The sequence below is a fragment of the Thalassobacterium sedimentorum genome, from assembly GCF_031127905.1.
GTDB lineage: Bacteria > Verrucomicrobiota > Verrucomicrobiia > Opitutales > Coraliomargaritaceae > Thalassobacterium > Thalassobacterium sedimentorum.
This window is the reverse complement of sequence record NZ_JARXIC010000016.1, coordinates 1-57,671: the sequence shown is the minus strand read 5'-3', so window position 1 is coordinate 57,671 and position 57,671 is coordinate 1. Positions and strand designations below refer to the sequence as shown.

Annotated in this window: 54 protein-coding genes (1 of these 54 running past the window's edge); 33 read left to right on the top strand and 21 right to left on the bottom strand. The window is 49.8% G+C overall.

What is annotated here, in order from left to right; all coding sequences use genetic code 11:
• Positions 1-200, bottom strand: the start of a protein-coding gene (locus tag QEH59_RS10980; RefSeq protein ID WP_308985419.1) for a type II secretion system F family protein. The gene continues 946 nt to the left of window position 1, outside the view; only the first 200 of its 1,146 coding nucleotides appear in the window; it begins with the start codon at positions 198-200; the stop codon falls past the left edge of the window.
• A gap of 250 nt (positions 201-450) precedes the next feature.
• On the opposite strand from QEH59_RS10980, the gene rpmH reads away from it, so the two are divergent.
• From rpmH to QEH59_RS10940, 8 genes are all read left to right on the top strand, one after another.
• Positions 451-585 carry a 50S ribosomal protein L34 gene (gene rpmH, locus QEH59_RS10975; protein WP_308985418.1) on the top strand — a complete coding sequence of 45 codons (135 nt, stop codon included), beginning with the start codon at positions 451-453 and terminating at the stop codon, positions 583-585.
• 69 nt (positions 586-654) lie between these two features.
• Positions 655-990 (top strand): ribonuclease P protein component, encoded by a 336-nt coding sequence (gene rnpA, locus QEH59_RS10970; protein ID WP_308985417.1) that lies wholly within the window; start codon positions 655-657, stop codon positions 988-990.
• Positions 990-1,328, top strand: a complete 339-nt coding sequence (gene yidD / locus QEH59_RS10965) for a membrane protein insertion efficiency factor YidD (RefSeq protein ID WP_345785339.1) — start codon at positions 990-992, stop codon at positions 1,326-1,328. The genes rnpA and yidD overlap by 1 nt, the downstream gene beginning before the upstream one ends.
• Entirely contained in the window at positions 1,321-3,180 is a 1,860-nt protein-coding gene (gene yidC, locus QEH59_RS10960) for a membrane protein insertase YidC (RefSeq protein WP_308985416.1), read from the top strand. Before yidD ends, yidC begins: the two co-directional genes overlap by 8 nt.
• Before the next feature lie 259 nt (positions 3,181-3,439).
• Positions 3,440-4,201: a PEP-CTERM sorting domain-containing protein gene (locus QEH59_RS10955; RefSeq protein WP_308985415.1), complete on the top strand. Its 762-nt coding sequence runs from the start codon at positions 3,440-3,442 to the stop codon at positions 4,199-4,201.
• A gap of 289 nt (positions 4,202-4,490) precedes the next feature.
• Positions 4,491-5,243, top strand: a complete 753-nt coding sequence (locus tag QEH59_RS10950; protein ID WP_308985414.1) for a YebC/PmpR family DNA-binding transcriptional regulator — start codon at positions 4,491-4,493, stop codon at positions 5,241-5,243.
• A 92-nt stretch (positions 5,244-5,335) separates the two neighbouring features.
• Positions 5,336-5,590, top strand: a complete 255-nt coding sequence (locus QEH59_RS10945) for a hypothetical protein (protein WP_308985413.1) — start codon at positions 5,336-5,338, stop codon at positions 5,588-5,590.
• A gap of 252 nt (positions 5,591-5,842) precedes the next feature.
• A complete protein-coding gene (locus tag QEH59_RS10940) occupies positions 5,843-6,829 on the top strand; it encodes a KpsF/GutQ family sugar-phosphate isomerase (RefSeq protein WP_308985412.1) in 987 nt (328 codons plus the stop codon).
• 1 nt (position 6,830) lies between these two features.
• On the opposite strand, the gene QEH59_RS10935 is transcribed toward QEH59_RS10940, so the two are convergent.
• The 3 genes from QEH59_RS10935 to mutL form a co-directional block, all read right to left on the bottom strand.
• On the bottom strand, positions 6,831-7,679 hold the full coding sequence (locus tag QEH59_RS10935; protein ID WP_308985411.1) for an LOG family protein: 849 nt from the start codon (positions 7,677-7,679) through the stop codon (positions 6,831-6,833).
• Positions 7,680-7,880: 201 nt separating this feature from the next.
• The gene (locus QEH59_RS10930; RefSeq protein ID WP_308985410.1) at positions 7,881-9,176 is read right to left on the bottom strand and encodes an amidase family protein; all 1,296 of its coding nucleotides are present in this window, start codon (positions 9,174-9,176) and stop codon (positions 7,881-7,883) included.
• A 3-nt stretch (positions 9,177-9,179) separates the two neighbouring features.
• Complete coding sequence (mutL, locus tag QEH59_RS10925; RefSeq protein ID WP_308985409.1) at positions 9,180-11,087, bottom strand: DNA mismatch repair endonuclease MutL; 1,908 nt, start codon at positions 11,085-11,087, stop codon at positions 9,180-9,182.
• A 191-nt stretch (positions 11,088-11,278) separates the two neighbouring features.
• Here mutL and QEH59_RS10920 point away from each other — a divergent pair, with 191 nt between their 5' ends.
• The 4 genes from QEH59_RS10920 to QEH59_RS10905 all read left to right on the top strand — a co-directional run bounded on the left by QEH59_RS10920 (position 11,279) and on the right by QEH59_RS10905 (position 16,044).
• Positions 11,279-13,294 (top strand): thioredoxin domain-containing protein, encoded by a 2,016-nt coding sequence (locus QEH59_RS10920; RefSeq protein ID WP_308985408.1) that lies wholly within the window; start codon positions 11,279-11,281, stop codon positions 13,292-13,294.
• 58 nt (positions 13,295-13,352) lie between these two features.
• Positions 13,353-13,805 carry a Fe-S cluster assembly sulfur transfer protein SufU gene (gene sufU / locus QEH59_RS10915; RefSeq protein ID WP_308985407.1) on the top strand — a complete coding sequence of 151 codons (453 nt, stop codon included), beginning with the start codon at positions 13,353-13,355 and terminating at the stop codon, positions 13,803-13,805.
• A gap of 470 nt (positions 13,806-14,275) precedes the next feature.
• The gene (locus QEH59_RS10910) at positions 14,276-14,890 is read left to right on the top strand and encodes a type II secretion system protein (protein WP_308985406.1); all 615 of its coding nucleotides are present in this window, start codon (positions 14,276-14,278) and stop codon (positions 14,888-14,890) included.
• A 29-nt stretch (positions 14,891-14,919) separates the two neighbouring features.
• On the top strand, positions 14,920-16,044 hold the full coding sequence (locus QEH59_RS10905; RefSeq protein ID WP_308985405.1) for a sialidase family protein: 1,125 nt from the start codon (positions 14,920-14,922) through the stop codon (positions 16,042-16,044).
• An 11-nt stretch (positions 16,045-16,055) separates the two neighbouring features.
• On the opposite strand, the gene QEH59_RS10900 is transcribed toward QEH59_RS10905, so the two are convergent.
• Positions 16,056-17,099 carry a LacI family DNA-binding transcriptional regulator gene (locus QEH59_RS10900; protein WP_308985404.1) on the bottom strand — a complete coding sequence of 348 codons (1,044 nt, stop codon included), beginning with the start codon at positions 17,097-17,099 and terminating at the stop codon, positions 16,056-16,058.
• Positions 17,100-17,102: 3 nt separating this feature from the next.
• Here QEH59_RS10900 and QEH59_RS10895 point away from each other — a divergent pair, with 3 nt between their 5' ends.
• The 7 genes from QEH59_RS10895 (at position 17,103) to QEH59_RS10865 (ending at position 25,857) form a co-directional block, all read left to right on the top strand.
• Complete coding sequence (locus QEH59_RS10895; protein WP_308985403.1) at positions 17,103-18,656, top strand: FAD-dependent oxidoreductase; 1,554 nt, start codon at positions 17,103-17,105, stop codon at positions 18,654-18,656.
• Between the two features lie 50 nt (positions 18,657-18,706).
• Positions 18,707-20,266, top strand: coding sequence for a sodium:solute symporter family protein (locus tag QEH59_RS10890; protein WP_308985402.1), 1,560 nt, complete (start codon positions 18,707-18,709; stop codon positions 20,264-20,266).
• Between the two features lie 10 nt (positions 20,267-20,276).
• Positions 20,277-21,239, top strand: a complete 963-nt coding sequence (locus QEH59_RS10885) for a ribokinase (RefSeq protein ID WP_308985401.1) — start codon at positions 20,277-20,279, stop codon at positions 21,237-21,239.
• Between the two features lie 100 nt (positions 21,240-21,339).
• A complete protein-coding gene (locus QEH59_RS10880) occupies positions 21,340-22,134 on the top strand; it encodes a hypothetical protein (protein WP_308985400.1) in 795 nt (264 codons plus the stop codon).
• Between the two features lie 103 nt (positions 22,135-22,237).
• On the top strand, positions 22,238-23,401 hold the full coding sequence (locus tag QEH59_RS10875; protein WP_308985399.1) for a sialidase family protein: 1,164 nt from the start codon (positions 22,238-22,240) through the stop codon (positions 23,399-23,401).
• A 27-nt stretch (positions 23,402-23,428) separates the two neighbouring features.
• The gene (locus QEH59_RS10870; RefSeq protein ID WP_308985455.1) at positions 23,429-24,304 is read left to right on the top strand and encodes a nucleoside hydrolase; all 876 of its coding nucleotides are present in this window, start codon (positions 23,429-23,431) and stop codon (positions 24,302-24,304) included.
• 20 nt (positions 24,305-24,324) lie between these two features.
• Complete coding sequence (locus tag QEH59_RS10865; protein ID WP_308985398.1) at positions 24,325-25,857, top strand: sialate O-acetylesterase; 1,533 nt, start codon at positions 24,325-24,327, stop codon at positions 25,855-25,857.
• Between the two features lie 104 nt (positions 25,858-25,961).
• Here QEH59_RS10865 and QEH59_RS10860 read toward each other — a convergent pair whose 3' ends face one another.
• Genes QEH59_RS10860 through QEH59_RS10835 form a run of 6 tightly spaced genes read right to left on the bottom strand, consistent with a single transcriptional unit; the run spans position 25,962 to position 32,813 of the window.
• On the bottom strand, positions 25,962-27,422 hold the full coding sequence (locus QEH59_RS10860; protein WP_308985397.1) for a HAMP domain-containing sensor histidine kinase: 1,461 nt from the start codon (positions 27,420-27,422) through the stop codon (positions 25,962-25,964).
• Positions 27,419-28,069, bottom strand: a complete 651-nt coding sequence (locus QEH59_RS10855) for a response regulator transcription factor (protein WP_308985396.1) — start codon at positions 28,067-28,069, stop codon at positions 27,419-27,421. Before QEH59_RS10855 ends, QEH59_RS10860 begins: the two co-directional genes overlap by 4 nt.
• Positions 28,070-28,078: 9 nt before the next feature.
• Entirely contained in the window at positions 28,079-29,293 is a 1,215-nt protein-coding gene (locus QEH59_RS10850) for an ABC transporter permease (RefSeq protein ID WP_308985395.1), read from the bottom strand.
• A gap of 14 nt (positions 29,294-29,307) precedes the next feature.
• Positions 29,308-30,024, bottom strand: a complete 717-nt coding sequence (locus tag QEH59_RS10845; RefSeq protein ID WP_308985394.1) for an ABC transporter ATP-binding protein — start codon at positions 30,022-30,024, stop codon at positions 29,308-29,310.
• Positions 30,021-31,343 carry an efflux RND transporter periplasmic adaptor subunit gene (locus tag QEH59_RS10840; protein ID WP_308985393.1) on the bottom strand — a complete coding sequence of 441 codons (1,323 nt, stop codon included), beginning with the start codon at positions 31,341-31,343 and terminating at the stop codon, positions 30,021-30,023. Before QEH59_RS10840 ends, QEH59_RS10845 begins: the two co-directional genes overlap by 4 nt.
• 12 nt (positions 31,344-31,355) lie before the next feature.
• Positions 31,356-32,813 (bottom strand): efflux transporter outer membrane subunit, encoded by a 1,458-nt coding sequence (locus tag QEH59_RS10835; protein ID WP_308985392.1) that lies wholly within the window; start codon positions 32,811-32,813, stop codon positions 31,356-31,358.
• Positions 32,814-32,909: 96 nt separating this feature from the next.
• Here QEH59_RS10835 and QEH59_RS10830 point away from each other — a divergent pair, with 96 nt between their 5' ends.
• The 5 genes from QEH59_RS10830 to QEH59_RS10810 all read left to right on the top strand — a co-directional run bounded on the left by QEH59_RS10830 (position 32,910) and on the right by QEH59_RS10810 (position 39,512).
• Complete coding sequence (locus tag QEH59_RS10830; protein WP_308985391.1) at positions 32,910-34,376, top strand: trypsin-like peptidase domain-containing protein; 1,467 nt, start codon at positions 32,910-32,912, stop codon at positions 34,374-34,376.
• Positions 34,377-34,525: 149 nt separating this feature from the next.
• The gene (locus tag QEH59_RS10825; protein WP_308985390.1) at positions 34,526-35,038 is read left to right on the top strand and encodes a GspE/PulE family protein; all 513 of its coding nucleotides are present in this window, start codon (positions 34,526-34,528) and stop codon (positions 35,036-35,038) included.
• 26 nt (positions 35,039-35,064) lie between these two features.
• Positions 35,065-36,363, top strand: coding sequence for a sigma-54-dependent transcriptional regulator (locus QEH59_RS10820; RefSeq protein WP_308985389.1), 1,299 nt, complete (start codon positions 35,065-35,067; stop codon positions 36,361-36,363).
• Positions 36,364-36,404: 41 nt separating this feature from the next.
• Complete coding sequence (locus QEH59_RS10815) at positions 36,405-37,715, top strand: response regulator (RefSeq protein ID WP_308985388.1); 1,311 nt, start codon at positions 36,405-36,407, stop codon at positions 37,713-37,715.
• Positions 37,716-37,760: 45 nt separating this feature from the next.
• Positions 37,761-39,512, top strand: coding sequence for a GspE/PulE family protein (locus QEH59_RS10810; protein ID WP_308985387.1), 1,752 nt, complete (start codon positions 37,761-37,763; stop codon positions 39,510-39,512).
• A 51-nt stretch (positions 39,513-39,563) separates the two neighbouring features.
• On the opposite strand, the gene QEH59_RS10805 is transcribed toward QEH59_RS10810, so the two are convergent.
• Positions 39,564-39,905 (bottom strand): cupin domain-containing protein, encoded by a 342-nt coding sequence (locus QEH59_RS10805; protein WP_308985386.1) that lies wholly within the window; start codon positions 39,903-39,905, stop codon positions 39,564-39,566.
• Between the two features lie 130 nt (positions 39,906-40,035).
• Entirely contained in the window at positions 40,036-40,848 is an 813-nt protein-coding gene (locus tag QEH59_RS10800; protein WP_308985385.1) for a hypothetical protein, read from the bottom strand.
• 129 nt (positions 40,849-40,977) lie between these two features.
• Between QEH59_RS10800 and trxB the strand changes: the two genes are divergently transcribed.
• The 7 genes from trxB (at position 40,978) to priA (ending at position 49,746) form a co-directional block, all read left to right on the top strand.
• The gene (gene trxB / locus QEH59_RS10795; RefSeq protein ID WP_308985384.1) at positions 40,978-41,907 is read left to right on the top strand and encodes a thioredoxin-disulfide reductase; all 930 of its coding nucleotides are present in this window, start codon (positions 40,978-40,980) and stop codon (positions 41,905-41,907) included.
• A gap of 32 nt (positions 41,908-41,939) precedes the next feature.
• Positions 41,940-42,578, top strand: coding sequence for a pyridoxamine 5'-phosphate oxidase (gene pdxH, locus QEH59_RS10790; protein WP_308985383.1), 639 nt, complete (start codon positions 41,940-41,942; stop codon positions 42,576-42,578).
• 48 nt (positions 42,579-42,626) lie between these two features.
• Positions 42,627-44,033 carry a magnesium transporter gene (gene mgtE, locus QEH59_RS10785; protein WP_308985382.1) on the top strand — a complete coding sequence of 469 codons (1,407 nt, stop codon included), beginning with the start codon at positions 42,627-42,629 and terminating at the stop codon, positions 44,031-44,033.
• A gap of 19 nt (positions 44,034-44,052) precedes the next feature.
• The gene (locus QEH59_RS10780) at positions 44,053-45,168 is read left to right on the top strand and encodes a DEAD/DEAH box helicase (protein WP_308985381.1); all 1,116 of its coding nucleotides are present in this window, start codon (positions 44,053-44,055) and stop codon (positions 45,166-45,168) included.
• A 190-nt stretch (positions 45,169-45,358) separates the two neighbouring features.
• Positions 45,359-45,724 carry a tetratricopeptide repeat protein gene (locus tag QEH59_RS10775; RefSeq protein ID WP_308985380.1) on the top strand — a complete coding sequence of 122 codons (366 nt, stop codon included), beginning with the start codon at positions 45,359-45,361 and terminating at the stop codon, positions 45,722-45,724.
• A gap of 31 nt (positions 45,725-45,755) precedes the next feature.
• Positions 45,756-47,495 carry an ABC transporter ATP-binding protein gene (locus tag QEH59_RS10770; protein WP_308985379.1) on the top strand — a complete coding sequence of 580 codons (1,740 nt, stop codon included), beginning with the start codon at positions 45,756-45,758 and terminating at the stop codon, positions 47,493-47,495.
• The gene (priA, locus tag QEH59_RS10765) at positions 47,482-49,746 is read left to right on the top strand and encodes a replication restart helicase PriA (protein ID WP_308985378.1); all 2,265 of its coding nucleotides are present in this window, start codon (positions 47,482-47,484) and stop codon (positions 49,744-49,746) included. Before QEH59_RS10770 ends, priA begins: the two co-directional genes overlap by 14 nt.
• An 87-nt stretch (positions 49,747-49,833) precedes the next feature.
• Here priA and QEH59_RS10760 read toward each other — a convergent pair whose 3' ends face one another.
• From QEH59_RS10760 to QEH59_RS10740, 5 genes are all read right to left on the bottom strand, one after another.
• Positions 49,834-50,337: a hypothetical protein gene (locus tag QEH59_RS10760; protein ID WP_308985377.1), complete on the bottom strand. Its 504-nt coding sequence runs from the start codon at positions 50,335-50,337 to the stop codon at positions 49,834-49,836.
• Between the two features lie 188 nt (positions 50,338-50,525).
• The gene (gene rpmA, locus QEH59_RS10755; protein WP_308985376.1) at positions 50,526-50,780 is read right to left on the bottom strand and encodes a 50S ribosomal protein L27; all 255 of its coding nucleotides are present in this window, start codon (positions 50,778-50,780) and stop codon (positions 50,526-50,528) included.
• Positions 50,781-50,808: 28 nt separating this feature from the next.
• Complete coding sequence (rplU, locus tag QEH59_RS10750; protein WP_308985375.1) at positions 50,809-51,123, bottom strand: 50S ribosomal protein L21; 315 nt, start codon at positions 51,121-51,123, stop codon at positions 50,809-50,811.
• Positions 51,124-51,192: 69 nt separating this feature from the next.
• Positions 51,193-52,011 carry a PPK2 family polyphosphate kinase gene (locus QEH59_RS10745; protein ID WP_308985374.1) on the bottom strand — a complete coding sequence of 273 codons (819 nt, stop codon included), beginning with the start codon at positions 52,009-52,011 and terminating at the stop codon, positions 51,193-51,195.
• 44 nt (positions 52,012-52,055) lie between these two features.
• Positions 52,056-53,210 carry a helix-hairpin-helix domain-containing protein gene (locus QEH59_RS10740; RefSeq protein ID WP_308985373.1) on the bottom strand — a complete coding sequence of 385 codons (1,155 nt, stop codon included), beginning with the start codon at positions 53,208-53,210 and terminating at the stop codon, positions 52,056-52,058.
• A gap of 106 nt (positions 53,211-53,316) precedes the next feature.
• On the opposite strand from QEH59_RS10740, the gene QEH59_RS10735 reads away from it, so the two are divergent.
• Entirely contained in the window at positions 53,317-53,979 is a 663-nt protein-coding gene (locus QEH59_RS10735) for a 4'-phosphopantetheinyl transferase family protein (RefSeq protein WP_308985372.1), read from the top strand.
• Between the two features lie 43 nt (positions 53,980-54,022).
• Here QEH59_RS10735 and QEH59_RS10730 read toward each other — a convergent pair whose 3' ends face one another.
• Together QEH59_RS10730 and argA are read right to left on the bottom strand one after the other, a co-directional pair.
• The gene (locus tag QEH59_RS10730; protein WP_308985371.1) at positions 54,023-54,361 is read right to left on the bottom strand and encodes a hypothetical protein; all 339 of its coding nucleotides are present in this window, start codon (positions 54,359-54,361) and stop codon (positions 54,023-54,025) included.
• Between the two features lie 19 nt (positions 54,362-54,380).
• Positions 54,381-55,688 (bottom strand): amino-acid N-acetyltransferase, encoded by a 1,308-nt coding sequence (argA, locus tag QEH59_RS10725; protein ID WP_308985370.1) that lies wholly within the window; start codon positions 55,686-55,688, stop codon positions 54,381-54,383.
• Positions 55,689-55,702: 14 nt separating this feature from the next.
• Here argA and xerD point away from each other — a divergent pair, with 14 nt between their 5' ends.
• Positions 55,703-56,773 carry a site-specific tyrosine recombinase XerD gene (xerD, locus tag QEH59_RS10720; protein ID WP_308985369.1) on the top strand — a complete coding sequence of 357 codons (1,071 nt, stop codon included), beginning with the start codon at positions 55,703-55,705 and terminating at the stop codon, positions 56,771-56,773.
• Between the two features lie 79 nt (positions 56,774-56,852).
• Here the strand turns inward: xerD and QEH59_RS10715 are convergent, their stop codons facing one another.
• Positions 56,853-57,479: a PEP-CTERM sorting domain-containing protein gene (locus tag QEH59_RS10715; protein WP_308985368.1), complete on the bottom strand. Its 627-nt coding sequence runs from the start codon at positions 57,477-57,479 to the stop codon at positions 56,853-56,855.
• Positions 57,480-57,671 lie beyond the last annotated feature (192 nt).

The following is a 57,671-nucleotide window of genomic DNA, read 5'->3' as shown; positions in this document are numbered from 1 at the left end:
GCTTCCAGTGCGCCGACCAAGGGCAGGCCAGCCTCAAGCATGGCTGCCAGTTGCTGGGTGAATATAGTGAGTTCGACCAGTTTTACCTTCTTCCTCTTGGCCTGCTTTTCATAGGACTTTTGTTTGGCGAGTCGTTGCCCTTCGGCAAAGCTTCTTTTCTTTTTGTTGCTGGTGGTCGCCTTCGAGTTGAGTGTAGCCATGAGTGAGAGTTTGGTGATTGTGGTGTCGGTGAATCTTTTCTAACAGATGCTATAGATGCAAGTACTTGGCGTGTCTGGTCTGTTTTTTGCGTAAAAATTAACGAAAATACCTTGGGCACTGACTGTGGTGAATGCTGTGTGCGTAGTTGTGAGGAGCGATATAAAGGTATAAATCTCTGTGATCGCGCCTTGACAGGTGCGGGGGCAGGGGTTTTTCTCTCCCGCTTTTCCCAAATAGAGGCACTTTCTTATGAAACCAACATATCGACCTTCCAAAATCCGTCGCGCACGCAAATTCGGCTTCCGCGCACGTAATGCTACACACTCCGGCCGCAAGGTCTTGGCAGCGCGCCGCGCTAAGGGCCGTCATCGTCTGGCCGCTTAGTCGTGCTAGTCATATAGTGGTGCATCATCGCAGGCGTATTCTATAGAGGCCATGGGGATCCCGGCTTCAATGCGCTTACGTAAGCCACGCGAATTTCAAGGAGTCCGCAGTCTGGGTCATCGTATCCACTGCGGACCTTTTATTTTTCAATGCCATGTGGGGGAGCGGGCCGTAGCGCCGCGTCTGGGTATTATTGCGAGCCGCCGTGTGGGCAATGCGGTGAAGCGCAATTACGGTAAGCGCCTCTTTCGAGAGCTTTTCCGGCAGCATGCGGATGCCCTGCCGCAGGGGAGTGAGCTGGTGGTGGTGCTGCGTCATCATTTTGATCGGTACAGTTATGATGATTTGGAGCAGCGTTTACTGCGGGCCTGTGCGAGTATTCGCAAGAAACACGAGGTGCAATAATGAGCTGTTGGAAACCGATTCGTACTCTTCTGCTTGGGCCGCCGTCGCTGTTATCACGCTGTGCAGTATTTTTGGTGCGAGTGTATCAATTACTGATTTCGCCGCTTAAGCAGATTTTGTTTGGCACTTCTTGTGGTTGCCGTTTTCAACCGACCTGCTCTTGTTATACCCGTGAGGCACTTCTACGGCACGGTTTTTTCTATGGCTTCTGGCTGGGGTTGCGGCGGATTTTACGCTGTCATCCATGGCATCCCGGCGGATTTGATCCTGTTCCGGACTTGAAAAGCAAGTCAAGGCACGACATTTCACCTCCTTTCAATACTCATTTAGATGGATAAAAAGAACACAATTTTAGGCGTTGTCTTTATTGCGGCCGGTATTGGCTTCATGTTTTGGCAAAGCCAGCAAATCGAACAACAGCGCATTGAGCAGCTGCAACAGGCGGAGACGCTGGGAGCACCTGCGGGGCAATCGACCACTCCGGCGGATGCTGTGATCTCTGCTGTCGAAGGGGGCAGACCTTCGCAAGCTGATGAACCTGCAGTGGCGGTGGCGGACCTCTTTGTGGCGGCGCAAGACGCGGAAGCAGGTGCATCCGAGGCTCCCATGCGCGAGGAAAAAACGGTTCATTTGGCCAATGACTTCATTGAAGCTGTGTTCACGACACGTGGAGGCGCGATCAAAACGGTTGATTTCTTGCAAACTAAGCGGGGCGAACGTGATGATTATGTCTTTAATCAGGATGGTTTTTTGCCTGCATTGAGCTTGAGTTACCAGTCCGGCGATGGAGCCATGCGTGAGTTTGCGCTGGATTATAGTATCGCCGAGCAAACATCTGATTCGATTACTTTTGTGTTGGATAATGGGGAGGGCATGGTGATTCGTCGCAGCTATCGTATTGCCCCTTCTGGATCAGATGCGGAGCCCTATATGATTGAGCATAGCACGGTGTTTGAGAATCAATCTGCTGTGGCGATCAACCCGCGCACAATCTATTTCAATCTGGGCACTGCACGGCCTATTTCTGAGGGGAAGCAGAGTGCAAATTATTTGAATGTTGGGCATTTTAACGGGAAGGATGCGGATTTCGTTCCGATTACCAAATTGACGGGCAGTCCGGGCTTCTTGTTTGGTATTGGGGCAAATCAGCCGAGTGATCAGCTCGAAATCGAGGATCGTATTGAGTGGGCCTCTGTTAAGAATCAGTTTTTTGCCAGTGTGCTCTCTTCTGCCGACACATTAGGCGACGATCTATTTATCTATCCGGTCGCAGCTGCTGATCGCGAAGATGGTCAGCCGGGGCGTCCGGGGATTTCCGGCAGTGTCGGTTATGAAGTTGGCTCTTTGGCGGCGGGTGAGGCAAGGTCGATGGACTTTCAGTTCTTTATTGGCCCGAAGGAGTTTAAACGTCTACAGGCCCTGGGCAATCAGCAGGACTTGGTCATGCAATTCGGAAAGTTCTTCGGATTCTTTAGTAAGCTGTTGCTTTCCTTTATGTATGCGATCCATTCGGTGGTGCCTAGCTGGGGCTGGTCCATTGTAATTATGACGATTTGTATCAAATTGCTCTTCTGGCCGTTGACGGCAAAGGCTAGTAAGTCGCAGAAGCGTATGGCTAAGATTCAAGGTCCGATGGCCGAGATGAAGGAAAAGTATAAGGATAATCCTCAGAAAATCCAACAAGAGACGCTAAAGTTATTTAAAGAGCATCAGGTGAATCCTGTCGCTGGCTGTCTGCCGATGCTGATTCAGATGCCTATTTTCCTAGGATTGTTTTATATGTTACGCACGGCTTCTGAGCTGCGACATGAGCCTTTCCTGTGGGTGAATGATCTCTCGTTGCCAGACACACAATTTGAAATCGGTGGTTTCCCGATTAACATCCTACCTATGATTATGGGAGTCACCATGTTCTTGCAAATGAGCATGATGCCTGTGTCGCCTACGGCGGATCCGATGCAGCAGAAGATTTTCAAGTTCCTACCTTTTATCTTTTTGATCTTCTTATACAATTTCGCTTCTGGCCTTGTTGTCTACTGGACGGTGCAGAATATTCTCACTATCGTGCAGCAAAAGATTATTAACAGTCGGCCGGATGAGGAGTTGAAGCCTGCTGTGGCCACCGCGACGTCGGCTGCCAGGACTAAAGGCAAGGGGAGCGCACCTAAGGCTAAAGCAAAGCGTAAATAAGGGGACAGCTGGTGTTGTTGGTATCGCTTATGCTTGTTGCTTCATTTCGTTTTTGAGGCAGTGAGCGAAACGAGGCTTGGCACGTTCGCTGCGCGGATGAGTTTTTCGTGAATTCATCGGTCAGCATTGTCCCTCAGGCGCTTTAATGGCTTGGGTCCTGCTCAGCTGAGTCTCATTCCATCGTGTGCTTTGGCAGTAAAGTCGCCTCACTTTATGGCGTAGTTATTAATTTTATATAATTCAGACATTTTATCGATTCATGAAATCATACTATCTATTTTCTTGCTTACTGTTAGCTGCCGCGGCGAATGCTGCGGTAGTGACTATTTCAGACTTATCGCTTAGCGCTTGGATGAGTAGTAATCCGACAGTGAGTCCGGGGACAGATTATTATATTTCCAGCGATAGCGGGCCGGAGGGTGCGGACGAGCTGCTGTTTAATAATCTGGCGACGACGATGGTGTATGTGGAAAATAGTTTTGGTGTGGCCGGAGGTGGCGCGCGACTGAGTTGGGATATTACGCTGACGCCATCCTACAGCTTTGCTAATACAGGAGGACTTTTCTGGTATGAAGATACTGGCGATGTTGGCCGGGATTATTTGGCCGTGCGCTACTCGGATACTGGTGTCACAGAGACCAATGAGATCTTTTTTGAAGCCAATGTTGCCGGCTCAAATATCAATGTGACACTTATACAAGATTTTAGCTTTGATGGCGCATTGAATTTTTCAGTGGAGATGGTCTATGCAGAGTCAAACGAATGGGTCTTGAGCGGGCAGATCTCGAGTGCCAGTGAGGTGCTCTGGGATAGTTCACAGACGGGCACCGTTGCGATCGCGAGTAGCATATTGGTGGGGGACAATGACATCTTCTTTGGGGCGAATGATTATACGCAGCAAGGAGGGACGGATCCATTCACGCGTATGAGCGGGGCCTTTGGTGTGGTGCCTGAGCCGGCTGCATTGGGTCTGATGTTGGGGCTGTTTGCTGGGCTGTCTGTGTGTCTCCGACGTCGCTAAGCTGTTTTTTTTGCAGACTGGGGGCGTCTGAAATGGATTACTTGCTGTTTGGCGAACTTCAGTTCATACTGGCCTTTCAGAGGTTGTAGAATGGATCCCGACCCAGAGGCTGGATTGGCCTTGATTTTGGAGGTTCGGTCCTAAACTATACTTGATATTAGTTTTAGAGCATATTTTCTGCTCTATTTAATGTCTTTGCGTGAGCTGAGACACTAATCATATCATGTAGGTCCGGGCTTATCCGGGCTTATAGAAAAATATATTCTCAAAATTCAACTTTCTATCAGCTATGTCAGGACACAGTAAATGGGCTACAATTAAACGGGCGAAGGGTGCCGCGGATGCAAAGCGCGGTAAGATCTTCAGTGTAATCAGCAAGGATCTCACCTTGGCAGCACGTGAAGGTGGAGGAGATCCCGCAATGAATCCACGTTTGCGCACAGTGATCGCCAAGGCTAAATCGGCAAATATGCCTTTAGATAATGTCGATCGCGCAATCAAAAAAGGCACAGGCGAATTGCCAGGGGTCACCTATGAAGAGCTGGTTTATGAAGGCTACGGTGCCGGTGGTGTAGGAATTATCGTAGAAATCACCACTGATAATAAAAATCGTTCTGCTTCTGAGGTGCGCAGTACCATGACTAAGAATGCCGGCAATCTGGCTGGTGTCGGTGCGGTGGCATTCCAATTCGATCGCAAGGGGCAAATTATTATCGACTCCAGTAAGATTAGTGAGGAAGCGCTGATGGACATCGCTTTGGAGGCGGGTGCCGAAGATATTAAAAACGAAGGCACACACTTTGAAGTCATCTGCCCAATGGTGGATTATGATTCCTTGTCACAGGCGCTCAATGAGCAGAATATTGAGACAGAGTCTTCAGAGCTCGCATACATCCCCAATATTATGGTGCCGGTAGAGGATAAGGAAACCGCTCGCAAGGTGCTCCATTTAATTGAGAAACTGGATGACCTTGAAGATGTTAAAGCCGTTCATTCGAATATGGATCTTGCAGATGACCTGCTTGATGACGAAGATGCATAATAAATGCTGCTAGAGTGTTCTAAAATCACTTGCCAAGTGCAAAGACTATACTCACGTTAAAGATTACTTTTAATTAAACCCCACAAATAAAAATGCGTATCAAGATCCTCGCTCTTCTGTCTCTTTCATTTGCCGCACTGGTATTTACCGGCTGCGATGGTGGTAAAGCCCAAATGGGCACCCAGGAAGCCAATCTCCTCGGTATCGCCAAAGTTGAAAAAGAGTCCTATCAGCCTAGTGGTAGCACGACATTTGCAATTAGCACCGACGAGCTCTACACTCGTAAGAATTATGATGGTGATAAGGTGACACTTCTCTGGGGCCTAGTCACACTTAAGGATTATTAGGATCCTCTGAATCTTTCGGATTTGTAGCTGCAGTTTATTAACTGCTATTCTCGGCTGATTCGAATCGTTCGGAGACTTGATTTTCTCTGAATCGGATTCGTCTTTTATCAAAACCGCCTCAGGTCTGGGGCGGTTTTTTTGCTGTCTGTTTACGCCGGTTCCGATCTTCTATGGCGTCATTGGCTCGGGGTGCTGCGTGCTATCGGATGATTTTAGTGTGGTCGATTGAGCTTTGCGATGTACATTTGTCGCATGCCCAATTCGAATCAGAATAGCTTGGAAACCGGTCGCGATGCCATGCGTGCAGAAGCGACCGCGATTGAGATGGCCGCTGCGCGGCTAGATGCTTCGTTTGCTGCCGCTGTTGACCTTATTTTGGCCGCGCCCAGTAAACTTGTGATCTGTGGCATTGGTAAATCCGGACACATTGGGGCCAAGCTTGCAGCCACTTTCTCCAGTAGTGGTACGCCTTCAGTTTTTTTGCATGCAGCGGAAGCCATTCATGGCGACCTGGGTGTTTATAAAGCCGGGGATCCCACAATTGTGCTTTCAAAAAGTGGTAGTACTGCGGAGGTGCTGCGTCTCTTACCTTTCTTTCGTAAATTTAAGTCACCGGTCATTGCCATCGTAGGGAACATTGATTCGCCCATCGCAGAGGCTGCGGACGTGGTGATCGATGCCAGTGTGGAGAAAGAAGCCGACCCACTCAATCTGATGCCAACTTCCAGCTCGACTGTGAGTCTGGCAATTGGTGATGCCTTGGCCGCGGCCCTAGTCAAGGCCCGCGATTTTACTGCCGAGGAATTTGCTACGTTTCATCCCGGTGGGCAATTGGGGCGTAATTTATTGATGACGGTGGGGGAGGTGATGCATCCGGTCGAGCGAGTGGCTTGTGCCTTGGTGGGTGAAACCTTGCGCGAGGTCGTTATTCGTATGACTCAAGCACCCTTCGGAGCCGCCTGTGTGTTGGCGCCAACAGGTGAATTGCAGGGAATTCTCACTGATGGTGACATTCGACGAATTCTTTCAGAAGAGGGTGATATATTGGCAAAGAAGGTGGGTGATTGCATGACCGCAGCGCCTATTTCAACACACCTCGAAATGAGCTTGAGTGAAGCGGTGCGTGTGATGGAGGATCGGCCATCGCAAATCTCCGTGTTACCAGTGGTTGATCAGGGCAGTGGTCGATGCATCGGTTTGCTGCGACTGCACGATGTTTATCAGCCTAGTTTTTCGTAGTTTATGTTAAGAAGCGTTCGGTTAGGCAGTTTACAATATAATCATGCGCTTCTTCCACTGTATCGACGATTTTAAAAAGATCCACGTCTTCAGGAGAGATGGTCCCCCATTTCACCAGAGCGTCAAAGTTGACAACATCATTCCAGAATTCGCTTCCGAAGAGTACTATTGGCGGTAGCTTTTCGATTTTTTTGGTTTGGACTAGCGTGAGCGTTTCAAAAAGCTCGTCCATAGTGCCAAAGCCTCCTGGAAAAGCGACCAATGCTTTGGCTAAGAGTACAAACCAATATTTGCGCACGAAGAAATAGTGAAATTCAAATTTGAGCTCTTCGGGAATGTATGGATTGACGCCTTGCTCGAAGGGAAGACTGATGCCTAGGCCTATTGATTTGCCTCCTACGTTGTGTGCCCCGAGGTTGGCTGCCTCCATGATTCCCGGGCCACCACCGGAACAGATCAGGAAGCGGTCCTGATGTTCTCCCGGCAGATTGAGTGACCATTGGGTGAGTGATTCGGATAGTTTGACCGCAGCCTCATAATAGGGGGCAGATTGTACTGAGCAGGTAGCTTGGTGCAAACTGCGCGCTTCTTCGATTGTGAGTTTGTCGGGATTTTTGATTCTAGCTTGTACCGTGGCTAACTGTTCTTCAGCTATTTCCAGCGGTTTGATACGCGCAGAGCCAAAGAGAACGATGGTGTCTTCAACTTTTTCTTTAGCAAAGCGCAGCCCTGGTTCAGTCATTTCGCACAGTACGCGAATGCTGCGGGCTGGATCACTATTTAAGAAATCACGATTGTTATAAGCCTTTTGTGGCCAGTCATCACGAGAGCGTTCGGGGGGGAGTGTCATAGCTTATGGAAGTGGATGAAAAATGATGGATATGCCGTTAGGCTGTGTGCGCTAGCCTACGGAGTCTTTGAGTATTATCAACTGTGGAACATGCTTTCACTTTGGAGGATGCTTGCTGGCTCCATGTACTTGCCAGACTTGGTTGAGTGTCTAGATGGCCAACTTGAGTTCCCAGAAAATCGTGTTTAAAATGTGTGCTTGCTAAGCGTAAAATCCCTTTACTTGGTCGATGATTTTACTGCAAAGCTGTACTTTACGTGGGTTGATGAGAAGTTGAACGGCACTATGGCGGCCCTCATCGCAGGGAAAAGGGAGGATGAGTGCCGGTAGGAAGCTCAGGCTGGTCGGGGCGTTGAGCCGAATTAAGTCGTTGCTAATCTGGCCACTCCAGTCGGCTCGATCTGGGGTGGGACTAGCACTTATAGGAATAATGAGATAATCATATTCTTGAAAGAAATTCACCATTGTTTCGCGTACCCTTTGTTGAGTTAAGGCGGCCTTATCTGCCTTTTCTGCATTGCAGATTTGGCCAGCTTCGATTCGACGAAGCAGATGCTCTGGGTAGCGGGTTCGGTATTCTTCGATCCAGTATTGGTGGATTGAGTAGAGTTCGCGGCTTTCTATAGTGGCGAATGCTTCACTGGATTCTTTAAAGGCTTTGCAGAGGGCTTTATTTGGCCTGGGGGTATCATGGACATCCAGATAGCGCGTCAATTCCATCATGTTTATTTTTAGATTTGGGTCGAGCTGAATGCTGGGGTCGTTTAGCAGGTAGCCGCGTGGCGATTCAATTTGTTGGGTGGGGGGCGTCGGGCAGATGGCAGCAATACTGCTTTGCAGATCCTCGATCTGTGCGGTGATCCAAGCCACAGAATCCAAGGATGGAACGATGGGAAAGACGCCTTCCCGGGCATAGACATTATTCCCCATGCGAAAGCCAAAGAGGCCGTGAAATGCTGCGGGGATGCGCATGCCTGCAGAACTGTCGAGACCGAAGGCAATCGGTACCCATCCCGCGCTTACTGCGTGCGCGCAGGCGCCGGCGCCGCCCCCACAAATATAGCGTAAACCATCAGCGTGCGGACAGCTGCCAAAGCTTAGATTACGACCGCGTGGATCGATGCCAAATTCGCTGGGTACCGTCTTCGCGAGTAGTATTGCACCTAAGCTCGTGAGTTTATGGTACAATAGGCTGCTGTCTTCTAGAGGCGTTTCAAAGGGTTCTTGGAAGGGAGCGCCGCAACGGGTTGGCAGTTCTTGGATGTCGAAGAGGTCTTGCAGCATGTAGGGGATGCCGCTAAGCGGTGCGTCCTTGAGTTCGCTTGCCGCCTGGCTATTCTGCAAGAGAGTATCTGTATCCGGTATTGCAGCAAGCAGTGCCCGGCGGGTTTCCGCAGGTAATGTTTCAAGTCGATTTAGAAATAGACTGACGAGTCGATCAGGGGCGCCACGTGTAATACGGCGCCATTCAGCAAAACTGTTGGTAATTTTCGCCATTAATTATTCTTTACCGAAGCGGCGCTCCCATTCGCTCCAACTAATTTCACTAAAGGTTGGCTTACCAAATGGCGATGTATGAGGTGTTTCACAGCCAAGCAAAGACTCGGCTAGTTGCTGCACCGCAGGTTCACTGGTGGTGTCGCTGCGTCGGTAACTGCCTTCGACAGCTAATTTGGCAACTGCTTCCCATATGAGCTCGTTCTGTTTGCGGGAACCGCCGCGTTGACGCAATAAATCCACCATGTCGCGCACAAAGCCTTCAGCTTGCTCGGGCTGTAACCAGGCGGGCACAGCTTCGATACGATAAAAGTGTCGACCGAATTCTTCAATATGGAAGCCTTGCTGATTCACTAAGTCCAGATGTGCCAGTAGGGCTTCTGATGCCAGCGGTTCGAGTTCGATTGGATGTGGGATTAGTAGCCCTTGGCTGGGGGGGGCACTTTCTCTGTAGCTTCGTAATATGCGTTCAAAGCGTACGCGCTGGTCTGCGTGGCGTATGTGTAGCATGACTAGCCCACGGGGGGTGTCGAACAGTCCATATTGTTTTTTGAGTAGAGTGATGAGTCGCCAAGTTGCGGCAGTGGCAGCAGCGGCTGTCGCCGGCTTGGGGACTGTGTTGACTGGCTTTGGGATGGCCGCTGGGGTCGGTGTGGGGAGCTTTGTTTGGGGACTGGGCTTCGATGTGGATTGCGGCGCTTGCGACAGGGGTGTTGGTTTTATTTGCGAGCTTGCAGCGTGCGTTACTGATGGCTGGGAGCGTGGAGTTGTTCCAAGTGCAGGTCGGGGGGATGTCGATTGAAATGACTCGACAACATCACAGGGGGCTGGTGTTTCGCTTTCGGCTTCCAGGTGGTCGTTCGAATGGCTGGTCTTTACTGATATTTCGGAGGTGGCCTGTGCGCGTTGTGCCTCGCTAGCTGTCATGAGTGTCTCTGTGATCGCGCCTAATACAAAGCGGCGAATGGCCCCATCATTGCGGAAGCGTACCTCGCGTTTTGCTGGGTGTACGTTGACATCGACTTCCTGAGTGTTGATCTCTAAAAATAGGAAGGCGGGTGGGTAGCGGCCTTTTTGAATGCGGCCGTGGTAGGCATCTAATACCGCAAAGCCGAGCGTGCGACTGTCAACGGGACGACGGTTGACCAACGTGACTAGCTCGCGCCGTGTGGAACGTCCGACGCCGGGTTTCGCTGTCAGGCCAGTTAGGCGATAGCCTGTCTTGGAATCGTATGCATCGACGGGGATTAGGTCGTCCGCGAGGCTGCGGCCCCAAATCTCGGCAATACGATCACGCAAACTTTCGCAGGCAGGTGATTGAAAGACTATGCGGCCTCCCTCCAGCACGCGGAACGCCACCTTGGGATGAGCCACCGCAAAGAGCCGTGTGTTATAAGTAATGTGAGCGGTTTCAGTGGGGTCTGTCTTGAGGAACTTGCGTCGAGCCGGCACCGAGTTAAATAGTTGAGCCACTTCAATGACGGTGCCAACCGGCATACCGCAGGCCTTTTTTTCGAGCATCTTACCACCGTTGATTTTAATTTCGGTGCCATGCTCCCAGCCCTCGGCACGCGTGCGCAGAGTAAAGCGTGAAACTGAGGCGATAGAGGGGAGCGCTTCTCCGCGGAAGCCGAAGCTCGATACTTCATTGAGGTCCGAAGCTTCGCGAATCTTACTGGTGGCATGCCGCTCCAGCGAGAGTAGGGCTTCATCCGGACTCATGCCTTTGCCATTGTCTTCAATTCGTATGTAGGATTTGCCGCCGTTACGAAATTCGACTTCGATACGGGTGGCACCTGCATCGATACTGTTTTCTACCAGTTCTTTGACGACGGCGACTGGGCGCTCAATGACTTCGCCAGCGGCGATTTGATTGGCGACTCGGTCAGATAGTATGCGGATTGAAGACATAGTTTACGGAACCTTACTCTTTTGAAGCACAGGGCCGTGGCTGCAAAGCAATTTCTTAATAAGTAAATCCGGACTTGTGGTTTTGGAGCATGGCTTACACTAACAAGGTATCGGCCAAAACCAAAGTGTCTCCTTTGCCATCGTGCTGGAGATCCTATAGTAGATTTCTTAACTCTCTTACCAACAATAATATGCCTAATCGACTTTCTGCAGAAAATAGTCTTTATTTACAGCAACACGCCCATAACCCGGTGGACTGGTACCCTTGGGGCGAGGAAGCACTTCAAGCTGCTGAAGAATCGGGCAAGCCGCTGCTGGTTTCGATTGGTTATTCCGCCTGTCATTGGTGTCACGTCATGGCGCACGAAAGCTTCGAGGACGAATACATCGCAGGTATTATGAATAAGCACTTCATCTGCGTGAAAGTCGATCGTGAGGAGCGGCCTGATGTGGATCAAGTTTACATGGAAGCGGTGCAAATGATTCAGCAACAGGGCGGTTGGCCGCTGAATGTCTTTTGTCTGCCAGACGGACGTCCTTTCTTCGGCGGCACTTATTTTCCGCCGGAAGATCGAGGTCAGGGGCTGATCCCGTGGCCGCAGATGTGTATGCGAATCGCCGATTTTTATAAACGCTCTAAGGAGGAGCTGATTGAAAATGCGGAGGCGATTCAAAAAAACATTCTCGCGGGCACTCAAGCTTCCAATATGGGTGGGGCATCGGGCGCCTGGAATACTGAGCTGCTGATCGAGGCAGCGGTCGGTATTTGCGGTAATCATGATGATCAATATGGAGGCTTTGGCAGTGCGCCCAAATTTCCACCTTCCATGTCGCTTAATTTCCTGCGTGCATTGCGTGCTCAAGCTGAGCCTGAATTGGCCCAGCGAATTGAAGCCATTAGCGCCACGACGCTGCGTGCGATGGCTCACGGTGGGCTTTTTGATCAATTCGGGGGCGGCTTTGCCCGCTATAGCGTGGATGCCCACTGGCTGATTCCCCACTTTGAGAAGATGCTTTATGATAATGCGCTGCTGATTGACGCCTACACACGCGCTTGGCTTGATGCTCAAGATCCGCTCTATGCGGCTGTGGTTGCAGAAACCATTGCTTGGTTAGAGCGTGAAATGTCAGCGCCAGGTGGTGGCTTTTACGCAGCGCTGGATGCGGATAGCGAGGGCGAAGAAGGCCGTTTCTACGTCTGGACGCCGGAAGAGGTTGACGCCGTGTTAGGGCCCTCGCTTGCGCGCGAAGTGCGCGCCGCATATAATATTACGGCTGAGGGGAATTTTGAGCAAGGCAACAGTAATCCCGCGTTGGTGGAACCCGACTTTGCCGTGCGTGAAAAACTCGCTGATGCCCGCCGTCAACTGCGCGAGCATCGGGAAGCCGAACGTGAAGCGCCGGGGCTGGACACTAAGGTCAGCACTGCATGGAATGCCATGTTGATCCGGGCACTCGTGGACGCTGGATTTTATTTTAATCGTCCTGAGTGGATACAGCGCGCACGCCAATGTGCTGATTTTTTGTGGGATCAGCTGGTCGCCGAAACTGAGACGGGTATTCAGCTCAAAGCCGTTTATTACGAGGCTGGTGGGGCTCAGGTGGATGGTTTTTTGCATGATTATGCACTTTTAGCCGAAGCCTGTCTCTCTATCGCTTCCAAAATCGACTGGGTCGATGCTGGTGCATCTGCTAGGTATCAAGCCCGTGCTCAAGTTTGCGTGGATCAGGCCTTGCAAGACTTTACCGATGCGCATTCGGTCGGCTATTATTTCACCTCTGAGGCGACAGCAACCCCGGTTGCTCGGCGTAAAGAGTGGTTTGACAATGCAACGCCGTCTGGCAATTCAGTGATGCTACATGCACTGAGTGGGCTTTATGCGCTGACTGGCGAAGGCTGCTATGCCGCCGAGTTCGAGGCCACGTTGCCAGCCTTTGCTGATTACGCGCGCAAAGTTGCTTCTGGTGTGGCTCACGGGCTCGAGGCTGCTGCGACTCATCAGGCCGGTATCGTCGTGATCAAAGTCGGGCAAGGCGTAGATCTGTCCACCGTGCGTGACGGTCTCGCCGCCCAACCCTGGCGTCGAAGCTTCATCCTGCAAAGCGTCGACCTGTCTGCCCAGCAGATTCAAGTCTGCCTCGGCACACAATGCCTCGCATCGACCAAGGATCTCGCGGAAGCAATGCAATCAATTCAATCTAGCTGAATGGAAAAATGTAGCGATGTGACAAGTCGCGCCCCTGCCAATTAAGCACTCTTTTAAAATGTCCGACGATCTCCACGAGCTCTACCAATCGATTATTCTCGATCATAATAAGCGCCCGCGTCATTATGGGGCGCTGACGGAAGCGACTCATCAGGCCGAGGGCTACAATCCTCTTTGTGGTGATAAGATTACAGTCTTCCTGCGCATCGTGAATGACCGTATTGAAGCCATTCAATTTGAAGCCGCCTGTTGCGCAATCTGTAAGTCCAGTGCCTCGATGATGACAGAGGCATTGTTCGGCCAAAGTGTTGTAGAGGGCGAATCGATCCGTAGTGGCTTAAGTCGTATTTTGAATTCGAATACGGACAGCAGCCCTGGTTTGGAAACTGCTGGCGAGCTCGCATCACTTGCAGGTGTACGTAAGTTTCCAGCGCGTATCAAGTGCGCTACGCTTCCTTGGCATACTTATCAAGCGGCGCTACGCGGTGAGGCTAAAACAGTTTCGGAGTAGTCAGCTGTTGGATCGTATTGCGTTTAGTTCGTCTTGGGCAATGTCGTGGAACTCCTCCGATATCCGATCGTCCTTTGCGACAAGCGTCCAGAACTCGAGTGCTAGCGGGCGTATTTAGTTTCATGTCGTTGCATTTTGCACAATTGGTAACTTTGGTCTGAAAGTGACTTGTGGGACTTCGTCGCGTGTTCATGCTTATATAGAGTTTGACTGGTCGATTTGCTCTGCAACCAATAGGTCGCGCTAGCGACCTTCCACTAGTTTATCGACTGGCGGACTGAATTCGACTATGAGATGCACGGGTTGCTTGCTCTGAAAGGATATGTGGTGATGAACTTTAGTTGTTCGTCGCCTGCGGAAGAGCTTTATTTGAGTTGAAGGTTAAACTTTACAGATATAATTTCGTTGTACTGTCGCATGTCGATTTGGTATGCAAAGGTAGGTGACGTTCACTTACCCTTACATACTTTATGAAAACCATTCCCCCTTCGTGTATATTATTTCGTAATTGCTCACGTGCATTTACATTAATTGAATTGTTATCGGTTATCGCGATTGTTGGTGTATTAATTGCGATACTTGTGCCTGTGTTTGCGTCCGTTCGTGAACAAGGCGAGTCTGCAAAGTGTCAGTCAAACCTTCGGCAGATTGGGGTCGCGTTGAGTCTATATTCTCAAATGAATAGTGGGTTTCTCCCTGGGAAGGATGGTCTTTCCAGCGCGTTTAAGGCTGTTAAGAAGGTCGCGCTTGTCGATTTGCAGCCATATATCGCGCATTCTATGGATGAATCGGTGGACTCTACTAGTTTGCAAGGAGTGTGGCGCTGTCCTTCTGGGCCTGACGTTTGGACGGTGACTTATTCACCAAATGTTACGATGTGGGAGCTTGATTTGAAGCGTTTGCTCAATCCGGCTAGTTTTGCCATTATGTGGGATCGAGGTGGGGTTGAGAGTAAGCCTCCGGGGACTCAGGATCCAGGTGAGCCATGGCATGGAAGTAAATATCATACTCTGTTTGCTGATAATCATGTAGAAGCATTAAGCAAAGATAAGCTAAGTGAGTGCATGGTGTTCGAAACTAATTAATTTCAGGGATTTATTATCCGCTAATTATTATGAGAGTTAAATTATATATATATAAATCCCTAAGACTATTGGTTTTATTATCCTTCCTTGGGAGGGGGGCTCCTGTCTTAGCTGCGCCGGATGTTGAGCATATTATTGTGTCTTATGATAAAGACGAATTTGCTGGTTGGCCTGCAAATCAAGGTATCTGGATCTGGGGAGATGACATTCTGGTTGGATATAATATTGGTAAATATAAATATAGAGATGGAAAGCATAGCATTGACCCTGAGGAGAGAATGCAGGTTGCATTTTCTCGTAGTCAAGACGGAGGGCATACATGGGAACGAGAGTCGGCTTACGATGCTGTAGGGTTTAGAAGGTCTGATTTAAAGGCGTCTAGTGATTTTGATGCTGATAGTTTTCTGTCGCCGAATTTTGCGATGAAGTTCAGATATGATAGTTACCATTATTCGAATGATCGTGGGTTGACCTGGGAAGGGCCATTCGAATTACAAAGATTTGAAGATCCAAATCTAATTGCCCGTACAAATTATATCGTAACTGGAGGTGATTCAGCGCTTGTCTTTTTGACTTCATCTCCGCGAGCTCATAGTACTAAGTTGGGGCGTGGTCGATCATTTATGGTGGAAACGAGTGACCGCGGAAAAACTTTTGAGTTTATTTCTTGGATTGGTCCTGATTTGGGAGAAGGCTTGCCTGATTCGGAACTGCCTGCTTTTTCTACGATGCCCTCGGCTGTTGAGATCGAAGATGGTCATCTAGTGTGTACATTGCGTCAAAGAGTGAATCGAAGGAAGTGGACTGATGTTTATGAATCTACAGATCATGGTCGGACGTGGGAGCATATTAGTCTTCTGGAGAAGGGCTCTACGAATCCTGCTGTCTTAGTTAACTTGGGCGGGACTCGATTGGCTGCAATTTACGGATGGCGAGGACGACCTTTTGGGTTGAGAGCAAAGTTAAGTAGAGATGGTGGACATAATTGGAGTGATGAGATTATCCTTAGAGATGATGGGATTAGTTGGGATATTGGATATCCTCGTGCAGTAGTTCGAGAGGATGGTACTGTCGTCGTCGTGTATTATTATTCGACTAAAGAAATGACTGAGCAGCACATTGCTGCAACTCTTTGGAGACCTCACTTTGATTAATACTCAAGACGTTACTTGAGTGTGCGAGTGGTTTTTCCATCTTTCCATGTGCCTTCAGCTAAAATGCTGAAGGGTTGTTTTGGAATGCCCTTGTCATTATGATGTATCATGCTCACTACTGATTCAACGGCTTGATGCCCGATGGAGCAAACGCCTTCATCGATGCCAGAAATATAATCGTCTTGATAAGGAGTTGCGGCAACTGCAAGACCGATGTCATTAGGCACTTCAAGGTGGATCTTTTTTAGCCAGCCTTTAATTTCGTGAATGAGAGTAGAGGAGATGATAATTGCGTCTGGATTGTTTGATTTTAGCCAGTCTAGGAAGGTTCTTTCATTGAAGTCATTTGCTAGCAGCGGCGGAGGGCTGTCGCTTGTTGATGAGAGTCTTAATTCGCGTTGGGCGATCCAATAGCCTCCGAGATAATTGTGGTCAACACGTTCATCATTTGCAGATGGCATGGCAAATCCTATACGACGGTAACCCAAATTATGAAGCTTTTTAACTACAGACCTGATGTTCCGAAATTGGTTATTCATGATGACATGCAGTTTAGGTGATTCTAACGAGTATCCGAGCGTGACTGATGAAAAATGCTCCCATTTGAGTTCAATTTTTGAATGAGAGGTTGGCAGTGGGGCGATGATGAGCCCTTGAATGTTCCGAGCCAGGAGAATGTTGGTTGCGCGGGGTGCACTCATTTTGGGCTCTTTTATCCAAAAATGTTCAATTTTGTAGCCGAGTTCTTGTGCTCTTTTTCTTACGCCATCGTAATAACCAGAGAGCTGAATCATTTCTTTCCAGCCGGTTTTTGTTGCAAAGGCTGTGACCCAGCCGATGGTGCCTTGGAATTTTGGTGCAGCACTGGAAGTGCGGTATGCATTCAGCGCTGATAGGGCAGGGTCGGGGTGATAGTTGTGTTTTACCGCTAGTTTTTGAATTCGAATTCTCGTTTGTTCTGGGATAGAAGGGTGGCTTCTTAGTGAAAGTGATACCGTCATTGGTGATACACCAGCAATTTTTGCTAAATCTCGTTGAGATACATGTCCTTTCATTGGATGAATGATTGTTGTTTGATGATTGGGGATCAAGTAATTATAGGCTTATTTTACAGAAATAGTAAGGCAGTTATTCCCAATTATTTGGTTCGTATTCAGGTTGCATTGATGAACTCTGATATACCTAAAAATGCAAATTCACAGAAGGCTCGGTCTTACGATGTAATTGTTTGTGGGGGGGGGCCATCTGGTATTGCAGCAGCTTTGGCATCGGCAAGACGAGGAGCAAAAACTTTATTGATCGAACGCTATGGATTTTGTGGTGGGATGGCAACTGCGGCATTGGTAAATCCTTTTTCCGGACACGCATATAGAGATCAATTGGCGCCTGATAAAAAGCGTGCTTCACTTATTGGGGGTATTTTTAAGGAAATTGCTTGTCGGCTTCATGAAAGGGGAGGATTTGGTTCGGTCCTGATGGATGCAGCATTCGATGAAGAATTGCTAAAACGGGTCTATGATGCTGCGCTTATCGAAGCTGGTGTAGTTGTTCGATATCATACGCAATTGCGTGGCGTGCAGCAAGACGGCGATCGTATCGTATCCATCAAAACTATTTCAAAAGGAGGTGAGACGGAGTATCGAGCAAAGACTTTTATCGATTGTTCGGGGGATGGCGATCTCGCGGCAAGTGTTGGTTGTTCATTTTCGGTTGGCCGTTCTTCCGACGGATTGACGCAAGCGATGACAGTCAGCTTTCGGATGGCGAATGTTGATAAAAGAGATATGTATGCTGCGGGTAGTATGCGTGCCGCTCGAGATTTGGTGGAGCCATATTTTCAGAGAGCTTTAGCAGCGGGTGAACTTCACTACCCTTATCGGAATTTTATACACTTCTACGATTATCCACGACCTGGTGTATTGCATTTTAATATGACTCGCATTACATGCGTCTCTGGTTTATCTACTGAAGATCTTACTTTAGCGGAAATCGAGGGACGTCGTCAGGCCTATGTCCTAGGGGAGTGGCTAGTGGAGAATGTCCCATATTTTAAGAATGCATTTATTGATAAAGTTGCCTGTCAGGTGGGTATCCGTGAGACGCGCCATATCCATGGACTATATACTATGACTACTGAAGATATAGTTGAGGCTAAGAAATTTAAAGATGGAATAGCAAGGTCACGTTATTTTATTGATATACATAATCCGAAAGGTGCGAAAGATCTGCATCAACAAGATGGCGCTAGAGGGCGGGTTCTTAGTTCATTTGGGCCACCGGAAGATGATTTCTATGAAATTCCATTTAGAAGTTTGGTGAGTCCTTCGTGCTCAAATCTATTGGTTGCCTGTCGAGCTTTATCTGCTTCGCATGAAGCTTCTGCTGCAGTCCGTGTGATGGCAACGATGCATGCGGTTGGCGAGGCGGCTGGTATTGCTTCGTCCGAAGCGGTCGCTCAGGGAGTCGATGTTACTTCGATATCTGGCGAGTGGGTGCGTTCTCAAATTCCATATATGGAAGAGGGGCCAGATTATGGGTATCCCTGGAGTGAAGAATTCAAAATTCAGTCGCACTCAACAATAATGCCTTTAGAGGTCGTTTCGGGTCGATGATCTATTGCTGTTAATACCACTCTATAAAATACTTAATCCCCCAGCTTGTTTTGAAACTCCAAATTTTTGATATTATTGTCATTGGCCTTTATTTCGCCTGTATGCTGGGAATTGGCTATTTTGTTTCAAAACGGAATAAGGATACTGAGGATTACTTTCTGGGTGGTCGTAACATACCGGGGTGGGCCATCGGTGTTAGTTTTGTGGGCACCATGATTAGTTCGGTGACTTTTCTAGCGCTACCTGCTGATGCTTTTAAAACGGCTTGGATTCGCTTCTTGCCGAATTTCGCATTCCCCGTTGTTACATTAATTGCTGCGTATGTATTTCTTCCTTTCTTCCGTCGAGGAACGATTTCATCCGCCTATCAATACTTAGGATTGAGATTCGGTTCTTCAATCGCAACCTATGGGGCATGTGTTTACATCGGTGCCCAAGTGGTGCGCTCGTCTTCAATTGTGTATTTGATGGCTCTTTTGATGTCTACGATGACCGGTTTATCCATAGATGCTTCTATCGTCGTATCTGGAGCAATCACTGCATTCTACACGGTTAAGGGAGGTTTTGAGGCAGTCGTATGGACAGATGTCATTCAGACTATTATTTTAGTTATGGGGGCTCTGATTATTATTGGAATGGTGATTTTGAGTCTCCCAGGAGGCATGACACAAATTATAACTGAAGGCTGGGCTGCTGGTAAATTTGCATTTAATGATTTAGATATAAAGACTGGTGAGTTAGCTTCGATGGAGCATGGATTCTCGTTATCAGAGAAAACAACAGTGATGTTGCTGCTTGTTGGCTTTACGCAGTTTTTGACAGGAAAGTTGAACCAAGAGACAGTCCAGCGCTGGTGCTCGACAAGCTCGATTCGCGAAGCGAGAAAGTCGATGTGGATTCTTGGAGGAAGTTCATTGCCAATTTGGGGGGCATTCATGTTCATGGGAACTTCCCTGTGGGTGTATTATCAACACTTTCCTGATACGGTATCCGCTGGAGTTTTAGACGGAACTTTAAAATCAGAATCAATTTTACCTCATTTTATTGTTACTGAAATGCCGGTCGGCTTGGCTGGGCTTGTCATTGCGGGCGCGTTAGCTGCAGCTATGAGCACGTTGAGTAGTTCGATTAATTCCACTAGTATGGTGATAGTGAATGATATTTATCAACCGCTGATCAAGAAAGGTGTTAAGAAAGAGGGGGATCTTAGGGTAGGTTTGGGGGCAGCTTTAACGGTTTCGCTTTTGATGATTGGAGGCGCTTTTGTATTTCTGTATTCAGAAACAAAGACGCTGACGGACTTTACAATTATTATTACGGCTGTGTTTGGTGGTGGGATCGCAGGTATTTTCCTTTTTGGTATGTTTACTCGAAGAGGGGATGCGAGAGCAGTGGTTGTTGGAATCGTGCTGACTCTATCGTTTACACTCTATGCGCTCTTGATGCAGTTTAATGTAGTAACGCGAATTTTTGATCCCTATTATACGGCGATCCTTGGTAATATTATTATGATTCTAGTGAGTTATGTCGCTTCAATGGTATTTCCTGCAAATACGAGAGACCTGACAAATTTGACCGTATGGGACCAAACTCAGGATGGTATTTCCTAGCAGTGAAATTATGAATGCTAAGCACAAAATTATTTCGTTCGGTTCGCTTAATGTTGATCATGTTTGGCACTTGGACTCATTGCCTTCGCCTGGCGTGACGATAGCTTGTGACGAGGCGTCCAGATCATGGGGAGGCAAGGGAGCCAATCAAGCCGTTGCCGCGGCACGCATGGGAGGGGACGTGACCTTGGTTGCCGCTCTAAAAGGGGACAGCTTGGGACATGAGTATGTAAAATATTTGTCAGCTCAGGGCATTGAGACTGATCTGTTGAATGTTCAGTTAGAGGTGGAAACTGGATCCGCTCAAATCTATGTGGATCAGCATGGTGAAAACATGATAGTTGTGCACGGGGGGGCGAATGAGCTTTGGACGAAGGAGACTGCTCGCTCGAGACTTCAATCTCTTCTCGGGCAAGATGACATCCTCTTACTGCAGTTTGAGGTACCTGTGCCTGCTGTAATGTCCGCATTGGATCAGGCGCAGCAAGTGGGCAGTCGAAGTGTCTTAAATGCTTCACCTGTAAATAACGATTTTCCATGGGGAAAATGTGCAATCGATACTATTATTGTAAATGAACACGAGTGCCTAGAGATATTTGGAAAGGCTCCGAACCATATATTTGCTTGGAGTGCTACGGAGGTTAAGGAGTTGCTCAGGCGCTATAGAATTGGTCATCTCATAGTAACGCGAGGTGCCCGTGCGACTTATTTGATTTCTGAGGTTGAAAGGGCGGAGATTCCCACTTTCCCAGTGTCTCCAGTGGATACCGTCGGCGCTGGTGATACGTTTGCCGGTGTTTTGGGGGCTTGCCTTGCTAGGTCCATCGATTGGAAACATGCGATTGCGACGGCCAACTACGCGGCAGCCATGGCGACTCTGAAGCATGGCGCTCAGGCGGCAATGCCCTTCTTGTCTGCGCTTGAAATGCCTATGAAGTTCAGGCGTTTTCCTACTTTACAGAAAAAGCTCTGAGATTGTTTTCATTTTACTTTAAACATTCAAAGTGCGTTTGAATTGCCGAAGTTGGCTCTCTTTTCCCCAACAACCCCCAACTAAAGTTAGAATAATACACATGAAAAAGAAAACTGCCTTACTTGTAATTATTGCTGCGTCTTTTACTGGAATTTCAGTAAAGGCTCAATCATCGCTTGCAGAGTGGTCATTTGATAATGGCACCGCTGGTGATGTTAATAATATATCGGCCTCCAGCGTGAGCAGTGGACTGACTGCTAGTCATTTAAGTGCTAGTGGCGGTACGAGTGCAAATGGTATTGTGACCGCGACTTATGGAACTATTCAAGCTACAGGGAGCGACAGCTTTGATGGAGCTGGATTTGAAGTGAGCATGGATATCACATCAAATTCTACTGCCCCAACGAGTAGTGATTATGCATTGAATTTTAATATTACGGTTGGTGCTGGCAAGACTCTCGAGTTAGCGAATTTCTCTTTTGATCTGGGATATGATACGAATTATGCAACATCAGGAGCCAATTATTATGCGCCTTACGCACAGTTGTTTGTATCAACTAATGGCACTAGTTGGAGCTCTGTCGGCAGTCCCGAAACGCTTGATATTGCCGATGAGAGTATTTTTAGTACAGGCAGCGGCTCTGGGGGTGTTCATTATATTTCTAGCGGTATTATAGTTGACTTGTCGTCCTCAAATGTTGGCGGAATTCTAAGTGAAGGCTCAACAGCCTACTTCCGATTGGCATTATCGGATGTTGGATCTAGTTCTGATCGGCGGCGTGTCTTCATTGATAATGTTGGAATAACAGGAGTCATCCCTGAAGTCTCCTGTTTCGGATTCGTCAGTGGGGCACTTGCATTCATGTGGGTGATGCTGCGTCGTTGTTCGGTCTAAAGGTTCATCTATCTTCTGCCTTTTATTAGGCATTTTCTATATCTATAGCCTCGCTTCCATGTCTGAGGATTGGGGCTAGTGTGTGTCATTGTGAATATAATCTATGAATTATTGTATCTTAAAGAAAATTGTGCTTAGCACATTGTTGTTTCCTCTCGTATCCTGTGCTGGCGATAAGCATGTCGATCACAATGTCGAAAATTACGTCGTCTATCATAATAAGAGTGAATTTGCGGGGTGGCCTGCGAATGAAGGTCTGTGGCAGTGGGATAACGAAGTTTTGACTGCTTTTGAGGTTGCTACTTTTGTTGAGACTGAAGGCGATCACAGTATTGACCGCAACAGTCCTAAACGAATCGTGTTTGCGAGAAGTATGGACGGGGGGAGAACATGGACCACAGAAGAGCATGAGGAAATATTACCGCCAGCTTATCTCGGTGACGAAACACTTTACCAACAGGCATCTGCTGCGTCAGCGCCTAAACAGTATCTTGGAGGGTATGATTTTGAGAGCCCTGATTTTGCTATGAAATTACGGGGAAAGAATTTTTATGTTTCCAATGATCGCGGCCATAACTGGGAGGGGCCTTTTCTCCTTCCTGAATACGGTTATACCAGTGAAGCACGAACCAGCTATATTGTAACTGGTAAAGATTCGATGCTGCTATTTATGACTGGTCGTATCAATAATAACGGACTTCGCTACGGGCGATCATTAGTGCTAGAAACAAATAATGGAGGCAAAACCTTTGAATTTGTTTCTTGGATTGGAGAAGATTTTGAACCCGAACTCAGCGCCGCGGAACGTGAGAATGGTACACTTTTTTCTATCATGCCTTCAGCAGTAGAACTAGGAGAGGGGCATTATGTTGTTTCAGTCCGCCAGCGTGCTCATCGTCGAAAATGGACTGATATTTTTGAGACTAAAGACAATTGCAGAACCTGGGAGAAGATTAGCTTGTTAGAGAAAGGTTCTAGTAATCCTGCTACACTTGTTGTGCTTAATAATGGTGACCTTGCTGCAGTTTATGGTAGTCGTAGGCAGAGTCCTACTGAGGTGGTGGCTAAAATAAGTAAAGACAAAGGGCATACCTGGAGCAAAGAAATCGTATTACGAAACGATGGGCGCAAGTGGGATATCGGTTACTCCCGTGCAACTGTCCTTCCAGGTGGAGATGTTTTAGGTATTTACTATTTCACTACAGATGAAATGCCTGAAAACTTTATTGGCGCAACTCGATGGACACCCGCGTTGCTGAGCGAATGAATTGATAGAGTTCAAGATTTGCCGATTATGCATAATGTAACACGATTCCGAGTTGTTCTTGATACAGATACATTTAATGAAGTGGATGATCAATTCACGCTCGCGTATGCGTTTCTTTCTCCCGATCAAATCAACTTGGAGGCATGTTATGCTGCTCCGTTCCTCAATGCCCGGTCATTAAGCGCTGAGGATGGAATGGAGAAAAGTTATCAAGAAATCCATGTGGTTTCAAATTTATTAAAAACAAATTTCGACGGGCATATATTTCGTGGAGCCACGCACTTTCTAGAATCAAAAGAAAGACCAGTTGAAAGTGACGCCACCCGAGATTTGATTGCACGGGCTATGCAGTCTAGTCAGGAAGACCCGCTTCATGTTGTCGGGATTGCTGCGGCTACTAATTTGGCATCAGCTCTAATTATTGAGCCTCGAATTAAGGAATTTGTTCGCTTTTATTGGTTGGGAGGAAGCCCTTTGTATTGGCGGACTGCAGACGAGTTTAATCTCAAACAGGATGTGCTTTCAGCTCAAGTGTTATTTGAATCTGGAGTCGATTTGACTTTGATTCCTTGTAAGAATGTAGCCGAACATATGCGTGTCAGTTCTGCTGATTTAAAAGATGCGCTTCTCAGTCCAAACCCGCTATGTGATTTTTTGCTGCAGCGTTTCGATCAATATATGGAAGAGAAGGACTTTCTTTCAAAGCCTTTGTGGGATGTGGTTGCTATGGCACTATTGGTGAATCCGGACTGGGTCCCCTGTGATGGAGTCGATTCACCGTTGTTACGTGACGATAAGACATGGGGGGGCTGTGTTCATGGGCACAAGATCAAGGTTGCTAGAGAGATTCGCCGTGACGCTATATTTAGAGATCTGTGTCGTAAATTGAATGAGTTTTCCTAGTTTATAAAACGCTCGTTATCATGATGGAATTTTTTAGAATTATATTGTTCACCTTGATTCCTATTTCGTGCATTTTTTCAGAAATTCGTTTAGCCCCTTTGTTTCAAGATCATGGTGTTTTGCAGCGTGATATGCCATTGCGTATTTGGGGAGTAGCTGATCCAGGCGAGCCTGTTAAGGTATTTTTTTTAGGGAAAAAGGAAGAAGCTATTGCTGCAAGTAATGGTGAATGGTCAGTCACTCTAGCGCCATCATCTGCATCGAATCAGCCGCAGTCGTTGGTCGTTCAAGGGGCCAATCATACTATTACCGTAAAGGACCTCCTGGTCGGAGAACTCTGGTTTTGCTCGGGACAATCCAACATGGCTTGGACGGTGAAGCTTTCGAATGATTCAGAGCGTGAAGTTTTGCAGGCGAACTACCCGAGTATTAGGCTTTATCAGGTTCCTAAGGCATCATCCAATAAGCCTGAAAGTAATGTCGGTGGTGAGTGGAGAGTGTGTATGCCGAAGACAATCGCGGATTTTTCGGCGGTAGCCTATTATTTCGGGCGGCATTTACATGAAGCACTCGACGTTCCAATCGGTTTGATCAATAGTAGTTGGGGGGCGACCCAGGCTGAAGCATGGATCAGTGCGGAGGCACTTCGCAAATCAAGCGTTTATCCTAATGTTAAAAAACGCTGGGAATCCGTGTTGGCTAGTTATCCTAGTGACTTCGATAGGTATCGAGCTAAGTTGGATGCTTGGAGGCAGGCTTCAAGAGAGGCAGCGAGTCGGGGAGATCAAATTAAGGCTAAAGCACCGCGTGCGCCTCTAGGTCCGGGGAGTAAGCGAGAACCGTCAGGCTTATACAATGGAATGGTCGCACCATTTCTTCCGGCGACTATCCGCGGTGTTATTTGGTATCAAGGAGAGAGTAACGCAGTGCAACACGAAGAGTATGAAGAACTGTTCACTTCCTTGATCCAAGATTGGCGCTCTGGTTTCGAGCAGCCTTCATTATTCTTTAATTATGTTCAGTTAGCGAATGTACACAGGAAATATGATCCCACCAAACAAGAGTTTTCTTATATCAGGGAAGCACAACGTCATGTTCTGAAGTTGGCAGATACTGGAATGGCGGTGGCAGTTGATATCGGTGAGAGGAACCAGATACACCCAGGTAACAAGCAAGAGGTCGGCAGGCGTCTGGCTGCGATCGCTTTGGCTCAAGTTTACGACAAAGATGTCACTTTCTATGGCCCTTCAGTAGTTGCAGCCTATTCCCTGGGAAGGCAGGTTCGGGTTGAGTTCGATTCAGGTGCAAACCATTTAGTCTTAAATGATTTAGAGGATCATGGTTTTGAATTGGCGGGCAGTGATGAGGTTTTTTACGCAGCAGAAGCAACATTGATGGGTTCAGTGTTATTACTTGAGTCGGATGATATAGCGTCTCCCCAGTATATACGCTATGCATGGGGGAACGATCCAATCGTCAGCGTTTTCAACGATGCTAGTTATCCCGCCAGCCCTTTTCTTCTGGAATTGAACTCTGAGAACTTGGATGAATAATTATGTTAATATAGAACTGTTGTTTTAGTGATATTGTTAGAGGGGTTAAATTGGTTTATGGGCTTTGGATCTGGTGAGGGAATTCTTAAGCTGGTAACGGAGGCTTATGTTTTAGAACTGGTGGGGAGGGTGGCGGTAAAAGTGCTGCCTTGACTGAGTTTGCTGCTGACTTCGATTTTTCCACCCATGTTTCTAATGATGGTTTGAGCGAGTGCGAGCCCCAGTCCGGAGTGTCCAGCGTGGGCGTCGCTGCGCGAGAGGTCGGCACGGTAAAAGCGGTCGAAGATGCGAGGAAGAGCTTCGGTTGAAATGCCAGGGCCATCGTCGCTTATGTTGACGATGATGGCGTTCGGGCTGTGGGTGAGTTTGATTTGCACGAGGCCGTTGCCTTGGTGGTGCTGTACCGCGTTGCCGACTAAATTATTAAAGACGATAGCAAGTAAGTCGGGGTTGGCTGTGAGTGGGCAGTTGGGGAGTTCTGCCTGTAGTTTCACGGCTTTGGTCTCGGCTAATGCTTGGTGGAGTTTGATAGACTTTTGAATAATGGTGGCGAGGTCGCAGTCGACAGTAGCAAGGGGCGCGTAGCCATCGTCCTGGCGGGCTAGTAATAATAGGCTTTCGACTAAGTGACGCATCCGGGTCGCGGCGTCGTGACAGAGCTCAAAGGACTCTTGATAGTCTTCAGCGTTGCGCATAATCCCGCGTTTACGCATGCGTTGGCTTTCCGAAAGCAGGATGGTGAGCGGCGTGCGCAGCTCATGGGAGGCGTCGGCGGTGAATTGACGTTGTTGCTCGAGAATGGCATTGAGCCGGTCGAAGCTATGGTTGAGAACGTGGCTGAGCTGGTCGAGTTCGCTGTCGGTGCCAGCGGTATTGATGCGTTCATTGAGGTTGCCTTCGGCTATGCGAGTGGCGGTCTGGCTTATGAACTGAATGGGGCGTATGGCCTTGCCGGCCAGCCACCATCCGCCGAGCAGGCCGATCAGCCAGAGGCCGGAGCCGCTGGCGCCGAGTGACCAGCCAAAACGGTGTTTTTCCTCGAGCTCCGACTGGATGTCATGACCGATGATGATACGAAAACCGAAATTGAAACTGTGGGCACTCTCTCGTAGATTTCCGTGTGTGCGGAATTCTTCCTGCATGCCGACTTCGTCGGGGAGGGGCAGGAAACTGAGTTGATCGGGCGCGTTTTCTGACTTTAATAGCAGTTCGCCGTCGGCATTGGCGAAGGCGAAGTAATAATAGCCGCTGGCATTGCCAGAGAACTCGTTGAGTGCTTCCTCGGGCAACTGGATCTTGCCTGTTTCGAAAATTTGATAGAGCTCTTCGGGAAAGGGGATGCGTTTGTTACCGTTGTTGCGCTCGGAAAAGTAGGATTCATTGGCTTCGATTAGACTCTTGAACAGTTGTCGTTCGTGGCGCTGTATCTCGCGGTCGATGCGGCGGCTTTGATTGAGCCATGCCAGTTGATAGGCGGTCATACAAAAGGCTGCGATGGCGATGAACAGAATGAGGCCGTGCCAGACTTGAATGCGCCAGCGGATGGATTGAAAAGGGCGTTTCATTCGATACAGTAGCCGTGTCCGCGGCGGGTGGTGATGATATTGGCGCCGAGTTTCTTGCGTAGGTTGGAAACGTGGACATCGAGTAAGTTGGAGAGGCTGTTGTCGTTTTCGTCAAAGAGACGCTCGTAGAGTAAGCTGCGGCTGACGACTTCGCCGCGATGAAGAGCGAGGTATTCAAATAGTGAATACTCTCGGGCAGTGAGTTCGATCTCTTGGTCGTCCTTGCTCAGGCTGCGGCGGGCAGTGTCGATCAGTAATCCATTGATCTCGATTTGTGATTGGGTTTTGCCAGAAGTTCGGCGGATTAGAGCGCGAAGTCGCGCTACGAGCTCATCACTGTCGAAGGGTTTAGTTAGATAGTCGTCGGCTCCTGTATTCAGTCCTTTGATACGATCTGGAACGCTGTCGCGAGCGGTCAGCATGAGCACTGGCACCGTATGCTGAGGGCGCAGTTGCTCCAGCACTTGCCAGCCGTCGAGCTTGGGCATCATGACGTCGAGCACCAGTGCATCATAAAGTCCCTCACTTGCTTTAAACAGGCCTTCCTCGCCGTCGGCAGCTTGGTCGACGGCGAAGCCTTCCTCTTTAAGCGTGGCGCTGAGGCTACGGCGTAGGCCGGGGTCATCTTCTATGACTAATATACGCATGGTTGTGTCTTATTCATGACGCAGCGCGTCGATGGGATCAAGCTTGGAGGCTCGGCGTGCGGGGGCAAAGCCGAACACGATGCCGACAATGGCGGAGAAGGCAAATGCGATGAGGTTGATCTCTAAGTTGAAACTGAAGGGAATCTGGATCAGCGGCGCAAGAACTTGGCAGAAAACAAGGGCCAGACCGATTCCGATCATGCCGCCGACACAGGAGAGCGTGAGGGCTTCCACTAAGAATTGCCAGAGCACTTCTTTGGCTGTGGCACCAATGGCGAGGCGAATCCCAATTTCCCGCGTGCGCTCGGTGACTGAAACCAACATGATATTCATAATGCCGATGCCCCCCACGAGTAGCGAGACCCCCGCCACGGCGGAGAGTAGCATGGTCATCAGCTCGGTGGAGGAACTCAGGGTTTCCGCGATTTGACGTGTATCGAACACGGTGAAATTATCGTCCTGATTGCTTTGAATATTGCGGCGCTGCCGCAGTAAGGAAGAAATTTCGCTGATGAGCAGGTCACTGTTGTAATCGTCCTCGGCGGAGATGCTCATTTGGCTGACATCGCGGGAGGAGGTGCGCCCGCCGAGGCGCCGCTGCATGGTTGTGAGCGGCACGACGATGGTATCGTCTTGATCGCCCATGCCGGCCTGACCTTTGGCTTTCAGTAGGCCGATTACTTGTAGCGAGGCCTGGCCGACTCGGATCTTTTTACCGATCGGGTCTTCGCTGCCGAAGAGTTCGGTTTTGACGGTGTTACCAATGACGGCAACCGCTTCGCCCGTGCGGGCATCTGCTTCGGTGAAGAAACGTCCTGAGGCGAGTGACCATTTATTAATGCTGAAGTAGTCTACTGTCGTGCCGATAATGCTGGTATTGCGGGCCTCTTGCAGATAAATGGTGCTGAGTGATGCTGTGCGCACCGGGGCGATGGCGGCCACCCCAGAGATTTGTTCGGCGATCGCCGTGACATCCGACTCGGTGAAATTGGGAACACCTGCGGAGGATGCCCGGGGGCCGAAGCCGGAGCCAGGCCGGACCATGACCAAATTACTACCCAGATCGGAAATCTGGTTTTTCACGGCGGCGGTCGTGCCTTCCCCCAGAGTGACCATGGTGACCACAGCGGCGACGCCGATGATGATGCCGAGCACGGTGAGAAAGGCGCGGGTTAAATTGCGTTTAATCTCCCGGAGGGCGATTAAGAATGCGTTGGTGAGCATAATAAGCATAGCGATTATTGGGCTGCGATTCGGTGGTGTGTCTGATCGTGATCAATGAGGCCATCAATCACGCGCACGGTGCGTTTGGCATATTGAGCGACATCATCTTCGTGAGTGACCATGAGAATAGTAATGCCGCGCTCACTGTTGAGTTGGGTCAAGAGCTCCATAATTTCACAGGTCGTTTGTGAGTCCAGATTGCCGGTGGGCTCATCGGCGAAAAGCGTGCTGGGATTAGTTACAATCGCCCGAGCAATGGCGACGCGTTGTTGTTGTCCTCCCGAGAGCTCGGCCGGGGTGTTACGCTCTTTATCGGGGAGGCCGACTTGGGCGAGTGCCCGGCGTGCCATTTCATGACGTTCGGCGCGCTTAATGCCACGGTAGAGCAGGGGCAGTTCGACGTTTTCGATGGCACTGGTGCGGGCGAGTAAGTTGAAGCCTTGAAAGATGAAGCCCAGAGCGTAGCGTCGCAACAGGGAGCGTTGCACCGAGTTTAAGCTTTCCACGGCAATCCCTTCATAGCGATAGGCACCTGTAGTGGGCCGGTCCAGGCAGCCGAGCAGGTTCATCAAAGTCGATTTACCCGAGCCGCTGGGCCCCATGATAGAGACGAATTCACCTTTATCGATCTTTAGGTTGATGCCCTTGAGAGCCTGAAATGCGGCGCTGCCCTGACCGTAGGTCTTGGTCAGATTGTTCAACTCGATGAGAGTGGAGGTGGGTGTGCTCATAGTCTGGTATTGCTTTCACTGAGGATGACTTGAGTGCCTTCGCTAATTTCGTCTGAGATGACTTCTGTGTAGCTGCCATCGCTAATGCCGAGCTGGACTTCGACTGGCTTAGGGTGGCCATCTTCAAGTATCCAAATGGTGGATGCACCATCGGTTTTGGTTGGCATCATACCTTCCGGGCGGCTGCCTCTTTGAGAACCAGGCCGTTTCGGGCGCGGGATCAGACTATCAAGAAAAGAAGTTTTTTCTGTGCTCGCTTTGGCGCTGAGTTGATCGGGAGGTGTGGGGCTAAAGCGCAGGGCGGCGACCGGAACGATGAGCACGTTTTGATGATGTGCTACGTCGATGTCGGCAGTGGCTGTCATCCCCGGGCGTAGGCTAAGATCCTCGTTGCTGACTGATAGGTCCGTTTCGTAAGTGACCACATTGTCGGTGACTTCGGAGCCGTAGGCGACCTTCAGTACGATGGCTTCGAAGCTACGGTCTGGCCAGGCGTCGACGGTGAAACTCGCTTTTTGTCCGGCGGCCACGCGACCGATGTCAGCTTCAGCGACAGCGACTTCCAGTTCCATTTGGGAGAGGTCCTCCGCGACAATGAAGAGTTCGGGTGTGGAGTAGCTTGCGGCCACGGTTTGACCGACCTCAATGCTGCGACTGAGCACAATGCCATTGGTGGGCGATACGATGAGTGCTTTGGACAGGCTGTTGGCCTTGGTCTCGACGTCGGCCTGGGCTTCGCTGATGGCGGCTTCGGCGCTGGTGATGTCGGCCTTGGCACGTTCCACCGCAGCGACGGTGGTGGCGTAGTCTGCTTTGGAAGGAAGTTTACCGCCGCTGAGTCGTTGCAATTCTTGTTGGCGTGTCAGCGTCGCCTCGGCTTCCGTCAGAGTGGCTTGCTTTTGAAGTAGCGCCGCCTTGGCAGATTCGAGTGCGGCTTTACTGGATTTGAGCTGATTTTCCAGCGTGACGGTGTCGAGTCGTGCCAAGGGCTGGCCTTTGGTGACCTGGTCGTTGGTGTCGACATACACTTCTACCGTGGTGCCGGAGAGCTCACTGCCCACAGAGACTTCATTGGTGGGTTCCAGATTACCAGTGGCGGTAACGGTGAGACGAATGTCGCCGCGTTGTAGTGCATGGGTTTTAAAACTTGGCCCACGGGACTGTGCTTGAGCGCGCTGGCTATAGAAATACCAAGCGCTGAGCGCGAGCAGCAGGACGATGCCGATGGCATAATAGCGCTTTTTAGAATTGGTCGTATGGCTGCCAGCTTGTATCGCTTGGCTGAGGTCGGTGCTCGACTGTTTGTTTGGATCTTTCATAAGGATAATCAATTACAGTGTTTCGTTTGCAGAAGAAGTGTCCCAGCCGCCGCCGAGTGCTTTATAGAGTTGCACATGTGCGTTGAGAGCCTCGGCTTGGGTGCTGGTGAGGCTTTGATCGAGACTAAGTTCGGTTCTTTGGGCATCCAGTACCGTGAGCAGGTCGACCTCGCCGGCTTTATACTGTAGTTGAGCCAGTTGAGTGGCATTTTGTGCGGCTTCACAGGCACGTTGAAGAGTCGTGATTTGCTGGTTACGCTTATCGATCGAACTGAGCGCATTTTCGACTTCAGCTAGTGCGTTGAGCACAGTGTTTTCGTATTCTAGATATGCTTGCTGGAGGAGTTCATTTTGAACTTCGATGTTGCGGCGAATTCGGCCTGCATCCCAGAGCGGGGCACTCAGCCCTGCGGCTAGATTACTGATTAAGGATTGTGGATCCAGGAGGTCGCCCGCTTGGAGTGCTTCAATTCCTATGGATCCGCTCAGATTGAGTGATGGCAGGCGACTGCGTTCTGCTGCTGTTAAGCGCGCCTGAGCTGCAAGAATTGTATTTTCGCTTGAACGAATGTCGGGACGTTGGCGCAGTGTTTCCGCTGGAATGCCGACGGCAATGTTGGCGGGAGCGCTAGGAAAGCTGGTGGGCAATTGTAGCTGGCCCTGTAGTGCTGCGGGCGTGCGGCCAGTTAGGATGGCTAAGCTGTTACGGGTTTCTACCAGGCTTTGTTCCAGTTCCGGGATTTGGGCACGCACTTGCTCAGTTGCAGCGATTGATTGTTGGCTATTGAGAGCATCACTTTCACCAGCCTGTTCTTGCCATTGCACAATTTCCTGAGTGCTTTCGCGTGTGGCTAAATTTTGGCGGACAATGTCTAGTTGAGTGGTGTAGCTGCAGAGAGTGAGATAGGTCGAGGCCACTTCCGCTGCGAGTGTGACCTGGGCTTGGCGATAGTCCTCTTCGCTGGCAGCGAGTGCCGCATCGGCAGCGGCCACATACTGTTGTTGACGTCCGAAGAGATCCACCTCCCAGCTTGCGTCCAGTGCTGCTTGGTAGCTGTCCGAGTGGGTGGAATTTGAATTGTTCAGGTCTCTGGTCTGTGTGCCCGATCCAGCGATGCTGGCAGCCAGTGAGGGCCAGAGTTCCGCGCTTTCCAGCCCCCGTTCCGCACGGGCTTGACGGATGGTAGAGAGTGCCGAGCGCAGGTCTGGATTTTTTTCTATGGCATCGGTGATGAGTGCTTCCATTTGCGGGTCGTCAAAGCGTTGCCACCACCGGCTAAGTGCTGCTGTATCGAGGGTGGATTGGCTAGAGTTGACTGATTGCCAGGTGTGTGGAAGCTGTGTGTCGAAGTGGGCCTTTTGCTCGAGCGAGGAGGAGGTCGTGGCGCAGGCAGTCAACCAGCCTAAACTGAGTGTGATTGCTCCGGCACTGAGGAATTGTTGAATCGATGTATGGTTCTGCTTGATCATATCGCATTGGGTTGAGGATGTGATGAGTGTAGCAGGACGAACCTTTAGAATGCATTAAGCTGGAACTTTTTTTGCGTTTTTTTCTCAATGTATACTATGCATAGATTCATTCATTTTGTTTTTCGCGGATTGTTATATTGGGTATGTTTTTTGGGTGTGAATCACGGCGCGCTGGCCTCGGAGGGGTTTGAGTTGCCTTTGGACACGCAGGCCGTCGATCGTGAAGATCCGAATTATTTGACGAGTTATGCGCCGATTTTGAAACCGGCTAAAGAGGCGGTCGTGGCGGTGCACTCAGCGAGTATTTTGCGCTATATTCGGCAGCGGGGGATGGACCCTCGAATTGAAATGCTGCGACGTTACTATGGGCTGCCGACTCCTGACCGCGAGGAACCGGAGGAAATTGAGCGCCGTATTAATGAGGGCGTGGGCTCGGGGGTGGTGATCGCCGCCGACGGCTATATTTTGACTAATAATCATGTGATCACAGCGCGGGATGGTGAGCCTGCGGACGAGATATTAGTGGAATTGAATGACGGGCGTGAATTAACGGCACAGCTAGTGGGGCGGGACCCGCGGAGCGATCTGGCGGTGCTTAAGGTGGAAGCGGACCATTTACCGTATTTACCTGTTGCGGACAGTGATCAGTTAGAGGTCGGGGATGTGGTTTTTGCGATTGGCAATCCGATGGGGGTGGGGTTGACAATTACTCAGGGGATTGTCTCGGCGACCAAGCGTGGTAATTTGTCGATTTTAGGGGAATTGGGCTATGAGAGTTTTATTCAAACCGATGCGCCGATCAATCCCGGTAACTCTGGTGGAGCCTTGGTGGATGCCTATGGGCGTCTGGTAGGTATTAATACGGCGATACTCTCGCGCAGTGGGGGCAGTATTGGGCTCGGCTTTGCCATTCCCTCAACTTTTGCGCGGTCAATTGCACTGGCATTAGTGCGTGATGGGGAAGTGCGTCGTGGGATTCTTGGTATACAGTTAAAAGATGTGAATGCTGAGTATGCTGAAGCGTTTAAAGTGCCGGAGGGAACCGGGGTGCTGGTAGAATCGGTCGTTGAGGGCTTGCCGGCGGCAGTGGCTGGCCTCGTGGCGGGGGATGTTATTGTCGGGATTAATGATGGGGCGGTGGAGGATATAAAGGATTTGCGCATTCAGGTGGCGGCGAGTCCTCCCGGGGCATCTGTGCGGGTTCAGTTTCGGCGTGCGGGTGTTCTAAAAGAATTAGACGTAGTTTTGGGAGATCCGAATGATCCCTACGGTACGGGGACGCTGCGTGCTACTTTGCTCGAGGGTGTGAGTTTTACGCGAATGGATGCGGCACAGCGTCAGAAGTATGGTTTGAGCGATGAAATTCAGGGGCTGGTCGTGGACGAGGTGGCTGAGGATTCACCGTATGTAGATTCGTTGGCGCCGGGATTGGTCTTTGTTGAAATTAATGGAGTGGTGCCTGAATCCATTGAGCATGGACGTACATTACTGGAGTCGCGTCGTGTGAGCCGTGTGTATGTGTATTACCGAGGACATGTTACTTATTTGGCGATTCGACCGTAGGCAGTTGGATTAGACTGTTGTGGTGGGGTATCTCCCTTTTAACTATAAATTTACGAATTTAGTATAGTAGGATTTTTCGTATGGATTCACGCTTCTGATGTCTTGACCTTGCAGGCGATCGTGCCGCATGTTTACTGAGAAATTTAACCATGCAGCAGCACCGCGCCTTAATTCTCCGTAGTAATCGTTTCTTAGGTTCTGCCCTTGTCGACAAGGGGCTGGTCTCTTCGTCTGATCTGGAAGAAGCCAATGGCAAGTTTATGGAGGCGATTCAATCGGCCGATTTGAAACGTGCATCGATTCTTTCGACTCTTTTGTTTGAGCTTAAAAAGCTCGAAGAAGCAAAGTTATTGGAGTATTTAGTGGAAGAGGAAAAACTGGGGTTAATTGACTTGGCCTATGTCGAATTGCAGTCATTGCGCCCGATGAATGTGGATTTATCGCTGTGCTGGGCTTCCTCTACGGTTCCATTTGATTATGTAGAGGGCACCTATATGGTGGCTACTTGTTACTACATGAGTGCACCTGTGGTTAAGCATTGGGAAAGTGTACTCGACGGTCGTGTGATCTGGTATGGAACATCAACATCTTCATTCAGTCGCGCACTTGAGCGTATCGAGGAGATCCACGAAGCCGAAGACACGGCTAAGGACGAATTATAATTTTCAACGAGTCGACTCAACTTTATATGCCATACAGCGTTTTAATTCTAGATGATGATGCAGACTTTAACAGTCTGCTGACTGATATTTTCGAGCAAGCCGATTACGTAGTGACGTCATTGACTGATCCTATTGAGGCGGTGGACGTCTTCCGCGATACTGATTATGATCTAGTGGTGACGGATCACAAGATGCCGGAAATGACGGGAGCGGAATACATGAAGGTGATCAAGCAACTCAAGCCTGAGGTACCTGTGATCATGGTGTCCGGTTATTTGGAGAACGACACCATTCGTGAGTTAATTAGTGAGGGCGTCGGCGGCGTTTTTCTCAAACCCTTGAATATTTTTTCCTTATTGGAGCGAACGGCTGAATTGATTGAAGAGGCCAAGAAATTGGAGAGTGCGCCTGCTGGCGGCATCGAGGATGGACTAGGCAGCGATGTGAGTGCGAAGTTAGGTTTTGCATTTCGTTCTTATCCTTGCAAATCGGGGGCTTCAGCTGCGTTTGCGGAGCGTCTGTATAGTTTGCGCAATTTTAAATCCACGCTATCTTTGATTGGGGAGCCTGGTATGCATTACCGCAGCATTTGTGAAGATATCCAGGGCTTTTATGAAAGTAGTGCCGAGCAATTTATCTTTCTGAGTGCGAGTGCGTTCGATCAAGAGCAGGCGCTGACTTTAATTGATGCCGCCAAGCGTGCAGGTGCGGAGCGAGTGACTTGTGTATTGTTGGAGTTGGAGACTATGAGTGCTGCGCAGAAAACATTGGCGACTGCACTCTCCAAGCACGAAGGGGTCTTTGAAGATATCGGTGTTTCGTTACGGACAATATTCTGCGTGAGTGGTGATTTAGATTCGTTATTTGATGAGGGCTTGATCGACGAGAATCTCTATATATTGATGGGGACGGCGGAAGTGCGTGTGCCACCGCTGCGTGAATGTCAGGTAGATGTTGGGGTGATGGCTCAGCAGTTGGTCGTTGAGGTGGCGCGTGAGCAGGCGCTTGCGTCCGTACCTCGTTTTGAGCGTTCTGCGCGCGATTTATTTCGTCAGCACAAGTGGGAGCGGAATTTTGAAGAATTGCGCCAGATAGTACGTCAGATCGTCGAAGAACATCCGGGCGATGTGATTACCCATGCTACGGTAAAATCGGCACTTCAAGTCACTGAAGGGGCCTCGCAACGCACTCTTTTCGAATCGCATCTTTCCAGTCAACAGGTGGACTATTTGCGAGCGGTTGCTATTCTTTTTGGAGGGGATCGCAGTCAGACTGCCAGTTTTTTTGGCACTGATGTGATTTCGATTGAAGCGAAAATGAAATAGTTGGTTCACTGCTTTTTTAGAACACTTACAGAATTATATATATGGCCGGACGAATACTAGTTTTAGATGACGAAGAGAATTACGCAGAAATGCTGCAGGATTTACTCCGTGAGAATAGTTATCGTGTTGACATGGCAACTCGCCCTGAGCGGGCAATTACGCAGTTGGAGGAGATTCCTTATGATCTGGTGATCTCAGATTATAAGATGCCTGTGATGGACGGGGCCGACTTTTTGAAGAAGGCACGGGAGCTGTATCCTAATTTACCCTTTATTTTGGTGTCTGGTCTCATGAATACGCCAGAATTGGTCAAAGTGGCGAATATGAGTGTTACCTTGGTCATGGAGAAACCCTTGGATACGGAGGTTTTCTTACAGCATGTAGCGCGTTTTTCAGCTCCCATGACCGATATTGAAAAAGAGCAATTTGTGCAGGAAGGCGCTTCGCTTGCATCGGAGCGAGTCGCGCATAGTTATCCAGAGGAGCCGAGGTTTTTCAGTGCCAGTAATTTCTTATCAAACCGTTTTTTGCAGAATGCATGGGTCATTGCCAAAGAAGCTCGCGAGCTCTTTATCTTGGAGTCTGTTGGGGGCGATGCTGAGTTAGCGATCAAGGATCTCTCAAATTGGCGTGGTAATGGAGACATGCCCGTGGAGGTGCTTGCACTGCCGGATACGAATGAAGCAGCCATAGTCAAGCTGCGTGAAGTGCTGGCTGACTTTGAAAAGAGCCGTCTGATCGGTGTGCGGATAAATTCGCTTTCGGATATCGCGCGCGCTCATAAATTGACAGAGCTGGCACTGCGTGAGCTCGAGGGCTCTGAGCCATTGCTATTGGTTTATATTGTGAATGCTGAGCGTGCCGATACTTCAGAATTTGTAGCGGCGGCTGCAGAATGTGGGGTGGTGTTGCCATCGCTGAGTCTTCGTCCGAGTGACATTGCGGTTTATGCGCGCCGCACTGCTCGTATCTCAGCAGAGCGTGCCGGGCGCAGCCAAGGCGCTGAGTTTACCCCGGAAGCGGTTTACGTGCTGCTCTCTTATGACTGGCCCGGCAATTTTAAGCAATTACAGGAAGTCGTGTCCGCTGCCGTGAATGCCAGCGCCGACGAGTTCATTACGCTGGAAGTGCTGAACACTGTTTTGGAAACTGAATTCGAGGTGGTTGCGCCTGATCAGCGGATTGCGACATTGATGAAGACTGAGCAATGCCGTTACCTGAAAGAGCAACTTGAGGAGGGAGGGTTGACGGCTGCGGAGCTAGCAAAGAAGCTCGAGCTCGACCCTTCCGTTCAGACCAAGGATGATCTTTATAATATGCCCTTGTTGCGCTCTGAGTTGAATCGCTTCTGATTGTTCGCGCTTCTGCATTCTTTTATTTTTAACGATTCTTAAATTATGGCTCTTGCTCGTATCCAAACTGCTATCCTGGAGAATTTGCTTCAGATGGGTCATTTGACCGATGCACAATTTAAGAATATTACTGAGACGGATGAGGAGCTATCTGGTGAGGCCATCGAAACCTTATTGGCGACTGATTATAAAATTACACAATATCAGTTACTTTTTGCCAAGAGTCGCGCGTTTGAACTGACTCCGATTAATATCAAACACTGCATGCTGACGGAGACGACTTTCTCCAAACTAGATCAGGATTTTTGTCAGGAACACAAGGTGCTGCCGCTCGGATTTGCGGGAGATTATATTATCATTGCATTAAGTAATCCCTTTGATCTGCGAGTCACCAGTAAGGTGCAAGAGGTTTCCGGGATGAAGGTGAGTGTGTTACTCGGTCTTCAGTCTGAAATCGATAAGATTATTGTTGATAAGAATGATCAGCACCAAGCCGTCGGTTTTGGAGATGTGGTCGAAGCGTTGGGAGCTGATTACGAGAGTGATGATGAGATTGATGAAGAAGACTTTTCAGATGAGGAGTCGGCTCCGATCATCAAGTTGGCGAATCGGATTGTAGAAGAAGCATATTTTGCAGGTGCTAGTGATATTCATATCGAGCCGTTTGAGAAAGAGACGCGAGTGCGGGTTCGAGTGGATGGTGTTTTGCTGAATCGATTGACGATTCCGCCGGCAGCTTCGGGAGCTTTGTTGGCACGTTTGAAGGTGATGGCGCAACTGGACATCGCAGAGAAACGCATGCCGCAAGACGGGCGTATTATATTTAAACAGTACAATAAGAAGGGCATCGATGTCGACTTACGTGTGTCCACTGCGCCATTAAATCATGGCGAGGGCATCGTTATGCGCATACTAGATAAGCAGAAGAGCACCTTGCCTTTGCCTGCGCTTGGTTTTTCAGACCGTAATTTAAGGCTTTACCGGGATTTAATTCAGCGGCCATATGGTATGATTTTGCACTGTGGACCGACTGGTTCGGGTAAGTCGATGACACTTTATTCTGCGTTGAATGAGATTAATACGGCAGATATTTGTATTCGTACCGCTGAGGATCCGATTGAGTATACTTTGCCAGGGCTTTTGCAGATGCAGATGCAACGTAAGATCGGTCTGACCTTTGCTTCCGCGTTGCGTAGTTTCTTGCGTCAGGATCCGGATGTTATTTTGGTGGGAGAAATTCGAGACCGTGAGACTGCGGGGATTGCAGTGGAAGCGGCTTTGACCGGGCACTTGCTCTTTAGTACATTACACACGAACGATGCGCCGACGACGGTTTCTCGACTGACGGAAATGGGGATAGAACCTTTCATGATTTCTGCCTCATTGATTTGTGTGTGCGCACAGCGCTTGATGCGACGCGTGTGTAAATCATGTAAGCGAAATTACCTGCAGGAGGGGAATGAAGCAGAGATTATGCAGCGTGCGCTCAGTTGGACAGGACGAGTTCCGGGGGCGAGCGAGGATGGTTGCCCGAGTTGTGGCGGTAATGGATATAAGGGACGTGTCGGTATTCACGAGCTGATGTCAACCAGTGAAGAATTGATTAAGGCAATCAATGCTGGAGAAGAGGCTGCCGTGATCAAGCGTATTGCAATGCGTAACGGGATGATGACCTTACACCAGGATAGCATGCTGAAAGTGAAAGAGGGTCTGACCACTATGAGTGAGGCCATTTCAACGGTACCGCCGGATATGGAAGAATATGAGGTGGATCACAATGTAGTGGAACCTGCCTAAGGAGGGGCGCTGAAGAGCCCGGCTATTCTTGGGCGTTGCTGCCGTATCCGACTAAATTTCTTGTGTGGCAATCAGGGCGCCCAAGAAGACCAATTCGGTTTCGCTAGTATTGCGAATTGCCTGTGACTCGCCACTGCGCGTAATTTGTAATGTGCCAGGGGTGAAAGGATGTTCGCTACCGTTGTCGACTACGACACCAGTGCCTGAGATACAGTAGTAAAAGTCTTCTTCGTTTTGATGGGAGTGATCGCCTACGCTGGCACCGGGTTCCAGGCGTACGACGCCGACACTTTTGATTGCGCTACCAGGGAAGAGGTCGAGTAGTTTATGGGCGGTCACACTGCCGGTGCCACCGCGGACGCCTTCAGCGATTTCTGGAATTACTTTATGCACGTTTTTGATCATATGGTTAATTTACGCATAACTGCTGCTTAGTCATTAATAAAGTGGAGGCTTTTACAGTGTCAGGCGTACGTCATTGATGTGGGGAGGTAAGATTAGATGCGCCTGCCACATCCATCTGCTACTGACCCGTCGCTTCGTTCAGAATACGTGTGGCTCGTTCGGCGACGCTTTCTTTGGGGCCATCGTCGTAGCGGTAGACTCCATTCCGGCGGCGGGGCGAATGCTCAGCTTTTTTCTGACCACTGGTGTGAATCGTGATTGTAGGTGGCCGATAATAGTAGCGACTATCTATAACCGGATCGGTGTAATAGCTTAGACCATTATTGCGGCTGCGTTCGCTACGTTCTGTTTCCTGGCGTAATTTTTCGGTTTCTAGGCGAGCGCTCGCGGCCGCTTTTTCGGCTTGAGCGACGCGTGCTTCTAGTTCTGCGATACGTTGTTGGCTGCGGAGTTCAGTGAGTTCCGTCTCATAGCCGGCCAGCGAGGAGGAGATTTGTTCAGTTACATCGACCTCAGGATATCGAATTTGGAAACTGCGCCAGTAATCCAGCTGTTCCTTGGCAGAGCGGGTCGCAAATTCCCGACTTGCCATTTTGTCTGCACGGATAGACAGGCCTTCCTTTGTATGAGCAGCTTGGCGACGTTCCTGGTCGGCCAGCCATTCCTCGCGTTCGAGGCGCAGTCGCTCCTGATCCTTTGCAAACTGTTCATCGCTCATCAAATCGATTTCAGTGACGGACCCTTGGGTTAGAGTAATTTCTCCCTGGGGGTAGAGTAGTAGAGTTTTTTGACGTAACTCAATTGTGCCCATGGGTTTGCCTAATGTTTCAATGACTTGTTCTGTGCTATCGCCTTTCTTGATTGCTACAGCAGACAGTGGCAGCGGGAGTGATAAGCAGATGAGGAGAGCGAAGCGGAGGTAGGATTTCATGGTGGCAATGAGTATACTTCAAGAGTGGCGAAAGGCAAACCGACAGAGAAATTCAAATTTTGGTTGAGAATCGGCGCGCTCGCTTCATCTTCGGCTACTTTTCAACACTTTAGACTACTATTTACTAACATGGAAGATGTCATCATTCTCGGAACCGGCTGTGCCGGCCTCACTGCAGCCATTTATACCGGGCGGGCACAACTGAACCCACTTGTTCTGGAAGGAGCACAGCCTGGAGGTCAGCTTACGACGACTTCCGAAGTCGAAAATTTCCCAGGTTTTCCTGAGGGGATCGATGGGTACATGATGATGGATAACTTGCGTAAGCAGGCGGCTCGTTTTGGTGCGCGCTATGAACATGCCAAAGTGGATAAAATTGAGATTGTCGATGGTGTGAAGAAGTTGTATGCGGGCGATAAAGTCTTCGAAGCCAAAGCGGTCATTGTGGCCACAGGAGCCCGACCACGTTTGCTGGGTATCCCGGGGGAGCAGGAAATGTATGGTGGCAAAGGCGTGACAACCTGTGCGACTTGCGATGGTGCATTTTATCGCGACATGGAAGTCGTGGTGGTCGGTGGCGGTGATTCTGCCGCGGAGGAGGCGCTCTTTTTGACACGTTTCTGCTCGAAAGTGACTTTAATTCATCGTCGTGATGAGTTGCGGGCTTCACAGATTATGGCGGATCGTGCCACTTCACACGAGAAGATCGAGATGGCTTGGAATAGCGCACCAACTGAGATTTTAGCGGATGAAAAGGGGTTTACGCGTGCGATTTGTGTTCAAGATACGTTAACTGGCGAGACGCGTGAGATCCCTTGTAAGGGCGTTTTTATTGCAATTGGTCATATTCCGAATACAGATTTTGTCGATGGTCTGTTAGAGCGGGATAGCGATGGCTACGTTGTACCAATGGCGGGAAGCCAAGTGAAGACTCAATACGAAGGCTTTTATGCTGCGGGTGACTGTGTGGATCATGTGTATCGCCAAGCGATCACCGCCGCGGGTATGGGCTGTCAGGCCGCGATCGAAGCGGAGCGCTGGTTGGCTGAGCAAGCTTAACCAGGCTGTTGATCGTATAAAAAATTCAAGTCATGGACCTCTCTGATCTCAGGCAAAGCTATACTAAGGACAGTTTCAGCGAAAGCGATTTGTTGGAATCCCCTTTTGCGCAGTTTGAGCTGTGGTTTCGCGAGGCTGAGCAGTGCGATCTAGAAGAGCCGAATGCTATGTGCTTAGCGACGGCGGATGCCAATGGCCTACCAAGCACGCGTGTCGTATTGCTCAAGGACTTTTCCGAAAATGGGCTGACTTTTTATACCAATTATCAGAGTCGCAAAGCGGCTGAGCTAGAGGCCAATCCTCAGGCTGCGGCCAATTTCCTGTGGTTACCACTGCAGCGGCAGGTCAATGTGATCGGTCGTGTGGAGCGTGTGACCAAGGCCGAATCGCTTAAATATTTCCTGAGTCGCCCATTTAGTAGCCAGCTTGGGGCGTGGGCTTCACCTCAAAGTCAGATCATTACCTCGCGGAGTATTTTGGAGACCAAACTTGATCAGATGAAGCGCAAGTTTGCTGAAGGAAAAGTGCCCTTGCCTGATAATTGGGGCGGTTACCGCATCGTGCCTGAGTCCTTTGAGTTTTGGCAGGGGCGAGCCAATCGTCTGCACGATCGTTTTATGTACCAGCGCGATAAGTCGGGGCAGTGGCGTGCGCAGCGGTTGGCTCCGTAACTGGGGAGTTGGACCTTCAGAATTCGACGTTCACCTTGGACGTTCAGTGTGAGACGTTCATTTTTCCCGCTTTACTCCTCAGCGGCGGCTTCTATTACCAACAGTACGATGGTGGACGAAAATACAGAGATTGATTCCAAGATGGAGCGCGTGATTGCCAGTGGGCACATCAAGCCGATCTCTGAGGAATTGAAGAACTGGGCCAATCCCGAGGTGGCTGACTTTATTCTGCGATTGGACAAGCCGCATCAAATTTTGGTTTATCGTGCGCTGCCACGGGATCGAGCAGCCGATGTATTTGCCTATTTTGAACCAGAGGATCAGGATGCATTTTTAGAGGCTTTGACTGATGCAGATACACGTGTGCTTCTGGCAGATCTGAGCCCCGACGATCGCACGGCCATGCTGGAAGAGTTGCCAGCCACCGTGACGCGGCGCTTGATGCAATTGCTGAGCCCCGAGGATTTGGCCGAATCACGCCAGTTGTTAGGTTATCCTGAAGAGAGTGTCGGCCGCTTGATGACGCCGGATTATATTCGGATTCGTGCTGAATGGACCTGTGATCATGCTTTGGCGCATATTCGGAAATACGGGCGCGATAGTGAGATTTTTAATATATTATACGTCACCGATGGTAATGGGGTGTTAGTGGATATCGTGCGCATGCGTCGTCTGATTATGTTGCCACCTTCGACGATTATTTCAGAGATATTAAATTATCAGTTTGTCTGCCTGTCCGCTTACGACGATCGCGAAGTCGCCGTGGAGCAGATTCAGCGTTATGACGTGAATGCGCTGCCAGTTGTCGATTCGGAAGGGGTGCTGGTCGGTATCGTGACCGTGGATGATATCATGGATGTGGCCGAAGAAGAGGCAACGGAAGATTTTCACAAGGGGGCTGCGGTGACTCCTTTGGAGATGAATTATACGGCGGCAGCCCCTACGGTTTTGTTTCAGAAGCGCATTGGATGGCTGGTTATTTTGATTTTTGTCAATTTGCTCTCGGCCGCGGTCATTTCAAATTATCAAGAATATCTGCAGACCTACGTGGCGCTGGTACTCTTCATGCCACTCTTAATTGCCAGCGGAGGGAATACGGGTGCGCAATCGGCCACGTTGATGGTACGTGCCTTGTCTACGGGGGACTTGAAGCTGGATGGCTGGTGGCAAGCCCTATGTAAGGAGGTGTTTGTTGGGTTGATGTTGGGACTGGCCATGGGAGGGCTTACCTGGCTGCTTGGAATTTATCGCAGCGGTATGGAGGTGGCTCTAGTTGTGGGCCTGAGCATGCTTAGTATTGTGTTGGTCGCTAATTTGCTTGGGGTATTATTACCTTTCACGCTGAGTAAATTTAAGCTCGACCCCGCGGTCGCCAGTAGCCCTTTAATTACCTCTGTAATGGATGCGATTGGGCTGACCATTTACTTTTCAATCGCAGTGGCGATTTTATCATAATTACATTAATAATCTCGCTATGGCAGAAAATTTCAAATCACTCGGCGTACGTGCCGATCTCGTTAAAGGCCTGGATCAGCTGGGGATTCAGGTGCCTACCCCAGTACAACATGCGGTCATACCGTTTTTGTTACAGGAGGGCAGTGACCTGATTGCGCAAGCGCAGACAGGCACTGGGAAAACCGCTGCCTTTGGTGTGCCGCTGTTGATGCAGGTTGATCCTGCCATAGATAAAATTCAGGGACTGATTATCGCGCCGACGCGTGAGTTGGCCAAACAGATCGGGAAAGAGCTTTTTCGTTTTACCAAATTTAGTGAGCCAAAGATTTTTGTCGAGGTTGCCGCTGGCGGGGACAAGCTTGAGGATCAGATTCAACGCTTGAGCCGGCCCACACCGGTTCTTGTCGCCACTCCGGGACGCTTAATGGATTTATTGAAAGCCGGACTACAGCTGGACGGTGTGCAGTATCTCGTTCTGGATGAGGCCGATGAAATGCTCAGCATGGGCTTTCAGCAGGAACTGGGGGCTATCTTTAAAGCGACTCGCAACCGCCAGGCGACTTGGCTCTTTTCGGCGACCTTTCAGAAGCGTGTGCAGGGCTTGATCTCGGATCATATGTCGGCCAGCGCTCATCGGGTGCAAGTGGAACCTAAGCAGATTGTAAATCGTAATATCGACCACCAATTTGCGATTTGCGCTCGTGAGGAAAAGGATGCCTTTATTATTAATTATTTAAAAGAGCAGGGCAGTGAGCGTGGGTTGATTTTCTGTCGTACGAGGGCTGGAGCGATTCGCATGGGTGAAGAATTGGAAAAAGCCGGCCTTTCGGTCGGTGTGATTCAAGGCGACCTCAGCCAACGCGACCGTGACAAGGTGATGCGTGCTTTCAAGAAGGCACGCACACAGTTTTTAATTGCGACCGATGTAGCTGCGCGTGGTATCGATGTAGAGAGCTTGTCTTTTGTGATTCAACATCAGTTGCCTGATGCGATTCAATATTACACCCACCGCAGTGGGCGCACCGCGCGTGCGGGGAAGAAGGGCGTATCGTTGACTTTGATCGAGCCCAATGAGCGTGGGCAAATTACTAAGTTAGAGCAGTCATTGGGGCTGAACTTCACTTTAGTAGATTAGAGGCAGGGGAAATTGCTTCTAAATAAATGTAATGGAGAAGGTCTTTTTTGGTTTCTAACTAGCTTATTTATAGTGCCTTAGGGGCTTCTGCGAGGAGCTCGTTGATGAGCCTGGAGTTTTAAGGAATGTCGATGCACTTCTTTAATAGATGGGTCTTGCTCCATGCTAGGAGTGGTTTTCACTTGGTGATATGTCTATTCGTCGCGATCTTGATTTTGAGATGAGCTTTTTTGAAAGCCTGCATCGTCGCATGCCCAAAGATGTGCGAGTCGCCTCCGTTTTGGCTCATATTTACACTGAGACGGGCCATATTGATTCCGGGCTGAAGATGGACCGAAAGTTGGTGCGTTTAAACCCCAAGGATCCTACGGCACACTACAATTTGGCTTGTAGCTTGTGTCTCAAGGGGAGGAATGCAGAAGCTGTTGCGGTGCTGCGAACTGCAATTTCTTTCGGTTATAAGGATTTCGATTGGATGCAGCACGACCCGGATTTGAGTGGACTACATGAATATGCTGGTTTTCACCAGTTATTGATAGATTTGAAGATTGGCTAATGCTTTGTGACCTTATCTGATTGTATGAGTTATGCATCCGCACCAATCGATCGGTCTTCATAGGAATACGTTGCGTGGCTTCATTTGGAGTCAGCAAGGCGCGTTGAGGACTTATATGTTCTGGCGTATCCTGAGTATTTTGGCGATTACGCCTTTTCCAATCTTATCTCAACGCATTGTGGACGTTGCGATTCCTGAGGACAATCTAACGGGAGTCTTTTATTATACAGGGCTATCGCTAACACTGTTGATTGTGCATTTCGTATCGATGCGGATCGCAGTGAACAATTTATCGACGCAGTCACAGGAGATTTTTCGCCGCTTGCGAAGTCGGATTTTTCATAAGCTGAACTTCATGCATTTCGGGTTCTTGGATTCGATCCAGACGGGGCGATTGCTGTCAAAATATGCTTTTGATACTAATAATATTGAAGCGACGGTGATACAGATTGTGACTGGGATCATTCCAGAGTTGCTGCGCTCATTTTTGTTAATCATGGCCTTAGCCTACATCAATATCTGGCTGCTGTTGATTGTGTTGGTCAGTATTCCGATCTTTGCAATGGTGCGTATCTACTTTTTCCGGCAAATTGAATTTAATAACCATGAGGTGCGTGTGGCGCGTGAGCGGATGACCGGGCAGGCAAATGAATTTATCTCAGCGATTAAGTTGGTGCGTGGATACGGTCAAGAGCAGGAGGCGAAAAAGCAGATGGGGGCGGTGAGCGATGCGTACAGTGCCAAGCGCATTTCGCAGATGCAGTTGAATCAGTCGCTGGGGTATATTTTATTTACTGTGGTGACTTCCTTGTCCCTGTTTGCGGTGGCGCTGTGTGGATGGCTTGTGATTGGAGATAAAATGACGCTGGGTGCGATGGTGGCATTGGTGGGGGCGCTGCCGGTCTGCCTCGCGCCTGTGAATATGATTACTCAATTCAGCATGCAATACCTGCTCGGAGCTGAAAGTTATAAAAGTATTAAGGAGCTGATGGATTCCGCGTACGTTGAGGAATGGCAGGGCACGCGTGTGCTGGAGCCTATGCGTGGCGAAATTGAATTTCGTAATGTTAGTTTCGCCTACGATAAGGAGAAAGAGCATCGTACTATACGGAACTTTTCTACCATCATACGCCCGGGCGAGCATGTTGCTTTTGTGGGTCCCAGTGGCTCGGGGAAGAGTACCATGGTCAGTTTAATGCTTGGCTTTTATGCGCCAATCGATGGCGAAATTCTGATCGACGGAGTGTCTCAGTCGGACTTAGCCATTCGCGAGTTCCGTCAGGAGTGTGCCATTGTGATGCAGGATAATTTACTGCTCTCTGGCACGCTGCTGGATAACATTCGTTTCGGACGGCCTGGAGCTACGGAAGCTGAGGTTCGCGAGGCTGCACGGCATGCCAGTGCACTTGAGTTTATAGAAGCACTCCCCGAAGGTTTTCAAACTAAGGTCGGTGAGCGTGGTGTCAGTCTTTCTGGTGGACAGCGTCAGCGGATTGCGATTGCACGGGCTTTATTGCGCAACCCCAGGGTCTTGATTTTAGACGAAGCCACCAGTGCGCTTGATTATGAGAGTGAGAAGTCAGTGCAAGCTGCCATTGAGTACTTAGCCCAGGGCCGCACCACCATTACGATTGCGCATCGTTTAAGTACCATTCGTAGTGCGGACCGTATTATCGTACTCAAGGCTGGCGAGTGTATTAGTGAAGGTACTTGGGATGAGCTTGCTGCTCAAGAGGGGGCCTTTAAAGACTTACTGGATGCCCAAGCCTAAGCCGAAACCAACAACGACCATCGTTGAAGTGATTGCCCTGTCAGGATTTGATAAGGCACTTGCCTACGCGGTGCCACCTGCCTGCCAAGCGATGCTGCAACTCGGTTCATTGGTACGTATTCCGCTGCGTCGACGCAGTGAGTTGGGCGTCGTGACACGCCTGGGTACGAACCAAGTGGTGCCACCGGGAAAGCTTAAAATGCTCTTCGAAGTCGTGCAGCCTTATCCAGTATTGACGCCGGATTTAATGGAGCTCTTTCGTTGGGCACAGCAGTATTATGCCTCTACTCCCGAGGCGATATTGGAAACAATGATTCCAGCCGCGATTCGAAAGGGCATGAAACCGAAGACGCGTCGTTATATTTCTAAAGGTAAGGCACCTACTACAGCAGAGCTTGAAGCATTAATGACACGAGCGCCTAAGCAGGCTGCGATCCTTAAGTTTATTCGTCAGCAGGTGAAACCCTTGCCCAGGGCAGATATTCTCAAGGCTATGAAAATTAGTGCTTCGGCATGTGATGGGCTGGTGGCCAAGGGCTTTTTACGTGAAACCGACACCGAGGAGGAACGTATAGCCTATGAGGATGAGCTGGGGGACCAGGAGACCGTGGTGACGGAGACACGTCCAGAATTGACAGATGAGCAAGATGCTGCAGTGAAGGCGATCCACCGTGCGATTTCGGCGGATGCCTTCAGTGTGCGGCTGTTGCATGGCGTGACGGGCTCGGGTAAAACTGAAGTGTATTTGAATGCCATTGAAAAGATTGTGGCCGAAGGTGGTGGAGTTATCTTTTTAGTGCCGGAAGTGGCTTTGGCGCCGCAGACTGTTGGGCGCGTGCGTGCGCGGCTTGAGGCGCGTGGTGTGCACACGGTGGTTTGGCATAGTCATCTCTCGGAGGGGGAGCGTTACGACGCGTGGAAGGCGCTGGCCAGCGGCGAAGCCCACGTTGTCGTGGGAGCGCGTTCCGCAGTGTTCGCACCTGTGCAAAATCTAAAGCTCATGATTGTCGACGAAGAACATGAGCCCTCGTATAAGCAAGAGGAGTCGCCGCGCTACAACGGGCGCGACGTTGCGGTGTACCGTGCGCACATTAATAAGTCTGTCTGTGTATTGGGCTCCGCGACGCCTTCACTTGAATCATTGTATAATGTCGAGCGTGGCAAATACGCGGTCGATCGCATACTTAATCGTGTGGATCATCGTCAGTTGCCTAAAATTCACTTAATTGATATGCGGCGGGAAGCTTTGCAAGGCAAGGGGGCCTCGCCTATTTCCCGTACCTTGGCCAATAAGCTGGTGGACCGTTTCGAAAAAAAAGAGCAGAGCATCCTCTTTCTCAACCGACGCGGTTTTTCCACCAGTATTCTGTGTCCGGACTGCGGCTATGTGGCCTCGTGTAAGCATTGTAGTATTCCAATGACCTTTCACCGCACAGATGGGAAATTGCGTTGTCATTTGTGTGGTGAGCAGAGTGAGGCGCCACTCAAATGCCCCGAATGTAAGTCGATTAATATTCGTAAAAAGGGGCTCGGGACTCAAAAAATTGAAGACATTGTGCAAAAGATTCTACCACGTGCAAAAATTGTGCGCATGGATGCAGATTCGATGTCTAAAAAGAATCTTTATCGAAAGATTTTAAATGACTTCCGAATTGGTAAAATTGACCTATTGGTCGGCACTCAGATGATTGCTAAAGGCTTGGATTTTCCGAATGTCACCTTGGTGGGGCTGGTTGATGCTGACAAGTCGTTGCATGTGGAAGATTTTCGAGCTGCTGAGCGTACGTTCCAATTGATTGTGCAGGTCTCTGGGCGTTCTGGCCGCGGCGACCGTGCTGGAGAGGTCGTGATACAAACCAGCACGCCACATGCGCCGCCAATTCAGTTTGCACGAAAGTCGGACTTTGATGGCTTTCAGTTGGAAGAGCTGGAGCAGCGGCGTGAATTTAATTATCCGCCCTTTCGGCACCTGATTCGCCATCTGTTTCGAGGGCGCAATCCAGACAAGGTTAATTTTTATATTGATCAGTGGTTGAAGGTGCTGGAGGTTGAGATGGATGGGAAATTGGAGATCCGTGGCCCAGCGCCTGCTCCGATCGAAAAGATCCGGGATGAGTATCGCTTCCAATTATGGTATTTTGCGCCGAGTGCCAGTCGCGTGATTAGTCAGCTTGTCGCTCTGCGTCAGCAGTTTAAAATGGATAAAGAGGTGATCGATTTGATCGATGTGGACCCGATGAATATGAGCTAAGTCAAGTGAGCAGCTGATCGACTCGAAGCGCTCTGACTCGTCGGGGCAAACTATGTATGTGTCAGAATTCGTTTCGTGTTATGTCAGTTAGAGTAGATAGGGTAGGCCAAAGAGAAAGAACAGAAACATGCAGACCGCTACGATGAAGAGGGCCAAGCAACCAATTTTCGCGCGTAGAATGTCGTTCTGTGTCTTGGGCTTGTAAGTGCTTTCGAAGTCGCTGGTGGCACTTTCAAGCGGATAGGGCGGTTCTGTGACAGATGTGGGGCTTTTCTTGGTTGGGGGTGTATACTCAGTTGGGGGTGTATAGATTTGTGCGCCTGAGGGAAGCGGCGGGGGCGAGGCGGTTTGCGAACCGTCGGATTCATTCTCTGGCTTGGCATTGAATGGCTTGGGAGAGGCCGATTGTTTTTCGAGTTGAATGCTTGTGTTACTTTCCGCATCCTCAGAATTTTGAGCCGGAGACGTGGAGACAGTGGGTGTGTCGTCGTGTGCCAGGGTGCTCTGTTCGGCAATTTTTGCGTCCAGCCAGTGTAGGTGCGCTTGGACTTGTTGGCGCTGCTTTTGGAGCTCTTCGAGTGTGATAGCCATCGGAATGACTTTGAACGTGGAACATTCGGACTAGTTCGTCGAATCATTTTTCACTGTGAGGAGCTTGTCGGTGCGCGTCGTCGCTGCAATGGTGCGGATCTACGCAAGGGCAGTGCCATGGCTATACGAAAAAAAATCCCACTCCTTGAATAGGAATGGGATTTAGTTAAAAAGTCTATACGTATACTTTACGCGACCGCTTCTTCAATCACATTGATTTTGCGGTGAAGCTTATCGAAAGCAACACGGCCGTCCTTCAATGCGAACAGAGTGTGATCGCGGCCCATGCCGACGTTGGCACCTGCATGGAAACGTGTGCCGCGCTGACGAATGATGATGTTACCAGCTACGACGACTTCGCCGCCAAATTTTTTGACGCCAAGACGCTTTGCGTTGCTGTCGCGACCGTTACGTGAAGTTCCTTGTCCTTTTTTATGTGACATCGTTCAGTATCTCCTGAGTGGTTAAAAATTATCCGTTGATGGATTCGATTTTGATAACAGAAAGGTGCTGGCGATGGCCACGGCGTTTTTTGTAGCCTTGGCGACGCTTCTTTTTGAAGACGACGATCTTCTTGTCCTTTTTGTTTTCGAGAATGGTGACCTTGACGGATGCGCCCTCGACCAGAGGAGTGCCGAAGCGTGCGTCCGCACCTTCACCGATCATGAGGACTTCGCTGATGTCTACAGAGTCACCGGCTTCCGTTCCTGGGAAGGCGTTTACTTTGAGGACATCGCCTTCTGTTACGGTGAATTGGCGACCTTGTGTTTTGATAGTGGCTTTCATGGGAAAAGGGGGAGAGCAAATCGTGCTTGGCGACGAAATCAAGACGTTTTTTCGTCTATTTTCCTAAATCTAGTCAATTACGATCTCAGATGGGTTGTAATCGACTTGTGGATAGCTGAGGTGCATGTCCTCCAGGCAGCTAACGACGATACGGGCGACTAGTAGATTGCGGGCCCATTTTTTATTGGCGGGTATGATGTACCATGGTGCGTAAGAGGTGCTGGTTTTAGCAAAAACCTCCTCGTAAGCGGCCACGTACTCGCTCCACTTACTGCGGGCGACGAGATCCGATTGGTCAAATTTCCAATTTTTGGCAGGCGTATCCAGTCGTTCCTGGAGTCGTTGCTTTTGGGTGTCGCGGTCGATATGCAGGAAAAATTTTAAAATGACAGTGTCCTCATCCGCGAGCAATTGTTCAAAATCGTTGATGTGGCGGTAGCGTTTGCGCCAGATGGCGGGAGGCTTCAGTTTGTTTACGCGCACCGCCAGCACGTCTTCGTAGTGGCTGCGATCGAATATCATGATTTCGCCTCTGGCGGGGGTGCGCTTGTGAACACGCCAAAGATAGTCCCGCGCGAGTTCACGAGTGGAGGGTCTTTCGAAGCTGGCCACGTGGACTCCCTGTGGGTTGACACCGCGAAACACGTGGCGAATTGTGCCATTCTTGCCGCTCGTGTCCATGCCTTGTAGCACGAAGAGGAGTTTTTTACGGCGATCGACAAAGAAGCGCTGTTGCAGCTCAGCGAGACGTTCATGCAGAGCGCTTAGCTCTTTTTTTGCATCGCTCTTACTGGTTGGTAAGTCCTTCCATGGGTTCGAGGAAACCTTTGATATCTCATTATTCTGAGTCTTGGTTATGCGGTAGGCGTCAAAGTCGCTAAGTTTCATTGTTGGTTAGTGAGTCTTGCTAGGCTGGATTGGTCAATAATGGATCACTTGCGCACGTAGACCATGACGACTTCGCCTGCGCGTGTATGGAGCAGGCCTGTAAATTCACGGTTTGGTTCGCGATAATAATTAATGAATGAGTCGTAAAATTCGTCTGGAATGTAGGCTGTGATGGCGCCGCCATCTTCACCATTGTAAGCGGTGTGTGCTTGGACTGCACGAAAACTCTCAGGGCTGTCGGCATCGCTAGCAGTGATTGCAGCGATGTGGACAGTGACTTCGGTATTGAGGTATTTTTCGATGTTGGCTTGGTAAAAGGCAAATGTGAAGGCTGGTGGGGGTGGGTCTTCTGTGACGATCATGTGGCTGAAATCTGCCAAGGTATTGGCAGAGATTCCTGGTATTTGTATCAGAGATTCGATGCTTTCGATGGGGCGAGCGGCAATTATACGAGCTGCATAGGCTTGGCCGATTCCTGGGAGCTCCTGCAGTTCTGCGCTGGTCGCGGTGTTTATATTCAAGCGATCTTTGAGTGATGTCCCTGTAGCGGTGTGCGGTGCCTGTATTTCGCTGGAGTTGATACCGCTGCGATGGATCAGACTTTCAAGTCCTGACATTTGCATCGAACCTGTTGCCAGTGCCCAGATGCCGTCTTCTTCGTGCTGGGCCTTGCGCTCTTGCTCCTTGAGCCGCGCTAGAAAGGTGCGGGGAGTGAGGCCGCCGGGCCAGCGATTCTCGGTGGGTTTGCCATAGAGACGTGCCAGACCTGCGCGTATCAATTCGCTGGATAGAAATTGCTCTCCTTTTTGAATGAGAGCGAAGTAGCGTTGATGGTGACTGCTACCGCGTGCATCTTCCCATTGGGTAATCACAGTAAACTCTCCACGGAGAAAATTCTGGGTGAAGGAGCTCGCAAGTTTACCGGTATTGGTGACGTCTTGCTCGGGAATGGAGAAATAGCGTGCCTGATCGCGGACTCGATCGATATACGTTTCAGAGGTCTCTGGTGCATCGACGAAATAGAGGCGAAAGCTGTATTTTTCATTGCGGTAAGCGACTTGAAAGCTGTCCCCATCGTTAAAGTGTGCCTTGACTAGCCGACAGCCTTCCAGCACTTCCCAGGTGCCTTCGACTTGTTCTGCTGCCCGTGAGTGGAGGCTCCACGAGAGAATACATAGCAGTGTAAAAAGCATCCGCATACAGGTTGTATTAGAGTTTGGGGGACTGCTGGCAAGGCTTGGATTGTGTCTGCTTTGATTTAGGTGGGCTTGCTATCTGATATGCAGCCAGTTTAAATGAATCCATATGTCGGCTGCATCCACAATTGCGAAACTGAGCTCTACTTTGGGCACCCTGGTCCCGCGGGGCTGTGCTTTTGCAGTGACAGCAGTGGATGGAAGCCATGTCGCGAAGCTTTCGCAGCGTGAGCATGCTTGGAGTGTCGACTGGGGGGTGCATCGTCTGCAGGAGTTTGCGGCTGGGCGTTTCTGCGCGCACAGTGCGCTGGCTCAGTTGCAGGTTGTTTGCGATGATTTGCTGCCGGACGCTCGGGGACTGCCTGTATGGCCTGAATGTGTGCTGGGGAGCATCTCGCATAGCCGTGGAATTGCGCTGGCAGTGCTTACTCGCAATGCCCCTCCGCGTCTGCTGGGGGTGGACTTGGAAAAGACTAATCGCCTAAGTGTGGCGGCGATTCAAAAGGTGGTGCATCCATTGGAAATGGATTTCGTGGCGGGCGATCAACTGCGGGCGTCCGTGTTGTTTAGTTTGAAGGAGGCCTTTTATAAGGCGCAGTTCGCGCATTGCCGCACTGATGGGAATTTCCAGGATTTGGCGCTAGCATTGGATATGCAGTCTGGAGTGGCGAGAGTTTTACTACTGGAGCGACGATTCGCGACTGAGTTGCAGCATCTTAATTTCAGATTCCGACTGGTCGACGATTATGTGTTGAGTCTGTGCTGGCTATGAATTGTCGTTGACCCAGCTTTGCGAGCCGGACCGGCACTCTTGATTAAGCCTCGTCACGCCGCCAAGGACGGCTACTGATCTGTTGGATTTCACCGCGAGAAAGCTCCAGCCAGAGCGTCAAGGCTTGGTTGCGGGTGAGGCCATTCATATAGCGAGGGGGCTCGTCGGCTGTGTCGAGATTTTCAAAGGTGACTACACCGCTGGGGTAGACGGAGAGACTCCAGCCGCTGCTGTCGTGCACCAGTGAAACGTCCGGATGTTCACAGTCGAGTACGTCCTGTGTATCGAGACTGTCCAGTAAGTGACGCATTTTTTCAGCTGTTGGATTCAGCTCAGTGATACCGAAGACGTCAGTTGTGTGGTAGAGTTCCATGGGTGCCATACGGTGGATGCAGTCGTTGCTATAGGCTGAGGTGCAGCACCTTGGAGTTTCGTCCGTTATTGGCGTAGTCTTCACGCCGTTCAGCAGGCAGATCGTCGATGCCGCCCTCTGTGAAGCCACAGACTTTGGAGAAAAATTTATTGGCTTGGGTGGTCATTGCGATGACGCGCTTTGCGCCGCGCGTTTTGGCTTCTGCGCAAGCAAATTCTACCATCTTGCGACCGACACCTTTATTCTGGTAGAATGGTTGCACGTATACGCTGCCGACTTCGATGACCTCGCCATTGTCATAGCTCTTCAGGTTGACACAGCCCACGATACTGCCGTCGATTTCGTAAACCAAATATTTGTCAATGGTGGCTTCGATGGATTCCTGTGAACGTTCGCGCAAGCTTTCACTGCGAACAGCATTGCGGGTGATGTTAAAAATTGAGTGTGCATCGGCGGCAACTGCTCGTCGTATGGATTGATAATCATTACTATAGACCATGGTTCCAATGCCCACTTTATCGAAAATTTCGTTGAGCAATGCCCCAAAGGCTCTGCCATCAAGTATGTGGGCGCGTGGGGTGCCCGCATGAATGGCCCTGACTGCTTGCCTTGATTTGCTCTGTAAGCGGTCTGGGATTTTTTCGGCTGCTGTTTGAAGTAGGCGTTCCAAGTCGGCGACCGGGAGATTGGTTAATGGTTGATCATCAAGCTTTAGCCCTTCTTCGGTAGTCATATAGATTAGCTTGGAGGCACTTAGCTTGGAGGCCAGTTCGGATGCGAGTAGGTCGGAGTTGATTCGCAGCGGGGTGCCCTCGCGACTGAAGGCGATGGGCGTAATGACTGGGATGGTATCGGCATCGAGCAGTTTATTAAATAACACCACATCCAGTTTGTCGACTGTGCCGCTGCTGAGTTGATCTTCGCCTTTGACTATTCCGATTTCCTTACTCCGGACTCCGTTGCATGTGGCGCAGCGCAGACCGTTACGTGTGAGCCCCTGCATGACTTGTAAACTGACAATCGCGGCGGCTTCTGTGGCCAGTTCGAGGGTGGCGGTGTCCGTTCTTTGTTCGCCGTGAGGATCGCTGATGACTGTTTTCTTTTGGGCGGCGAGTGCTTTGAGTTGTTGGCCGATGCCGTGCACGAGGACTACCTTGATATTCAGAGAGCGGAGCACGGCGATGTCTAGTAGCACATTCTGGAAGTTTTCATGTGCGACCAGGCTACCATCCAGCGCGAGTACGAAGACATGGTCCCGAAACATGGGGACATATTTAAGAATCCCACGTAGGTCGGTGGGCTTAATTGTGTTTTCGTTATTCTCGATGGTGTTCATTATACGCGCATTCAGTGTGCGATTCCTCTACGGGCTTGCAAGGCGCATGTTTTCAAGTTGATCCTAGGGGGCGACTTTTCACGCCTGTATTCGAGCGGGCCTTATTACATGACACTTGTTTTTATGGGCGTGAGAAGCCTGCCCTGTCCTTACGTATGAGCAAAGACCCCTTAGATCAGATCCCAGCTGCCTTCGCCGAACCGCTGGAGAGTTTTCTCGCATGGTTGGAACTTGAGCGTGGGCTCGCGGCCAATACGCTTGCGGCCTATACCCGTGATCTGGCGCAGTGTGTGGGGTTTTTAACTAAGTTGGGCGTGCATGATTGGCAGCAGGTTGAGTCGGGGCATGTGGCTGCGTGGACGGCTAGTCTGAGTCGTGCCGGTTTTGCACGCAGCAGCCAAGCGCGCAAGTTATCAGCTTTGCGTATGCTGGCAAAGCATCTCGTGCGGGACAATGTACGTAAGGATGATATGACGGAACTACTGGGGGCGCCAAAACTTGAGCGTCGATTGCCTGAGGTGCTGACGCGGGAGGAGGTCGAGCGGCTGCTTCTGGCACCTTCGGATCGCACCCCACATGGGCTGCGTGATCGCGCTATTTTGGAGCTCTTTTATAGTAGTGGTCTGCGTGTTTCTGAGCTGTGTGGTATCTTATTGCAAAGTATTCATCTAGATGAGGGCTATGTGCGTGTGTCAGGCAAGGGGGCGAAAGAGCGGATCGCGCCGATAGGAGGGGCAGCGATTCAGGCGGTGCAAAATTACCTCTCAGGTGGACGCCCTTATTTAGTTAAGTCGCGCACCGGGAGTGAACTTTTTTTGAGTCAACAAGGGCGTGCGATTTCGCGCAAAATGGTCTGGGTCTCAGTTAAAGAGCACGCCCGTCGGGCGGGCATCAAGAAGCCGATCAAGCCGCATTTACTACGACATTCCTTTGCGACGCATTTATTGGAAGGTGGCGCTGACCTGCGTGCGATTCAGGAGATGTTGGGGCATGCAGATATTTCGACCACTCAAATTTACACCTCTGTGCAGTCGCAACGGCTGGTAGATGAGCACGCGCTGTTTCATCCTCGCGCTAAGAAGTGAATGATGCTCGAGCCAGCGATTCTCTCTCTCTTTATATTACGAACCAGGCGATGAGTGAAAAAGGTGACTAAAAAATGAATTACAGAAGTGTGCGACGGCGCAGCATGACGAAGCCTAGGGCGCAGGTGCCCGCGAGTAGGGCGAAGGTTCCTGGTTCCGGAACGATCGTGACTGTGAAGGCTTCAATCGCGAAATTGCCATCAAGCCAGGCAATGCTAAATGATTCATTCGCAGCTAAAGCATTCGCCTCAGTGAATGTGATTGTATTCGATGAGTTATTGTCGAAGTCACCATTGTTGAGGGTAATTTCAGGATTGGAATTAGTGAAAGAGAGCAGTAGTGAGTCTCCGCCATCTCCAGTGAAACTGCCCATGTCTAAAAAATCTAAGGTAATGGCTTTATTGAAGGAAAACGTGAGCGCATCTCCAGCTGCCGATAGAGTGCCCCCACTGTCTATGCCGATGCCAGTATTTGTATCGCTAATGCCTAATTGACTGGGAGTGACTGTGAGATTCAGGCCAGCGACGATAGAGCTTAAGTCAAAGACTGTCGCACCTGTGGCTCCATCCATAGCTGTTTCAAAACTGGCTCCAAGCGATGGGTTGCCATTGATGGTATCGTCGTCAAATTGGAAATCGATACTTTGTGCAGAAGCCGAAAGGCCGCAGAGAACTGTGGCGGTGAGGAGTATGCGTGTCAGTTTCATAGGCATGCAGGGGTGAAGTCATGTCTGGTGTTTACTATGCAGTATTCGTGCCAATAATCAACTGTAGAATTGTATTCATTCTGTATCACACCTGCAGTAATACCGATTCTCATAATTAATGCGCATGTAGTGGTCTCAAGTAGCGTTTACTGAAGCGCGAATCCACCCATTACCAAATAGGCGTATGACACG

Coding starts and splice junctions, on each gene's coding strand:
- rpmH (WP_308985418.1), top strand. CDS start 451: ATGAAACCAACATATCGACCTTCCAAAATCCGTCGCGCACGCAAATTC.
- rnpA (WP_308985417.1), top strand. CDS start 655: ATGCGCTTACGTAAGCCACGCGAATTTCAAGGAGTCCGCAGTCTGGGT.
- yidD (WP_345785339.1), top strand. CDS start 990: ATGAGCTGTTGGAAACCGATTCGTACTCTTCTGCTTGGGCCGCCGTCG.
- yidC (WP_308985416.1), top strand. CDS start 1,321: ATGGATAAAAAGAACACAATTTTAGGCGTTGTCTTTATTGCGGCCGGT.
- QEH59_RS10955 (WP_308985415.1), top strand. CDS start 3,440: ATGAAATCATACTATCTATTTTCTTGCTTACTGTTAGCTGCCGCGGCG.
- QEH59_RS10950 (WP_308985414.1), top strand. CDS start 4,491: ATGTCAGGACACAGTAAATGGGCTACAATTAAACGGGCGAAGGGTGCC.
- QEH59_RS10945 (WP_308985413.1), top strand. CDS start 5,336: ATGCGTATCAAGATCCTCGCTCTTCTGTCTCTTTCATTTGCCGCACTG.
- QEH59_RS10940 (WP_308985412.1), top strand. CDS start 5,843: ATGCCCAATTCGAATCAGAATAGCTTGGAAACCGGTCGCGATGCCATG.
- QEH59_RS10935 (WP_308985411.1), bottom strand. CDS start 7,679: ATGACACTCCCCCCCGAACGCTCTCGTGATGACTGGCCACAAAAGGCT.
- QEH59_RS10930 (WP_308985410.1), bottom strand. CDS start 9,176: ATGGCGAAAATTACCAACAGTTTTGCTGAATGGCGCCGTATTACACGT.
- mutL (WP_308985409.1), bottom strand. CDS start 11,087: ATGTCTTCAATCCGCATACTATCTGACCGAGTCGCCAATCAAATCGCC.
- QEH59_RS10920 (WP_308985408.1), top strand. CDS start 11,279: ATGCCTAATCGACTTTCTGCAGAAAATAGTCTTTATTTACAGCAACAC.
- sufU (WP_308985407.1), top strand. CDS start 13,353: ATGTCCGACGATCTCCACGAGCTCTACCAATCGATTATTCTCGATCAT.
- QEH59_RS10910 (WP_308985406.1), top strand. CDS start 14,276: ATGAAAACCATTCCCCCTTCGTGTATATTATTTCGTAATTGCTCACGT.
- QEH59_RS10905 (WP_308985405.1), top strand. CDS start 14,920: ATGAGAGTTAAATTATATATATATAAATCCCTAAGACTATTGGTTTTA.
- QEH59_RS10900 (WP_308985404.1), bottom strand. CDS start 17,099: ATGAAAGGACATGTATCTCAACGAGATTTAGCAAAAATTGCTGGTGTA.
- QEH59_RS10895 (WP_308985403.1), top strand. CDS start 17,103: ATGAATGATTGTTGTTTGATGATTGGGGATCAAGTAATTATAGGCTTA.
- QEH59_RS10885 (WP_308985401.1), top strand. CDS start 20,277: ATGAATGCTAAGCACAAAATTATTTCGTTCGGTTCGCTTAATGTTGAT.
- QEH59_RS10880 (WP_308985400.1), top strand. CDS start 21,340: ATGAAAAAGAAAACTGCCTTACTTGTAATTATTGCTGCGTCTTTTACT.
- QEH59_RS10875 (WP_308985399.1), top strand. CDS start 22,238: ATGAATTATTGTATCTTAAAGAAAATTGTGCTTAGCACATTGTTGTTT.
- QEH59_RS10870 (WP_308985455.1), top strand. CDS start 23,429: ATGCATAATGTAACACGATTCCGAGTTGTTCTTGATACAGATACATTT.
- QEH59_RS10865 (WP_308985398.1), top strand. CDS start 24,325: ATGATGGAATTTTTTAGAATTATATTGTTCACCTTGATTCCTATTTCG.
- QEH59_RS10860 (WP_308985397.1), bottom strand. CDS start 27,422: ATGAAACGCCCTTTTCAATCCATCCGCTGGCGCATTCAAGTCTGGCAC.
- QEH59_RS10855 (WP_308985396.1), bottom strand. CDS start 28,069: ATGCGTATATTAGTCATAGAAGATGACCCCGGCCTACGCCGTAGCCTC.
- QEH59_RS10850 (WP_308985395.1), bottom strand. CDS start 29,293: ATGCTCACCAACGCATTCTTAATCGCCCTCCGGGAGATTAAACGCAAT.
- QEH59_RS10845 (WP_308985394.1), bottom strand. CDS start 30,024: ATGAGCACACCCACCTCCACTCTCATCGAGTTGAACAATCTGACCAAG.
- QEH59_RS10840 (WP_308985393.1), bottom strand. CDS start 31,343: ATGAAAGATCCAAACAAACAGTCGAGCACCGACCTCAGCCAAGCGATA.
- QEH59_RS10835 (WP_308985392.1), bottom strand. CDS start 32,813: ATGATCAAGCAGAACCATACATCGATTCAACAATTCCTCAGTGCCGGA.
- QEH59_RS10830 (WP_308985391.1), top strand. CDS start 32,910: ATGCATAGATTCATTCATTTTGTTTTTCGCGGATTGTTATATTGGGTA.
- QEH59_RS10825 (WP_308985390.1), top strand. CDS start 34,526: ATGCAGCAGCACCGCGCCTTAATTCTCCGTAGTAATCGTTTCTTAGGT.
- QEH59_RS10820 (WP_308985389.1), top strand. CDS start 35,065: ATGCCATACAGCGTTTTAATTCTAGATGATGATGCAGACTTTAACAGT.
- QEH59_RS10815 (WP_308985388.1), top strand. CDS start 36,405: ATGGCCGGACGAATACTAGTTTTAGATGACGAAGAGAATTACGCAGAA.
- QEH59_RS10810 (WP_308985387.1), top strand. CDS start 37,761: ATGGCTCTTGCTCGTATCCAAACTGCTATCCTGGAGAATTTGCTTCAG.
- QEH59_RS10800 (WP_308985385.1), bottom strand. CDS start 40,848: ATGAAATCCTACCTCCGCTTCGCTCTCCTCATCTGCTTATCACTCCCG.
- trxB (WP_308985384.1), top strand. CDS start 40,978: ATGGAAGATGTCATCATTCTCGGAACCGGCTGTGCCGGCCTCACTGCA.
- pdxH (WP_308985383.1), top strand. CDS start 41,940: ATGGACCTCTCTGATCTCAGGCAAAGCTATACTAAGGACAGTTTCAGC.
- QEH59_RS10780 (WP_308985381.1), top strand. CDS start 44,053: ATGGCAGAAAATTTCAAATCACTCGGCGTACGTGCCGATCTCGTTAAA.
- QEH59_RS10775 (WP_308985380.1), top strand. CDS start 45,359: ATGTCTATTCGTCGCGATCTTGATTTTGAGATGAGCTTTTTTGAAAGC.
- QEH59_RS10770 (WP_308985379.1), top strand. CDS start 45,756: ATGCATCCGCACCAATCGATCGGTCTTCATAGGAATACGTTGCGTGGC.
- priA (WP_308985378.1), top strand. CDS start 47,482: ATGCCCAAGCCTAAGCCGAAACCAACAACGACCATCGTTGAAGTGATT.
- QEH59_RS10760 (WP_308985377.1), bottom strand. CDS start 50,337: ATGGCTATCACACTCGAAGAGCTCCAAAAGCAGCGCCAACAAGTCCAA.
- rpmA (WP_308985376.1), bottom strand. CDS start 50,780: ATGTCACATAAAAAAGGACAAGGAACTTCACGTAACGGTCGCGACAGC.
- rplU (WP_308985375.1), bottom strand. CDS start 51,123: ATGAAAGCCACTATCAAAACACAAGGTCGCCAATTCACCGTAACAGAA.
- QEH59_RS10745 (WP_308985374.1), bottom strand. CDS start 52,011: ATGAAACTTAGCGACTTTGACGCCTACCGCATAACCAAGACTCAGAAT.
- QEH59_RS10740 (WP_308985373.1), bottom strand. CDS start 53,210: ATGCGGATGCTTTTTACACTGCTATGTATTCTCTCGTGGAGCCTCCAC.
- QEH59_RS10735 (WP_308985372.1), top strand. CDS start 53,317: ATGTCGGCTGCATCCACAATTGCGAAACTGAGCTCTACTTTGGGCACC.
- QEH59_RS10730 (WP_308985371.1), bottom strand. CDS start 54,361: ATGGCACCCATGGAACTCTACCACACAACTGACGTCTTCGGTATCACT.
- argA (WP_308985370.1), bottom strand. CDS start 55,688: ATGAACACCATCGAGAATAACGAAAACACAATTAAGCCCACCGACCTA.
- QEH59_RS10715 (WP_308985368.1), bottom strand. CDS start 57,479: ATGAAACTGACACGCATACTCCTCACCGCCACAGTTCTCTGCGGCCTT.